General features: G+C 38.4%; 64 protein-coding genes (1 of these 64 running past the window's edge). 21 read left to right on the plus strand and 43 right to left on the minus strand.

The features are described from left to right. Positions 1–271 precede the first annotated feature (271 nt). The 4 genes from BFM98_RS14455 to BFM98_RS14470 form a co-directional block, all read right to left on the minus strand. Positions 272–700 (minus strand): MarR family winged helix-turn-helix transcriptional regulator, encoded by a 429-nt coding sequence (locus BFM98_RS14455; RefSeq protein WP_004230567.1) that lies wholly within the window; start codon positions 698–700, stop codon positions 272–274. Positions 701–725: 25 nt separating this feature from the next. Next, the gene (locus BFM98_RS14460; RefSeq protein ID WP_036077242.1) at positions 726–1481 is read right to left on the minus strand and encodes an SDR family NAD(P)-dependent oxidoreductase; all 756 of its coding nucleotides are present in this window, start codon (positions 1479–1481) and stop codon (positions 726–728) included. A gap of 172 nt (positions 1482–1653) precedes the next feature. Continuing rightward, positions 1654–2655 (minus strand): anti sigma factor C-terminal domain-containing protein, encoded by a 1002-nt coding sequence (locus BFM98_RS14465; protein ID WP_066037798.1) that lies wholly within the window; start codon positions 2653–2655, stop codon positions 1654–1656. Continuing rightward, the gene (locus BFM98_RS14470; protein WP_066037741.1) at positions 2648–3151 is read right to left on the minus strand and encodes an RNA polymerase sigma factor; all 504 of its coding nucleotides are present in this window, start codon (positions 3149–3151) and stop codon (positions 2648–2650) included. The genes BFM98_RS14465 and BFM98_RS14470 overlap by 8 nt, the downstream gene beginning before the upstream one ends. Before the next feature lie 195 nt (positions 3152–3346). Between BFM98_RS14470 and BFM98_RS14475 the strand changes: the two genes are divergently transcribed. After that, positions 3347–3715 (plus strand): hypothetical protein, encoded by a 369-nt coding sequence (locus BFM98_RS14475; RefSeq protein ID WP_048392470.1) that lies wholly within the window; start codon positions 3347–3349, stop codon positions 3713–3715. Positions 3716–3759: 44 nt separating this feature from the next. Here BFM98_RS14475 and BFM98_RS14480 read toward each other — a convergent pair whose 3' ends face one another. Then, positions 3760–5493, minus strand: a complete 1734-nt coding sequence (locus BFM98_RS14480) for an ABC transporter ATP-binding protein (RefSeq protein ID WP_066037742.1) — start codon at positions 5491–5493, stop codon at positions 3760–3762. Then, positions 5490–7232 carry an ABC transporter ATP-binding protein gene (locus tag BFM98_RS14485; RefSeq protein WP_066037743.1) on the minus strand — a complete coding sequence of 581 codons (1743 nt, stop codon included), beginning with the start codon at positions 7230–7232 and terminating at the stop codon, positions 5490–5492. The genes BFM98_RS14480 and BFM98_RS14485 overlap by 4 nt, the downstream gene beginning before the upstream one ends. Before the next feature lie 974 nt (positions 7233–8206). Here BFM98_RS14485 and crcB (BFM98_RS14490) point away from each other — a divergent pair. The 3 genes from crcB (BFM98_RS14490) to BFM98_RS14500 are packed head-to-tail and all read left to right on the plus strand — an operon-like array spanning position 8207 to position 9260. Then, a complete protein-coding gene (crcB, locus tag BFM98_RS14490) occupies positions 8207–8572 on the plus strand; it encodes a fluoride efflux transporter CrcB (RefSeq protein WP_066037744.1) in 366 nt (121 codons plus the stop codon). Further along, on the plus strand, positions 8569–8898 hold the full coding sequence (gene crcB / locus BFM98_RS14495; RefSeq protein WP_066037745.1) for a fluoride efflux transporter CrcB: 330 nt from the start codon (positions 8569–8571) through the stop codon (positions 8896–8898). Before crcB (BFM98_RS14490) ends, crcB (BFM98_RS14495) begins: the two co-directional genes overlap by 4 nt. Before the next feature lie 14 nt (positions 8899–8912). Next, positions 8913–9260, plus strand: a complete 348-nt coding sequence (locus tag BFM98_RS14500) for a hypothetical protein (protein WP_048392463.1) — start codon at positions 8913–8915, stop codon at positions 9258–9260. Positions 9261–9290: 30 nt separating this feature from the next. Here BFM98_RS14500 and BFM98_RS14505 read toward each other — a convergent pair whose 3' ends face one another. The 3 genes from BFM98_RS14505 to BFM98_RS14520 all read right to left on the minus strand — a co-directional run bounded on the left by BFM98_RS14505 (position 9291) and on the right by BFM98_RS14520 (position 11830). After that, on the minus strand, positions 9291–9992 hold the full coding sequence (locus BFM98_RS14505; RefSeq protein WP_066037746.1) for an SIR2 family NAD-dependent protein deacylase: 702 nt from the start codon (positions 9990–9992) through the stop codon (positions 9291–9293). 55 nt (positions 9993–10047) lie between these two features. Then, complete coding sequence (locus BFM98_RS14510) at positions 10048–10674, minus strand: trimeric intracellular cation channel family protein (RefSeq protein ID WP_254660044.1); 627 nt, start codon at positions 10672–10674, stop codon at positions 10048–10050. Between the two features lie 229 nt (positions 10675–10903). Further along, positions 10904–11830: a helix-turn-helix transcriptional regulator gene (locus tag BFM98_RS14520; RefSeq protein WP_066037749.1), complete on the minus strand. Its 927-nt coding sequence runs from the start codon at positions 11828–11830 to the stop codon at positions 10904–10906. 163 nt (positions 11831–11993) lie between these two features. Here BFM98_RS14520 and modA point away from each other — a divergent pair, with 163 nt between their 5' ends. Further along, positions 11994–12773 (plus strand): molybdate ABC transporter substrate-binding protein, encoded by a 780-nt coding sequence (gene modA, locus BFM98_RS14525; protein ID WP_066037750.1) that lies wholly within the window; start codon positions 11994–11996, stop codon positions 12771–12773. Between the two features lie 3 nt (positions 12774–12776). Next, positions 12777–13433 (plus strand): molybdate ABC transporter permease subunit, encoded by a 657-nt coding sequence (gene modB, locus BFM98_RS14530; RefSeq protein WP_066037751.1) that lies wholly within the window; start codon positions 12777–12779, stop codon positions 13431–13433. 37 nt (positions 13434–13470) lie between these two features. Here modB and moaD read toward each other — a convergent pair whose 3' ends face one another. From moaD to BFM98_RS14555, 5 genes are read right to left on the minus strand one after another with little or no spacing between them, the layout of a single operon-like run. Next, a complete protein-coding gene (moaD, locus tag BFM98_RS14535; RefSeq protein WP_004230585.1) occupies positions 13471–13704 on the minus strand; it encodes a molybdopterin converting factor subunit 1 in 234 nt (77 codons plus the stop codon). Then, positions 13701–14177 carry a molybdenum cofactor biosynthesis protein MoaE gene (locus BFM98_RS14540; protein ID WP_048392456.1) on the minus strand — a complete coding sequence of 159 codons (477 nt, stop codon included), beginning with the start codon at positions 14175–14177 and terminating at the stop codon, positions 13701–13703. The genes moaD and BFM98_RS14540 overlap by 4 nt, the downstream gene beginning before the upstream one ends. Then, entirely contained in the window at positions 14174–14692 is a 519-nt protein-coding gene (mobB, locus tag BFM98_RS14545; protein WP_083225380.1) for a molybdopterin-guanine dinucleotide biosynthesis protein B, read from the minus strand. The genes BFM98_RS14540 and mobB overlap by 4 nt, the downstream gene beginning before the upstream one ends. After that, positions 14662–15951, minus strand: a complete 1290-nt coding sequence (locus BFM98_RS14550; protein WP_066037753.1) for a molybdopterin molybdotransferase MoeA — start codon at positions 15949–15951, stop codon at positions 14662–14664. The genes mobB and BFM98_RS14550 overlap by 31 nt, the downstream gene beginning before the upstream one ends. Positions 15952–15964: 13 nt before the next feature. Then, the gene (locus BFM98_RS14555; RefSeq protein ID WP_066037754.1) at positions 15965–16981 is read right to left on the minus strand and encodes a thiazole biosynthesis adenylyltransferase ThiF; all 1017 of its coding nucleotides are present in this window, start codon (positions 16979–16981) and stop codon (positions 15965–15967) included. A 107-nt stretch (positions 16982–17088) separates the two neighbouring features. Here BFM98_RS14555 and BFM98_RS14560 point away from each other — a divergent pair, with 107 nt between their 5' ends. From BFM98_RS14560 to moaC, 3 genes are read left to right on the plus strand one after another with little or no spacing between them, the layout of a single operon-like run. Beyond that, positions 17089–17583, plus strand: coding sequence for a MogA/MoaB family molybdenum cofactor biosynthesis protein (locus BFM98_RS14560; RefSeq protein ID WP_066037755.1), 495 nt, complete (start codon positions 17089–17091; stop codon positions 17581–17583). Continuing rightward, positions 17580–18170 (plus strand): molybdenum cofactor guanylyltransferase, encoded by a 591-nt coding sequence (gene mobA, locus BFM98_RS14565; RefSeq protein ID WP_066037756.1) that lies wholly within the window; start codon positions 17580–17582, stop codon positions 18168–18170. Before BFM98_RS14560 ends, mobA begins: the two co-directional genes overlap by 4 nt. Further along, complete coding sequence (gene moaC / locus BFM98_RS14570; RefSeq protein ID WP_048392450.1) at positions 18163–18645, plus strand: cyclic pyranopterin monophosphate synthase MoaC; 483 nt, start codon at positions 18163–18165, stop codon at positions 18643–18645. Before mobA ends, moaC begins: the two co-directional genes overlap by 8 nt. Before the next feature lie 50 nt (positions 18646–18695). Here moaC and moaA read toward each other — a convergent pair whose 3' ends face one another. Genes moaA through BFM98_RS14585 form a run of 3 tightly spaced genes read right to left on the minus strand, consistent with a single transcriptional unit; the run spans position 18696 to position 20888 of the window. Continuing rightward, on the minus strand, positions 18696–19712 hold the full coding sequence (gene moaA, locus BFM98_RS14575; protein WP_054550427.1) for a GTP 3',8-cyclase MoaA: 1017 nt from the start codon (positions 19710–19712) through the stop codon (positions 18696–18698). Further along, positions 19713–20528, minus strand: coding sequence for a formate dehydrogenase accessory sulfurtransferase FdhD (gene fdhD, locus BFM98_RS14580; RefSeq protein WP_004230594.1), 816 nt, complete (start codon positions 20526–20528; stop codon positions 19713–19715). A 12-nt stretch (positions 20529–20540) separates the two neighbouring features. Next, positions 20541–20888, minus strand: a complete 348-nt coding sequence (locus BFM98_RS14585) for a Na-translocating system protein MpsC family protein (protein ID WP_004230595.1) — start codon at positions 20886–20888, stop codon at positions 20541–20543. Between the two features lie 574 nt (positions 20889–21462). Between BFM98_RS14585 and fdhF the strand changes: the two genes are divergently transcribed. The 3 genes from fdhF to BFM98_RS14600 are packed head-to-tail and all read left to right on the plus strand — an operon-like array spanning position 21463 to position 25942. After that, positions 21463–24399, plus strand: coding sequence for a formate dehydrogenase subunit alpha (fdhF, locus tag BFM98_RS14590; protein WP_083225381.1), 2937 nt, complete (start codon positions 21463–21465; stop codon positions 24397–24399). Positions 24400–24403: 4 nt separating this feature from the next. Then, positions 24404–24883 (plus strand): helical membrane plugin domain-containing protein, encoded by a 480-nt coding sequence (locus tag BFM98_RS14595; RefSeq protein ID WP_048392447.1) that lies wholly within the window; start codon positions 24404–24406, stop codon positions 24881–24883. A 12-nt stretch (positions 24884–24895) separates the two neighbouring features. Further along, entirely contained in the window at positions 24896–25942 is a 1047-nt protein-coding gene (locus BFM98_RS14600) for an Mrp/NBP35 family ATP-binding protein (protein WP_066037758.1), read from the plus strand. 46 nt (positions 25943–25988) lie between these two features. Here BFM98_RS14600 and BFM98_RS14605 read toward each other — a convergent pair whose 3' ends face one another. The 4 genes from BFM98_RS14605 to BFM98_RS14620 all read right to left on the minus strand — a co-directional run bounded on the left by BFM98_RS14605 (position 25989) and on the right by BFM98_RS14620 (position 28670). Further along, positions 25989–26279, minus strand: a complete 291-nt coding sequence (locus tag BFM98_RS14605) for a hypothetical protein (RefSeq protein ID WP_066037759.1) — start codon at positions 26277–26279, stop codon at positions 25989–25991. 93 nt (positions 26280–26372) lie between these two features. After that, positions 26373–27482: a PA2928 family protein gene (locus tag BFM98_RS14610; protein WP_066037760.1), complete on the minus strand. Its 1110-nt coding sequence runs from the start codon at positions 27480–27482 to the stop codon at positions 26373–26375. Positions 27483–27505: 23 nt separating this feature from the next. Further along, complete coding sequence (locus BFM98_RS14615) at positions 27506–28336, minus strand: CbrC family protein (RefSeq protein ID WP_066037761.1); 831 nt, start codon at positions 28334–28336, stop codon at positions 27506–27508. A 25-nt stretch (positions 28337–28361) separates the two neighbouring features. Continuing rightward, the gene (locus tag BFM98_RS14620; protein ID WP_048392433.1) at positions 28362–28670 is read right to left on the minus strand and encodes an antibiotic biosynthesis monooxygenase family protein; all 309 of its coding nucleotides are present in this window, start codon (positions 28668–28670) and stop codon (positions 28362–28364) included. Between the two features lie 88 nt (positions 28671–28758). On the opposite strand from BFM98_RS14620, the gene BFM98_RS14625 reads away from it, so the two are divergent. Further along, entirely contained in the window at positions 28759–29445 is a 687-nt protein-coding gene (locus BFM98_RS14625; RefSeq protein WP_066037762.1) for an ArsR/SmtB family transcription factor, read from the plus strand. Between the two features lie 19 nt (positions 29446–29464). Here the strand turns inward: BFM98_RS14625 and BFM98_RS14630 are convergent, their stop codons facing one another. The 14 genes from BFM98_RS14630 to BFM98_RS14690 all read right to left on the minus strand — a co-directional run bounded on the left by BFM98_RS14630 (position 29465) and on the right by BFM98_RS14690 (position 42886). Beyond that, complete coding sequence (locus tag BFM98_RS14630; RefSeq protein ID WP_054550442.1) at positions 29465–30337, minus strand: DMT family transporter; 873 nt, start codon at positions 30335–30337, stop codon at positions 29465–29467. 177 nt (positions 30338–30514) lie between these two features. After that, the gene (locus BFM98_RS14635) at positions 30515–31453 is read right to left on the minus strand and encodes an alpha/beta hydrolase (protein WP_066037799.1); all 939 of its coding nucleotides are present in this window, start codon (positions 31451–31453) and stop codon (positions 30515–30517) included. Between the two features lie 151 nt (positions 31454–31604). Then, a complete protein-coding gene (locus tag BFM98_RS14640) occupies positions 31605–33002 on the minus strand; it encodes a sensor histidine kinase (RefSeq protein WP_066037763.1) in 1398 nt (465 codons plus the stop codon). Continuing rightward, positions 32999–33673, minus strand: coding sequence for a response regulator transcription factor (locus tag BFM98_RS14645; protein WP_066037764.1), 675 nt, complete (start codon positions 33671–33673; stop codon positions 32999–33001). The genes BFM98_RS14640 and BFM98_RS14645 overlap by 4 nt, the downstream gene beginning before the upstream one ends. 141 nt (positions 33674–33814) lie before the next feature. Continuing rightward, positions 33815–34603 (minus strand): lipid II flippase Amj family protein, encoded by a 789-nt coding sequence (locus tag BFM98_RS14650; protein WP_066037800.1) that lies wholly within the window; start codon positions 34601–34603, stop codon positions 33815–33817. A 411-nt stretch (positions 34604–35014) separates the two neighbouring features. After that, complete coding sequence (locus tag BFM98_RS14655) at positions 35015–35506, minus strand: kinase (RefSeq protein WP_054550493.1); 492 nt, start codon at positions 35504–35506, stop codon at positions 35015–35017. A 16-nt stretch (positions 35507–35522) separates the two neighbouring features. Continuing rightward, on the minus strand, positions 35523–36791 hold the full coding sequence (locus tag BFM98_RS14660; RefSeq protein ID WP_066037765.1) for an MFS transporter: 1269 nt from the start codon (positions 36789–36791) through the stop codon (positions 35523–35525). 153 nt (positions 36792–36944) lie between these two features. Next, on the minus strand, positions 36945–38132 hold the full coding sequence (locus BFM98_RS14665; RefSeq protein WP_054550446.1) for an MFS transporter: 1188 nt from the start codon (positions 38130–38132) through the stop codon (positions 36945–36947). A gap of 222 nt (positions 38133–38354) precedes the next feature. Continuing rightward, positions 38355–39224, minus strand: a complete 870-nt coding sequence (locus BFM98_RS14670; protein ID WP_066037766.1) for a metal ABC transporter permease — start codon at positions 39222–39224, stop codon at positions 38355–38357. Then, positions 39221–40093, minus strand: a complete 873-nt coding sequence (locus tag BFM98_RS14675; RefSeq protein ID WP_054550447.1) for a metal ABC transporter permease — start codon at positions 40091–40093, stop codon at positions 39221–39223. Before BFM98_RS14675 ends, BFM98_RS14670 begins: the two co-directional genes overlap by 4 nt. A gap of 11 nt (positions 40094–40104) precedes the next feature. Further along, complete coding sequence (locus tag BFM98_RS14680; RefSeq protein WP_048392425.1) at positions 40105–40833, minus strand: metal ABC transporter ATP-binding protein; 729 nt, start codon at positions 40831–40833, stop codon at positions 40105–40107. A 9-nt stretch (positions 40834–40842) separates the two neighbouring features. Continuing rightward, entirely contained in the window at positions 40843–41757 is a 915-nt protein-coding gene (locus BFM98_RS14685) for a metal ABC transporter solute-binding protein, Zn/Mn family (RefSeq protein WP_066037767.1), read from the minus strand. 152 nt (positions 41758–41909) lie between these two features. Next, on the minus strand, positions 41910–42071 hold the full coding sequence (locus BFM98_RS24015) for a hypothetical protein (RefSeq protein ID WP_004230657.1): 162 nt from the start codon (positions 42069–42071) through the stop codon (positions 41910–41912). A 206-nt stretch (positions 42072–42277) separates the two neighbouring features. Then, positions 42278–42886: a TetR/AcrR family transcriptional regulator gene (locus tag BFM98_RS14690; protein ID WP_066037768.1), complete on the minus strand. Its 609-nt coding sequence runs from the start codon at positions 42884–42886 to the stop codon at positions 42278–42280. 160 nt (positions 42887–43046) lie between these two features. On the opposite strand from BFM98_RS14690, the gene BFM98_RS14695 reads away from it, so the two are divergent. Next, positions 43047–43784: an SDR family NAD(P)-dependent oxidoreductase gene (locus BFM98_RS14695; protein WP_016991666.1), complete on the plus strand. Its 738-nt coding sequence runs from the start codon at positions 43047–43049 to the stop codon at positions 43782–43784. Positions 43785–43909: 125 nt separating this feature from the next. Then, on the plus strand, positions 43910–44938 hold the full coding sequence (locus BFM98_RS14700; RefSeq protein WP_066037769.1) for an S-layer homology domain-containing protein: 1029 nt from the start codon (positions 43910–43912) through the stop codon (positions 44936–44938). Positions 44939–44960: 22 nt separating this feature from the next. On the opposite strand, the gene BFM98_RS14705 is transcribed toward BFM98_RS14700, so the two are convergent. From BFM98_RS14705 to BFM98_RS14720, 4 genes are all read right to left on the minus strand, one after another. After that, positions 44961–45860 (minus strand): LysR family transcriptional regulator, encoded by a 900-nt coding sequence (locus BFM98_RS14705; RefSeq protein ID WP_066037770.1) that lies wholly within the window; start codon positions 45858–45860, stop codon positions 44961–44963. A gap of 231 nt (positions 45861–46091) precedes the next feature. Continuing rightward, positions 46092–46640, minus strand: a complete 549-nt coding sequence (locus BFM98_RS14710) for a flavodoxin family protein (protein WP_066037771.1) — start codon at positions 46638–46640, stop codon at positions 46092–46094. A gap of 204 nt (positions 46641–46844) precedes the next feature. Then, complete coding sequence (locus BFM98_RS14715; RefSeq protein WP_066037772.1) at positions 46845–47435, minus strand: hypothetical protein; 591 nt, start codon at positions 47433–47435, stop codon at positions 46845–46847. 285 nt (positions 47436–47720) lie between these two features. Beyond that, positions 47721–48431, minus strand: coding sequence for a TspO/MBR family protein (locus BFM98_RS14720; RefSeq protein WP_066037773.1), 711 nt, complete (start codon positions 48429–48431; stop codon positions 47721–47723). 310 nt (positions 48432–48741) lie between these two features. On the opposite strand from BFM98_RS14720, the gene BFM98_RS14725 reads away from it, so the two are divergent. The 3 genes from BFM98_RS14725 (at position 48742) to BFM98_RS24515 (ending at position 52469) form a co-directional block, all read left to right on the plus strand. Then, entirely contained in the window at positions 48742–49641 is a 900-nt protein-coding gene (locus BFM98_RS14725; RefSeq protein ID WP_066037774.1) for a MerR family transcriptional regulator, read from the plus strand. Between the two features lie 395 nt (positions 49642–50036). Beyond that, entirely contained in the window at positions 50037–51608 is a 1572-nt protein-coding gene (locus BFM98_RS14730; protein WP_054550456.1) for a phytoene desaturase family protein, read from the plus strand. A 57-nt stretch (positions 51609–51665) separates the two neighbouring features. Further along, positions 51666–52469 carry a methyl-accepting chemotaxis protein gene (locus BFM98_RS24515; protein ID WP_004230681.1) on the plus strand — a complete coding sequence of 268 codons (804 nt, stop codon included), beginning with the start codon at positions 51666–51668 and terminating at the stop codon, positions 52467–52469. Between the two features lie 115 nt (positions 52470–52584). Here the strand turns inward: BFM98_RS24515 and BFM98_RS14740 are convergent, their stop codons facing one another. The 3 genes from BFM98_RS14740 to BFM98_RS14750 form a co-directional block, all read right to left on the minus strand. Beyond that, the gene (locus BFM98_RS14740; protein WP_004230683.1) at positions 52585–53121 is read right to left on the minus strand and encodes a DUF6143 family protein; all 537 of its coding nucleotides are present in this window, start codon (positions 53119–53121) and stop codon (positions 52585–52587) included. A gap of 250 nt (positions 53122–53371) precedes the next feature. Next, positions 53372–55117, minus strand: coding sequence for an adenine deaminase (ade, locus tag BFM98_RS14745; protein ID WP_066037775.1), 1746 nt, complete (start codon positions 55115–55117; stop codon positions 53372–53374). Between the two features lie 95 nt (positions 55118–55212). Further along, on the minus strand, positions 55213–55635 hold the full coding sequence (locus BFM98_RS14750) for a pyridoxamine 5'-phosphate oxidase family protein (protein ID WP_048392416.1): 423 nt from the start codon (positions 55633–55635) through the stop codon (positions 55213–55215). Between the two features lie 163 nt (positions 55636–55798). Between BFM98_RS14750 and BFM98_RS14755 the strand changes: the two genes are divergently transcribed. The 3 genes from BFM98_RS14755 to BFM98_RS14765 all read left to right on the plus strand — a co-directional run bounded on the left by BFM98_RS14755 (position 55799) and on the right by BFM98_RS14765 (position 57448). Beyond that, entirely contained in the window at positions 55799–56425 is a 627-nt protein-coding gene (locus BFM98_RS14755) for a YczE/YyaS/YitT family protein (RefSeq protein WP_004230690.1), read from the plus strand. A 143-nt stretch (positions 56426–56568) separates the two neighbouring features. Then, the gene (locus tag BFM98_RS14760; protein WP_054550495.1) at positions 56569–56856 is read left to right on the plus strand and encodes a PadR family transcriptional regulator; all 288 of its coding nucleotides are present in this window, start codon (positions 56569–56571) and stop codon (positions 56854–56856) included. Further along, positions 56843–57448, plus strand: coding sequence for a DUF2812 domain-containing protein (locus tag BFM98_RS14765; protein WP_066037776.1), 606 nt, complete (start codon positions 56843–56845; stop codon positions 57446–57448). The genes BFM98_RS14760 and BFM98_RS14765 overlap by 14 nt, the downstream gene beginning before the upstream one ends. 48 nt (positions 57449–57496) lie before the next feature. Here BFM98_RS14765 and BFM98_RS14770 read toward each other — a convergent pair whose 3' ends face one another. After that, a protein-coding gene (locus BFM98_RS14770) for a 50S ribosomal protein L25/general stress protein Ctc (protein WP_048392414.1) crosses the window boundary here: on the minus strand, positions 57497–57671 show its 3' end. Its footprint extends 461 nt past the window's final position; only the last 175 of its 636 coding nucleotides appear in the window; its start codon lies beyond the right edge, outside the window; it ends in the stop codon at positions 57497–57499.

A 57671-nucleotide genomic window follows, 5' to 3' on the forward strand; every position in this document is an offset into this window, starting at 1 on the left:
CACATGACTGAGGTAGGATAGTGACTGTCGGGCGATAGGTTGCAGGGGCGCACGGGGACAAGAGAGAGCAGCTCGCGTAAGATCGTCGGCAGCGTCAGATGTGTATAAGAGACAGATAATTAGGACTTGACTTTCTATCATGCAAAAAAAGAAGGCTATCCGCCAGAATCCTCTTTTTATCCGTCACATTTTGAATTTTATCCGCCAGTTATCCGCCTAAACAAAGAAAAATCAACCCACCTCTTAAAAGGTAGGTTGATTTTTTACATGGTTATTTCTGCTGGATACCCTGTACTAATTTTTCTTGAATCCGCAAGTATTGGGCAATTTCCTCATCATCTAATACTTCAAAAAGCTGTACAAAGACCTCTTTTCCGATAGATTGAGCCTTTGCTAAAGCACTTTGACCCTCGTCTGTAATTTGTAAGCGAATGGTGCGACGGTCGGATGGATCATATAGTCTTTCTGCTAATCCAAGCTTGACCAGCTTTTCGGCAATGCTCGTCATAGCACCTTTTGTATAGCCGATTGTCTCAGCTAATTCGGCTTGTTTTTGAGGGCCTTTGACATGTAGCTCATTTAAAACTAAAATTGGTGAAATTCCTAAAGGATATGGGAACGCTTTTGTAAAACGTATAATATTCGCATTGTTCACCTGTTCAATCATATGAATCAGTTTAAAAATATTTGTCTGTTTCAAAAAAATCCTCCTCAAACGCTGAGAATTAATGAAGCATTAGTGAGCCTCCATCCACCATAATCGTTTGACCTGTAATGTATTGAGAATCGTCAGAAGCTAAGAAAACAGCTACTCGACCAATATCTTGCTCAATATCACCAAAACGGCCTAACGGGATTTTACTTCTCACCGCTTCATAATACTCTGGCTGTGCTTTTGCCCATGCTTGTACACCTGGTGAATCAGCAAGCGGACTAATGATATTGACATTAATACCAAAACGTCCCCATTCATTTGCGGCAACACGGGAAATACCACGAATGGCTTCCTTGGCAGCGGCATAAGCAGCCTGTGTTTCATGACCTTGAATGCCTGCTCCAGATGCAAAGTTAATAATATTACCCTTAGTTTCTTTTAAATGCGGTAGGGCTGCTTGCATTAAATAGAAGGTTGGATAAAAGCCTGTTCCAAATGACAAATCAAGATCTGCTTGTGTAGTTTCTTCTATTGTAACTTGTTTAGCAGCATGAGCGTTATTAACTAGCACATCTAGTTTACCGTATTTTTCTACGACTGTATCAATAATTTTTGGTAATTGGTCGCGTTCCATTAGATTAGCCTGTAAAAACATAGACTTCGGAGACATTTCTTGTAATTCTTTTGCCATTGCCTCGCCTGCTTCTGCATTTAAGTCAACAATTGTAACAATCGCCCCTTCCTTTACCATAGCTTTTGCCATTCCACTACCAATACCACCTGCACCACCAGTAATGATGACCACTTTGTTTTGTAGTTTACCCATTGCAACAACATCTCCTTCTTGTTTATCTGTTAATAGTTTAACATTAAACTATTTAATTTTAAACTAAATTGTTTCCGATAAAAGAGCCTATTCTGGAGAAGGGTTCATCCAAAATAAGCTTTTTTAAAATTGATCTTTCTACATGATTGTGCCGATTCTCTTTTCCAGCGCTCTATTTCTGATTTGATATTACCCCAAATATAGACCCTTTAATGTAGGTTTGTCCTTGTAAAGACTGCAATTGCTCTGGAGTACCAGTTACTACAGCCCCACTTATTTTCACATCACTTTTCTCCAGGGTGCCATTTTCCCCTACTAAAGCTTGATAAACCTGGTTTGTTTCCCACTCAAAGTTCTTGCTTTTACGCAGAAGCTCAATGTTTCGAATAAAGGTCTCAACCTCATCGTTTGAAGAGCGTCGAGGTTTTGGTTTGGATTGCTCTGATTGAAAGCCATAAATGTATGGATCATTGGCTGAAATAGTATTCTGTCCTTGCTTAAAAAAATCTAGTGTATCATCTGTATAGGCATCCACCCACCACCAATCTACTTGTACTTCAGAAGGTAGCTTTCTTTTAATTTCACCAAAATCATAGGCTTCATTAAAAGAAATAGCTATTTCTACTAAAGTATTTTTCTCCAATTGATGCAGTTCACTAACATTATTTTGATAATGGTCGTAGGAAATCCTTGGATGATAAAAAAACATTTCTCGGTCACCTGTGTAGTCATTAAACCGTTCGAATTGATATGTTTCGGCCAGTGATTCTGAACCTTCTATTTGGATGGGGCTAGAAATGGCCGTTCGTGTAAGCGTTCCAAATAAATTATAATCGCTTTTGATAGGCTGCCAAATATATGGCCGATGCTGATCTCCAAGCACCTTATAGGTTGTTGTTGTTATTTTCCCTCCCAGCAAATGATCGTCATAAACCTGATTACTAATTTGGACATTGGGCCCACTTATTTCGTTAAATAAATGAATATCATCCATTACTTTTTGTGCACTATTTAACGATAAAGCCCTCAGCCCATACCATAATGCTATTAGCACAATTGGTGTAACGACCAATGTAATCCCAATCATTTTGACTGTTGACCAAAACCTTGCCTTTCTCATTATTTTTTTCGTTTGTCTATCATCAAACAAAAATTCATTTTCTTCATTATTCATCATGAATATCCTCCTTAAATCGTTCAGTAAATTCTTCCCTAGCACGTCTGACATGCGTTTTTAGTGTGTTTTCATTCTTATTCATCAAGGCTGAAATTTCCTTATACGATAATCCCAGCTCATATTTCAGGATTAATAATTCCTGATGCAAAATGGATAGCGTTTCCAGTGTGTTCTGTATGTCCTTTAATTTTTCTTTCTTTAGCATCTGGATCTCAGGAATATGAATGAATGAAGTCAATTGAACTTCCTCTAATTCTGTTGTTGGATGACGCGTTTCTTTTCTCTTGAGATCATAAAATTGATTGGTTGCTACACGATATAACCAACTCATTACTTTGTCTGACTGAATTCCATTTTTATGTAATAAAAATTTATAACATGTATCTTGGACGATATCTTCTGCATCCTCATGGGCTAATCCACGTTTTCTCAAATAACGATATAGCAGCGTTCCTGCTTGCTGTAGAAACGCATTCATTGATTGCTTTACCATGTCCACCCCCCTTCTGCCTATACAACGCAGAACTCCATGAAAAGTTTACATACTACAAAAAGTTCTCATTAAATATTTTAGTTTAGTGAAAACCAACAACATTTATTTTCAAATACATACAAGCATCTTTTTAATTTGACAAGAATATACTGTAGCAGCTAGCTAAAATCACTTTCAAGAAAGGAGTTGTGGATAATGGGTGCTAAATGGATAAAGGTTTCAGTCTTTTATTTATTAATTGTTTTTGCTTTTGGCCTGTTTATGCATTATACGGTTCAACTTCAATGGAAAGCGACACATGCTCATATTGGTGTGGTAGGTTGGCTGACTACTGGATTCATTGGTTTAATTTATTCGACTTATAAAAATGCTGCGGAGACAGGTCTCGCCAAAGCACAGTTCTGGCTTTACAATCTCGGTTTACCCTTCCTTTTTGTTGGCATGATGATGGTGTATTGGGATGTACCACGCTGGTTATTTGAGCTTTTCGTGTCTGGTGGTGGAATTGCTGTAGCGCTGTCTGTCCTGTTATTCTTTATCAATGTCTTCAAATATGTAAGATAAATAGAAAAGCCCCGCTTCACAGTTGAAGTGGGGCTTTTAAGCTATTATTGTAAGGAGTTCGCCTGCATTTGATACATCTTGTCATAAATTCCGCCAAGCGCTAGCAGTTCATCATGCGTGCCGTTTTCTACAATTTTTCCTCGATCAAGCACAAGAATACGATCTGCATTTTTAATGGTAGAAAGTCGATGGGCAATAATAAACGTTGTTCGTCCTTTTTTCAGGACATCCATCGCATGCTGAATAATTTCTTCCGTTTCCGTATCAATATTCGATGTCGCTTCATCCAATATTAAAATTGCTGGATCAAACGCCAGGGCGCGTGCAAACGAAATCAACTGACGTTGTCCTGAAGATAATGTGCTGCCCTTCTCAATAACTGGTTCCTCATAGCCATTTGGTAAATTAGCTAAAACACGTTCTCCCCCTACAGCATTTAAGGAAGCTTCTATTTTCTCGTGAGAGATGCGCGGGTTATTTAAGCTAACATTGGATGCAATCGTACCCGTAAATAAGTAAGGGTCCTGTAGCACAATACCCATATGTTCACGCATCGTTTGACGTGGAACAGAAGTAATATCAATGCCATCAATGGTTATTTTGCCTTTTGATGGGTCGTAGAAGCGGAACAACAAGTTCATAATGGAACTTTTCCCTGAACCTGTATGACCAACTAAGGCTATTGTTTCACCTTGATGTGCTTCAAATGACAGGTTTTTCAGCACATATTCATTATCTTTATAGGCAAAGGAAACATCTTCGAAAACCACATTTCCTTTATATCGTGGGATGCTCTTTTCAGAAACAGGCTCACCATTCGTATCTAGCACCTCAAAGACACGTTTACCTGCAATGAGTGAACGCTCAAGCTGTGAAAACTGGTTCACAATATTCGTGATCGGATTAAATAGCTTTGTTAAGTAATCAACAAATGCATACAATGTCCCTGCTGTAATCACTTCAGTTGCTGTGAATGAGCGTGTACCAAAGTAGAAAATAAAGACCGTAAACATGATAAGTCTTAGCGTATTCACAAGGTTAAAGGATGTAGCTGAATCAAGCACCAGCAGCTTACGTTCATACGCATAATGCTCATTATTCATGTCATCAAATTCCTTCGTCATTTGCTGCTCACGACGGAACGCCTGAATAATTGTCATGCCCTGAATGGATTCATTAATCATGGCATTAATATCTGCAATTTTTGTACGAATGACATCGTTATATTTAGAGGCAAATTTTCGATATAAAATCATCCACACATAAACAATTGGAATCATGGTTAAAGCAAGCATTGCCATTTTCCAATTTAAAATAAAGAGCGCTATATACACCCCGAAAATAGAAATGAAGCTCGCCACAAAATTGGATAGTACCTGTACATATAAATTCCGAACTGCCTCTGTATCGTTTGTTACACGAGCAACAATTTTACCCGCTGGTAAATTGTCAAAGTATTGGATCGGTAAAGTTTGAATATGTTCAAAGACATCTTTACGTAATTTTTGGATGACACGGTTTGCCCCAATTTGCAAATAAATATACATAAAATAACGTAATATGGCTGTTGCAATGGCTAAAAGTAAATAAACAATGAGCAACCATGTAATCGGTTTGATTTCTATATGACCGATTGTCATGTAATTATCAATAATATGTTTCGCAATAAACGGTCCAACAAGCTCCGTGAATACGGCAATTGTTAGGAAGAATAAGCCTAATAGTATCGGCTTTTTAAAATACATCGCATAGCGTATTAAACGTTGACTCGTAGTCATGAGGCACCTCCTTCTAGCTGCTGACGGTCAAATTGCTCTTTATACCATCCTTGTTGCGCAAGAAGTTCCTCATGTGTTCCCTGCTCTACAATTTGCCCATCATCCAGTACGATGATGACATCGGCATGCTGAATACCAGACAAGCGATGTGTCGTAATAATCGTCGTTTTACCTTGACGTTCACGCTGAATATTTTCAATAATTCTTGCCTCTGTCTTCGCGTCGACAGCGGAGAGCGAATCATCCAGCATTAAAATTTCAGGATCTTTAATTAAAGCACGTGCAATAGACACACGTTGTTTTTGACCCCCTGAAAGAGAGACACCCTTTTCTCCAACAAGTGTTTCAAGACCCATTGGTAGATTGTCTAAATCCTTTTCAAAATACGCGGCACGTATCGCCTGCTGCAACTCTGCTTGTGTTGCATCTTCTTTCCCAAATAATATATTTTCACGAATAGTTCGTGAGAATAACACATGATCTTGTGGCACATAACCAAGCCAATCGAGGATCTGCTCCTTCGTTTGAGCGGTAATATCGATACCGTCAATGGAAAGCTGTCCCTGACCGATTGGGTATTCTCGCAATAATTGGCGTAGGAAGGTTGTTTTACCTGCTCCCGTTTTGCCAACAATGCCAAGCGTTTGGCCTTTTTTCAAGGAAAGTGAAATCTGCTGTAGGTTTTTCACCTGACTCATCGGATATTGGAATGTTAAGGCATCAAAGCCAATCGCATTTGGTGTCGCAATCATTTGTGGATTCGGAATATTTTGAACATCCGCCTCGTAGTTCAAGGTTTCCTGCACGCGATCTAATGAGGCATTCCCCTGCTGCATAACATTGATGAGCTCACCAATCGCAAATATTGGCCAAACAGCCAAACCTAAATAAACATTAAACGTGACCAGTTGTCCAACCGTCATCGCCTCAGTTGCCACTAAATGAGCCCCGTAACCAAGTGCTACAACATAGCTAATGCCTGTTCCGACTTTTGTAATCGGGCCAAATAAAGCATTGATTTTCGCTGTATGAATATTTTTCGCATACACAACTTCACTCATATCTGCAAAATTAGCCTCATCCTTTTTTTCCTGCACATAGGCACGCACCACTCGCACTCCTGCTACAGATTCTAGCACACTATCATTTAGTTCCCCAAAAGCATCTTGTGCCTTCATATATCGCTCATGAACAATTTTCCCTAAATATTGAATGAGGATCGCCATAATAGGAACCGGTAACATAGCAAAAAATGTAAGCTTCCACGAAATCATATAGCCCATCGCAAAAATGATAAAGCCCATATAAATCGTTGAATCAATCAACGTCATAATGCCAAAACCTGCTGTCGTGGATACGGCATTCAAGTCATTTGTTGCACGAGCCATCAGGTCACCGGTACGGTTTTTTTCATAAAATGTTGGGGTCATACGTAAAAAATGCTGCATTAAATTACGACGTAAAATTTTCTCAAGGTTGATAGCTCCTTCAAATAGTCGGAATTGCCACACAAAATTTAATAAATAGCCCCCAATAATAATCCCAATAAAAATCAAGACATATTTTGTTAAAATAGCTGGTGTCATTTCTCCTGCAGTCAATAGATCTATAATAGAACCGAGTAAATAGGGAGGGACAACCTCTAATCCACTGGCAACCATTAGTAGAACAATGGCCACTGTATATTGCTTCCAGTATTTTTTAAAGAACCAGCCTAATTTACTTAACACATCAAACATACATCATAACCTTCTTTCCTCCGTGCTGTTGTGGATGACTACCCACTTTCTAGAAATTCCTTTTTGAAAATCATTCTTCTAACTGTTTTTGTCATATACATACACTCCTTTTTTGTTTGCACTACAACCTTTTTTGCACAAAAAAAGACACATACCCTAAAAGAGTAAGTGTCTCTTATAAAAGGCAGGATAATTCCATACCTAGTTCTGCAATAGTAAATAAAGCGTTAGGCACGGACAATGTATGTAACTGTGATTGAATTTGATACTGATAAAATTAACATTGTCATGCCCTCCTTTAGCTTATTTGTTATAGTGTTCTTGAAGATTATCACACTATAGAAATATTTGTCAACTATCACCCTGTTATTTTTTATCATTTTCAGGAAATAGTTAGCGCTTTAAAGCATTGAAATGCTCTAAGGAATCAAAGGGAGAACATGCTTAAAATTACAGTGTTGTCTATAACCTTACAATAATTCTACGGCACAAACATTAACCTAAAGACTGAAATACACGACTAGTGATTTTGATACCCAGTAGTAGACAATAGAATATTCTTTTTGCGTCTGTTGCACTCCTTCAATATGCTTATCTCATCATCTTTATTTAGTTAATTATTATTTAGTTATTTATTATTTAGTTATTTATTATTTAGTTATTTATTATTTAGTTATTTATTATTTAGTTATTTATTATTTAGTAGTGTCGGGATTTCCGTTTATGGATTAGCCGTCACCGGGTTTTCCGTCAACGGCTTCACATAAGAGGGACAAAGAATTGTCCTTATAATAAAAGATATTTCATTTTCCACATATAATATTTCGAAATATTATTTCATGCGCATCTATAACTTTCTATACACTATATACATTTTAACAATCGATTTTGGGACATAACTTGAATTGAAATATTTCTAAAATTTTTGTCTCATGATACACTTTCATTATAGTCATTTTCAGTAAGGGGTTTTTATGTTGAGGTCATTTCTAGCCGTGGGAATTGGTGGAATTCTTGGTGCCATCTGTCGATATAATCTGAGTCTCGCCGTTCCCAATACAGAAATATTTCCATTCACAACACTGTTTATTAATTTACTGGGCTGCTTTTGCTTAGCATGGCTTTTTACTTCATTTATAAAACGCACACCTATTGTACTAGGAGTAGGTACAGGGTTTTGTGGAGCTTTTACTACCTTTTCGACATTTTCCTTAGAGACACTATTACTCCTAGAAAATAGCGAGTGGCTACAGGCTGTACTCTATGTTACAGTGAGTGTTTTAGGTGGATTAGCTTGCACATGGCTGGGAATACGACTTGCAAGGGGGCGTATTGCATGATTTTAGTTGGAATTGGTGGATTTTTTGGCGCTCTTTCTAGATTTTATTTAGGAAAATTACTTGTACATCCCTATCCATGGGCGACTTTTATTATTAATTGTACAGGCTCCTTTGCGCTTGGTTTCTTATTTGCCCTACATCTTAGTGATTGGTTATGGCAATTAATTGGCATAGGTTTTTTAGGAGCCTACACAACTTTTTCTACTTTTGGATTTGAATGTCTACAGCTTATAGAACAACAAAAATGGAGACAAGCCATTAGCTATATTGCCAGTACCTTGCTAATTGGCGTACTTTGTGCAGCTATTGGTTATCTAGTCGTATAAAAGAGGGTGAACTAGTGACACAGCCGTCAAAAGAGTTATTGGAGGAATTAGAAGTTGAAATAGAGCAAACGCTCTATGCATTGATTGACCTAGAATTAGAGGAAAATTACGCTACCATGAATACACAATTTGCGCAATTACTTGCCAAGGTTCAGACAGCCCAGTTAATTAATTACAAGCTGGATGTTCTCGTTGAACCTCAAGCTTTTGCAACTGAAACTTGTATTCTTTTACAGAGCCTCATAGAAGCAAAGGCGAGACCAAATAAAAGGCATAAACTGTTAACACATCGCATGATTTTGAAGATATGGTTACGAAAAAATCAACGATTCATGAGGGAATTTCTACCTCAAATGTTTTAGGCGCCACTTGAAATTGCAAGGGCGCCTTTTTTAAATTTGAAGTTTTTGCAACACTTCTTTTATTTTCCCCCTCACTGTCAGATCAAATGGGGTTGTCTGCTGTGAAATATCCATATTAACATACACGGTTTTTCCTGTTGTCATCATAGGTAGTTGGTTGACGGGATATACCTCAAGACTCGTTCCAATGACAAGGACAAGTTCAGCTGTTTTAATTGCCTCCATTGAACAGTGCCAGCTTGCTTGTGGTAGGCTTTCTCCGAAGAGCACAACATTTGGACGAAGTTTCCCACCACAATGAGCGCAACTAGCCTTATTCAAGAAGCTTGCCATGACAGCCGCCTGCTGGCAACGATGACAACGAATAGACCGGATCGAACCATGTAACTCCTCGACGGATTGACTTCCTGCCAATTGGTGAAAACCATCCACATTTTGAGTAGCGATTAGAGACACTAAACCTCTTCGTTCCCAATCAGCTAATATATGATGTCCCTCATGGGGAGCCACCTTTTCTAGGTTTTCGATACGTGTTTTATAAAATTCATGAAATAATGAGTAATGATCTGTTAATGCTTCCGTTGTCGCGACAGTTCTTGGATCCATTTGTTTCCACCAACCAGATGCTGAACGGAAATCAGGAACTCCACTTTCCGTTGACATGCCCGCTCCTGTTAGAATCACTGTATTATTTGAGGATAGTAACCACTCACGTAAACGTTCTATTGTCATTTTCCCCCCTCCTTTTTTCGAATTAAAACTACCTTCACCTATTTCGACAATCAGCCTATTTTTCCTCTGCGTTCTTATAGGAATGTTTAAAAGGAAGCTTCCATTTTAATTTATTATTCACCGATAACATGCGAATCACTACTATAAAAATAACAATGACTGACAATTCAAGCGGGCTGTCCCACCCTAACCATATACAAAGGGCACATACAAATGTTAGGACAGCATGGATTTCTTCTCTTAATGCAAGCGGTGTTCTACCAGCTAACAAATCTCGAACCATGCCTCCACCAACACCAGTAAACATCGACGCTATAATAATGATACCTAGGTCGTGATGTAAGCTTTTTGCTAACAATCCGCCTTGTATTGCGAAAGAAGCTAGGCCAATTGAATCAAAGAAATAACCCCAGCGGTTCCAATGATGAATCCAGTTCCTTTTGACAAATAAAATGGTCGTCAGCGTGACTAAAACGACTAATAAGGATTGCCGTTCCCTTATATCTGACACAGGGATACCCAGTACAACATTGCGGATAATGGAACCACCATAAGACGTTGTCAGACCAAGCACAAATATGCCAATAAAAGAATAGTTGGCCTGTAACGCAACAAATGCTCCACTAATGGCGTAGGCAATAATGCCAATGATATGTAATACTGACCATGTCACATCATCCATCTCCTTTTTACTATACAAAAAAGCCCACCATAAAATAGTTGCGCATTGAGTACGCAAGCTATTTTATGGTGGGCTAATATCCTAGCAGTAGTACCTACTAATTTATCCATCTCACCATGTATCCTAAAAGAATATAGCTGCTGTGCCATACTAATTGACACAACGACCATAAAATTTCCTAGTTAGAATTGTAATTGATTTTTTTATTAAACTCAATATGAATTTTTGATTATAGCGTTTCATACATGACTTGGCCCATTAAAGAGATGTCATAATCTCCTAATGCAGCTACTTCAGATTGGAAATCAGGTGTATTTAAAATCTCCTTCACCATATCGATGAGCGGTTGATTTTCTGGTGTTTTTAATAACACAATATCGTAACGTTCAGTGACCATTGGTATAAAATCGACCTGAATAAGCTTGGCGATTTTTTCAATTCCAATCCCAACATCTGCACGTCCATTGGCAACTGCAGAGGCGACATCGAGGTGGCTCATTTCTTCATGGGTATAGCCTGAAATCGTGGATGGAGCGATACCGTGAATGCGCAATTGCTCATCTAACAGAGTACGAGCACCTGAGCCTTTCTCACGGTTGATGAATGTGAATGTCTTTGTTTGGAAATCTTCAAATGTGCGTATCTCCAGCGGATTCCCCTTTTGAACATAGAAACCTGCTTTACGTGATACAACATTGATGAGAACAAAGGCATGGCTGACAAAGATTTTTTTTACATAAGGAGTATTATAATCTCCTGTATCCCCATCAAACATATGTAAACTCGCAATATCACAGTCTCCGTGATACAACGCCATTACACCATTAAAACTACCTTCATGTGAGCGTAATACTTTCGTAGATCGTCGTTTCTCGATATATTTTGCTAAAATATCTAATACTAAATCTTGCCCACTCACTATAATTTTCGCATGATTTTTAGTCGGAGTGGCTATGGAAGCCTGTGCCACAGCTGGCATACTACCTGTTTTTCGTTTTTGTATATAGGTTTGCAAGTCAGCACGATCTACCCGCATTTGCCGTCCTACGCGGAAAACTGGCAAATCACCCTTTTTCACTAAATCATAAATTGTTAATTTTGAAACCTTTAATAATTGTGCAACCTCTTCAATCGTATAGGATTGTTCTTGTGACATGTAAAAGTTCTCCTCCTATAAGCCTCTATTTTACATGGTAACGTATTTATAGCCTTATGAACATCTTGACATTTTCTACCCTTACTAACTTTCTTTTTTATTTATATCTGATTATAATTAGTTATGTCTTGTTATAACGAGTTATAAAAGGAGTAAACTCATCGTGAAAAAATATTATCGTTTATTTGCGACAATGTTAGTACTAGTTGGACTATTAGCAGCCTGTGGTAACCAAGAGGCGGCAACAAACGAACCAGTTGAACTAACAATTTCTGCGGCAGCTAGTCTACAGGATGCCTTAGAAGAACTGAAAACAACTTATGAACAACAACACGATACAATCAAAATCCTCTATAACTTTGGAGGTTCAGGTGCTTTACAGCAACAAATTTTACAAGGGGCTCCTGCAGACCTTTTCTTTTCAGCAGCAAAGGATAAATTTGATGCGCTTGTAGAGAAAGAAATGATCGATCAAAAGCTAGGAACGGATCTTTTAGCCAATGACTTAGTATTAATCGTGCCTAAAAGCAATGAAAAGCAAATTCAATCCTTTGAAGATTTACAACAAGCAGGAAAAATTGCACTCGGTACGCCCGAAACGGTTCCTGCTGGGCAGTATGGTGTGGACACATTAAAAAATATGCAACTGTGGGATTCACTCGAATCAAAAGTAGTGTATACAAAAGATGTACGTCAAGTACTTACTTATACAGAAACAGAAAATGTGGATGCGGGAATGGTCTATAAAACAGATGCCCTTGTCTCTGATAAGGTCAATGTCGTGGCAACTGCCGATGATGCTATGCACGCACCGATTATTTATCCTGTAGGTGTTCTAAAAGCTAGTAAGCATGGGCAAGAGGCGGAGGATTTTTATCACTTCTTACAAAGTGCTGAAGCTATGGATGTCTTTGAAAAGTATGGATTTAAAGGGGCTCAATAAAAGATGAGTACCGATTTTTGGTCTCCACTTAGGCTTTCGATCGAAATTGCTTTTGTTGCAGGGATCATCGCTATTATAGCAGGTATTTTAATGGGTAAATGGATGGCAACCCATGATTTCAAAGGTAAACTAGTGCTAGAAACGGTATTGCTATTACCATTGGTATTACCTCCTACAGTAGTCGGTTTCCTGCTTATCGTCATTTTCGGGAAAAATAGTATGTTAGGAGATATCATTATCTGGCTATTCGATCAACCTATCATGTTCACATGGTGGGCGGCCGTCATAGCTTCTACAATCGTTGCCTTTCCATTAATGTATCAATCAGCTAAAACTGGCTTTGCCTCTGTCGATCGAGATATTGAAAATGCAGCACGTGTGGATGGGGCGAATGAATGGCAGGTCTTTCTTTACGTGTCCATTCCCCTTGCATTAAAGGCACTTGTTTCTGGTGGGATTCTAAGCTTCACACGAGCTTTGGGTGAGTTTGGAGCAACACTTATGTTTGCGGGAAATATTCCAGGGAAAACACAAACAACACCGCTAGCAATATATATGGCCATCGATTCTGGAAACATGACCCTTGCCTGGACATGGGTTCTGTGTATGATCGCCATTTCCTTCCTTTTACTTCTTAGTATCCATATCCTGAAAGTATAAAAGAGGTAGTTGGCTCAAGCCAACTACCTCTTTTTGCTTATCCCCCACTGATCGGTGGAATAAAGGCGATTGTGTCGCCAGATTTGACAATCGTCGTATCCGTTGCAAACTCTTCATTAACCGCTGTCATGATCTGTTGTAATGATAGCTGAGGGTAGCGCTTTTCCATCCACTCTTTTAATTGCGCAACTGTCACATCTGACAGCTCTACTGATAGCTTTGATTCACCTAGTGCTTCCTGTAGGTGGGCAAATAACAAAATGTTAATCACAGGTTTTCCTCCTCCTGAATGGCTGGTTTCCCTTGCGGATAGGGAACATTTTCTAATTGATCACCAATCCACTCTGTCCCGTCCTCCCAATGTTCTTTTTTCCATATGGGCACGATTTGTTTTATACGATCAATTGCATATTCATTCGCCATGTAAGCTATTTTACGATGCGGTGATGACACAGCAATCACTACGGCAATATCGGAAATAGCTAAATGACCGACACGATGGGTGATGGCCACTTTTGCTTCTGGCCACTCTTCTTGTATTTCCTTTGCAATCTGTTCAAACATTTTAATCGCCATTGCTGGATAGGCTTGATATTCCAAATGCATCGTTTTTTTACCATTTGTCATTTCACGCACTGTACCGATGAATAATGTGATGGCTCCAGCATTTCGACTAAGGACTTTTTGTCTTACTTCCTCCACATCTATTGGTTGATCGATAACTTCAAATAACGCTGTCGTCATAGTTTTCCCCTCATTTCTGTCAACAAAAATTCCATATATTGTGATTCTTCATAAATCGAAAAAGCAGGGATTGCAAGGGATAGATCAAGCGGACAGCTTGGCCAATAAATCACACAGAGGATATTGGTTACTTGCTGTAGTAGTACTTGATCCTGTGCAGTGCGCAGCAGCACAACCTTCGGATAATGTTCATTTTTATACCCTTCAATTAGCATGATATCCAGTGGAAGGGACTCATAAATCGCTAGTATATCAGCCAATTGCCAGCTATTTTGGTGGATACTCATACGTAAAGTACCCGCCCCCTCCACTGCTGTAACAACCGCACCTGCTTGCTCATGCCGACTACTATCCTTGGAAGTTTCGATCGTCGGTACTCCACCATGTCCATGATGCTTAATGGTTCCTACCCTTAGCCCTTCCAGTGTAGCCTGCCTGATCAATTGCTCCATCAATGTTGTTTTCCCACTATTTTGATAGCCAACTATCTGTAAGATTTTTCGATATTGTCCCAAGGCCACTCACTTCCTTGCAGATCTTCTAGCAAAAGGACATCCACTTGCATACCCTTTTCATAGCCTCTAGAGCCACCTGGTAAAACAATGAATGCATTGGCTGTCGCTAAAGATGAAACTGCACTCGATTTATCGAACCCAGATGGGACAGTTACGAGCTTCCCTTTTTCATATTCGATACGAGCTCGTACAAAGCGTGTAAAGGGATTTGGCTTTGTAAAATCAGCCCCTAAAATAGCTTGCTCTCTGCGTAAATGTGGTTGAGTATGCCCATATGCAGAACGTATAATCGGACGTACAAATAGCTCAAAGCCAACATAGCAGGCTGAAGGATTACCAGAAAGACCAAATAATAATTTGTCGTTGCGAGCAGCAACCGTTGTCACACTACCTGGACGCATCGCTATTTTATTAAACAATACCTTTGCATCGATAGCCTCATAAATAGCTGGTAAATAATCATAATCACCTACGGAAACGCCACCCGTTGTAATTAAAATATCTACTTCCTGTAAGGCTTTTTCTACGTTTTCAATACATAATGTAAGATCATCGCTCAACTTGCCGAAATATTTCACTTCTGCCCCAGCACGCTCAATTTGTGCCATCATCATATAGGCATTACTATTGCGAATTTTGCCTGGCTGTAAAGCTTCACCTGGCTCTAGTAATTCGCTACCAGTGGCAAGCACACCAATAACTGTTTTACGATAAACAGGTACTTGCTCGTAGCCAAAAGTAGCAAGTAAGGCCATCACACCCGGGTTAATATATTGGCCTTGTTTAATGAGGACTGCGCCTTGCTGCACATCTTCCCCTTTATAGGAAATATTAGTACCTGCTTCAAAAGGTCGTTTAATCGACATATACTTTTGATGATTTTCTTCGAATGTTTGGGTTAATTCTAGCATGACCACTGCATCACATCCTTGCGGTATCGGCGCCCCGGTCATAATGCGGACTGCTTGATAATCGCCAACTACGTCTTCATAGACATAGCCTGCGCCAATTTCTCCAACGACTTGAAAGCGGACTGGATGCTGTGAAGATGCCTCTTGGCTATCGACGGAACGAATGGCATAGCCATCATACGGTGAACGATCAAAAGCAGGTACATCATGATCGGCTCTAATAGCTTGTGCTATAAAGCGTCCATGTGCTTGCGTTAATGACACATGCTCCTTTTTTGCTTGAAAGGCATAGTCCATTACACGATGAACGGCTTCTGCCACAGGAATTGGTTGTCTTTTTTCTACCATTTGGTACACTCCCTTAACCTAATAAACGATAATAAATGCTTTTGGCTTTCTGTATATCTTGTATACCATGTATCACAACTCGCCCATCTTGGAAAATAACGATTCGGTAATCGTCCGCTTGGCAAGATAGCAAATAAGGATTAATCTGGACTTCTCCGTGGGAACGGAGCTGATTTGCCAGCTGATCAAGCGAATAGTAAATGGGCTTTGGTGGTCGAATTTGTACCGCGTCTCGGCCACAAAGGATCTGTAATTTCGTTTGATTTTCGTAGGATAAGTAAGGATAGGTCGGCTTGTCGCCACAAGATGGACAATCACCCTGCCTTATTTTCTCCACATTGATTTCATAGTGTTGATTTTGCCAAACATCAAACGTTAAGTAGCTTTTTCGTAAGGCCTTGTCATCTCCAACAAGCAGTTTAAGGACCTCTGCCACTTGATAAGCTGCAACAATTTGAACTGCTGGACTAATAATGCCAACGGTATCACAAGTCATCCCTGTATGGGGCATCACTTTTAATAAGCAATGCAAACAGGGCGTTTTGCCTGGCACAACCGTGTAGGTCGCACCATAACTACCAACACAAGAGCCATATACCCAAGGAATACGATACTTTTGCGCAAGGTCATTCATGACAAAGCGAACATCAAAATTATCGGTCGCATCGACCATCACATCAACATCTTCAACTAATGGTAGCAAGGTCTCTGTGCAAGCATCCATAATGCCGACGTGAATTTCTACCTCTGTGTTTATTTGTTGGAGACGCTTTTTAGCTGCGATAACTTTGGGCATTTTTTCTTGTGCATCTAGCTCTGTATATAATTGCTGTCTTTGTAAATTACTCCACTCTACATAATCACGGTCAATGAGTGTCAGCCTGCCAATACCTGCTCGCACAAGCGCTTCTGCACTAGCACTCCCCAATGCCCCCGCACCTATGATAAGGACGTGTTTTTGCTGAAGGGATTGTTGCCCAGTTTGTCCGATAGGGTGAAATAATTGTTGTCTAGAATATCTATTTTGCATACGTATGTGGCCTTTCTTTCTATGAATTTTCGTTTGACCTTTTCATTTATAGCATTATAATAAAAGCAATGTTTTTTAGCAAAAACGCATTTGAAGGAGGTCTTACTGTGCATCCCACACATCAGCAGCAACCAATTCAAGTTGCCATTTTAACGGTCAGCGATACACGCACAAAGGCAGATGATCATGCTGGTCAGCGTATTCAGTCCTTACTACAGGAAGCTGCATTTGAAGTTGTAGACTACCAACTAACAAAGGATGAACCGCTCGATATCGCTCGTCATGTTAAAAATTGGTGCAGCGATCCAACAATTAATACCATTATCGTTACGGGTGGAACAGGATTTACACCAAGAGACCAAACCTATGACACCATTCTGCCTCTGTTTGAAAAAGAAATGATGGGGTTTGGTGAATTATTTCGAATGCTCAGCTATGAAGAAATTGGCCCAAAGGCGATGTTTAGTCGTGCCACCGCTGGAAGCCTTCAGCAAACAGCCATTTATGTTTTACCCGGCTCCACAAATGCAGTGACTTTGGCTATGTCGAAGCTCATAGTACCTACTGTCCAACATTTTGTCGGAGAGCTGAAGCGCTTATGAAAATTGCTGGTATTGTGTTAGCTGGTGGTCAATCCTCTCGCTATGGTCAGCCAAAAATGTTTGAGATGTTTGCTGGACAGCCATTATATAAACATAGTCTCATAGCCCTGCAAAAAAATCAGCTGGATCCTCTTATTATCGCTACAAATGCGCACTTACAATATCAGTTTGGACAGGAAAATGTCCAATGGGTCATTGAAAAGCAGCCACATCAAGGCCCTCTTTTTGCTTTGCATCATATCATGACAGCCTATCCTGATGTGGAATGGTTTTTTGTCGTAGCAAGCGATATGCCTTATATGAATGCAGAATTTATCCAAAAAATGTTAGGGCTGATTAATGACACTTATGATGCCATTGTTCCGACGCAAGCACTACGCGATCAGCCATTAGCTGCATTATATCGACGTACTGCTTTACCAAAGGCGACACAGCTAACAGCACAAAATAAACGGAGTATGAAAGTGCTTTTAGAGCAACTTCGTGTCTGTTATGTCCCTTTTGATGACGATAGCTCAACATTTATCAATATCAACGCACAAAAAGACTGGTCACAAACAAGTAAAAAGGAGTTTAATAATGAATAATTTTACACACTGGAACGAAGAAGGTCGTCCTAAAATGGTCGATATCTCCGCAAAAGAAATCACAACACGTACAGCCATTGCGCGCAGTACGATTCTTTTATCTGATGCGGTCTATGAAGCCATCCAACAAGGTGGCATTAAAAAAGGTGATCCGACGCAAGTTGCGCAAATTGCAGGGATTATGGGAGCTAAAAAAACAGCTGATATCATTCCCATGTGCCATCCCATCATGCTACAGGGTACGGATTTCCAGTTTGACTATGAAAAAGCAGAGAATGGCTATGAGCTCCATATTCAAGCCACTGTTAAATGCAGTGGAAAAACGGGTGTTGAAATGGAAGCTCTCACTGCTGTGTCTGTCGCAGCACTAACTTTTTATGATATGTGCAAAGCCGTTGATAAGACGATGGTCATCAAAGAAACTTACCTTGTTGAAAAAACAGGTGGGAAAAGTGGCACTTTTGTGCATAAATAAACAGAAAAAATTCGGCATTATTGTGCCGATTTTTTTCTGTTTTTTACACGCTACCCCCCAATATGAGACATTTCAATTTTTGACGTTTTCCTTTTTGCCATCGTTTGTTCATTGCGTTCATCTGAATAACGATCATTTCTTGTTTCCCAAACGTTCGTTATGCACTTGATGATGGCAGCATCATCTTGCCCTGAACGTAACAATTCCCTTAAATCCGTGCCTTCTGTTGCAAATAAACAAGTGTATAATGAACCTTCTGCGGAGAGACGAGCACGTGAGCAATTGGAGCAAAATGAATCCGTTACAGATGAAATTACACCAATCTCACCTTGAGCATCTTGATACTGATAACGCGTTGCCACCTCTCCTTTATAATTGGGCGCTACTGGTTGTAACGGCGTAAACCGATGGATTTGCTCAATAATCTCTTTTTTGGACACCACATCATCCAAACGCCAGCCGTTCGAATTCCCTACATCCATATATTCAATAAAGCGTAGAATATGCTGTTTTTCTTTAAAAAACTGCGCCATGGTAACAATATCTTGTTCGTTTTTCCCTTTTTGAACAACCATATTAATTTTTACTTGTAAGCCCGCTTCTGCAGCCTTTTCAATTCCCTCTAACACTGGCAATACCTTGCCTCTATGACCATTCATCTCGAAAAAACGCTCATCATCAAGCGAGTCTAAACTAACAGAAACTCGGGCTAAGCCTGCCTGTGCCAATGAGTGTGCGTATTTTTTTAATAACGAGCCATTGGTTGTTAAAGCAATATCTTCTACACCTTTTATGCGGTGAATACGGGCAATTAATTCGGGCAAATCACGACGTAGTAAGGGTTCCCCACCTGTAATCCGTATTTTTTTCACGCCCAATGAAACAAAGATTTTTACTAATCGTTCAATTTCATCAAAACTTAATATTTTATCAGACGGTAAAAATGCGTAATCTGGACCAAATACTTCTGCTGGCATACAATAGCGACAGCGAAAATTACAACGATCTGTCACGGATATTCTTAAATCTCTTAACGGTCTGTGTAATTGGTCTTGTAGATTCGTCATCTAATCTCCTTCTTTCAATTCATTAGCTGGTAATAGGATGCGTTGTGGGTGTGTATAAATATTCAATGTCTGTTGCCGAATAAAGCCAACCGTCGTAATACCAAGCTGCTCTGCTAATTGCAATGCTAATTCTGTGGGTGCTGATTTAGACAGCACGATGGCACAGCCTATTTTGGAAACCTTTAGTAAAATCTCCGATGATATTCGTCCGCTAAAGACGATAATTTTATCTTCCATACGGATGTTGTTGCGTAGGCAATAGCCGTAAATTTTATCCAAAGCATTATGACGTCCAATATCCATGCGACTTAGGACGATGCCATTTACATCACATAGTGCAGCATTATGCACGCCACCCGTTTTCTTAAAAATATCGGCACTATCCTGCATCGCATGCATTAAACGGAAGCAATCTTCGGTCGTTATTTGCACATGGACTTGATCCATTTTTTTTGCTACTAATGCATCGTTCGTAAACACAAAGCCTTGTCGACTCATCCCACAGCAGGACGTAATATAGCGCTTGTTTTGCGTCTGTTGGTAATAAGGATTAATATGCTTTGTTTTAATATGCACAAAACCCTCTTTCTCTTGGTGCCAAATTTCCTCAATATCCTCAAAACTACGAATCACTCGTTCAGAAGCTAAGTAGCCAATAACCATATCTTCTACATACTCGGGTGTACAGACCATCGTGACAAATTCCTGCTGATTAATTTTTACGGTAACAGCGTATTCTGAAACAATTAAATCAACCATTTCTGTCACTCGTTGTCCTTCAACACGCACAATTTTTCTTGTCATTGCTCGATCCATAAGGCATCCCCTTTATTCACTGATATGCTTTTCAAAAACAAAGACGGAAATCGCAAAATCCTCTTCAATTTTAATATCTGAAAATAAGTGAAGTAATTTGCTGCCCATCAATTCTTCCATACCCTCTGGTGGCGATTGTCTATATAAATCTTGAATCATACTCGTCCTTGCAGCATGCACCATTTTCAGCCCTTCTGGTGTACTGGCAATAAATTTTTCTGTCGGAGTGATATTTCCGTATAAGGTAGATACAGCCATATTCTCGACAAAAACGGTATGAATACGTTCAGGACCTTTACCAAATACTTCCTTTCTTAACTTTCGAATCATGTCATTAAATTCGTGGATTTTTTTAGACATAGCAACGATTCTCCCATCATAATTAAACTTTTTTAGGCAAATGGTTATGTAGGCCACCCTTACAGTTTGTTAATGATATAGCAACTTTTAAAAAAATAAAAGAGAAAATACTTTTTGATAATAATTCTCATTTAATAAATTTTATGATAAATATTGTTCATTTTGAAGGAAAGGGCTATAATATTCATATCACAAATGGAATTAATTTATTTTGAACCCTATGTTACGATGTTGCATAGTGTTTTTAATAGTTGAATTCTATTGTAATTAAAAAATAAAAGTAGATTGAGTTTTTAGCAAGACCTGCTAAGAATTTTATCCACCATGAATTATTAGCATGTCTCGGACATGTAATTTCATGGTGGATTTTTTTATTTTTTCAAAACCGAGACATGGATAACATGTTATGATCTAGCAATTTACCTATTTTGAGGTAGCTTCAAGAACCATTGGGAATTACAATGATAACAAGACAATCTTTTCAACAATCACCAACTCGATTTGTTATTCCCTTTTGTCTTAAGCTGTACCATGTTATCCGATTCGTCTCAAAGTGCAAAAGGAGGAAGTTACCTTGACTCAAATTAATATTAATGGCGTACCGTATGAAGTAAAAGAAGGAGCTACAATCCTTGATACCATTAATCAACATGACATTCCGCATCCACAGATTTGTCATGTGCCCGCTGTTGACCCCATTGAAACATGTGATACATGTATCGTAGAAGTGAATGGCCAATTAGTTCGTTCCTGCTCTACAAAGGCAGTAGACGGCATGAATGTATTCCTAACTTCTGACAAAGCAAAAGCGGCACAAACAGAAGCGATGGACCGTCTACTCGAAAATCATTTACTGTATTGTACAGTTTGTGATAACAACAATGGCAATTGTGCTTTACACAACACAGCCGAAATGATGGAAATCGAGCATCAAAAATATCCCTACCAGCCAAAAGTGGAACCTCATGAAGTAGACATGTCACATCCGTTTTATCGATACGATCCTAACCAATGTATCGCTTGTGGTCAGTGCGTAGAGGTTTGTCAGAATCTACAGGTAAATGAAACATTATCCCTTGATTGGGAAGCAGAAAGACCACGTGTCATTTGGGATACGGGCGTTGCTATCAATGATTCTTCCTGTGTAAGTTGTGGTCAATGCGTAACCGTATGTCCATGTAATGCCTTAATGGAAAAATCCATGCTTGGAGAGGCTGGATTTATGACTGGCCTCAAACAGGATATGTTAGATCCGATGATCAGTTTGATTAAGGAAGTTGAACCAGGCTATAGCGGTATTTTTGCCGTTTCTGAAGTGGAAGCAGCCATGCGTAGTAAGCGCACCAAAAAAACAAAAACAGTATGTACTTTCTGTGGTGTAGGCTGCTCGTTCGAAGTTTGGACAAAGGGTCGTAAAATTTTAAAAGTACAGCCTTCCGATGGTCCAGTAAATGCGATTTCTACATGTGTCAAAGGGAAATTCGGCTGGGATTTTATCAATTCTGAGGAACGTATTACAAAACCACTCATTCGTAAAAATAATGAGTTTGTGGAATCATCGTGGGATGAAGCACTTGATTTAATTGCAACAAAACTAGGTGGCATTCAACAACAATATGGTCCAGGTTCTGTTGGCTTTATCTCCTCTTCTAAAATTACAAATGAAGAGAATTACTTAATTCAAAAAATGGCCCGTCAATTATTTGGCACAAACGATGTCGATAATTGTTCTCGTTATTGCCAATCTCCTGCAACTGATGGTTTATTACGTACAGTTGGCATGGGAGGAGATGCTGGTACGATCAAAGATATTGCTAAGGCTGGACTTGTCATTATTGTTGGGGCTAATCCAGCTGAGGGACATCCTGTTTTAGCAACACGTGTGAAACGTGCACATAAATTACATGGTCAGAAATTAATTGTTGCTGATATTCGTAAGCATGAAATGGCAGAGCGTTCCGACATCTTTATGCGTCCAAAGCAAGGTACTGACCAAGTTTGGTTAATGGCTGTTACCAAATATATCATTGAACAAGGTTGGCATGATGAAGCGTTTATTCAAGAAAACGTCCTTCATTATGATGATTTTAAACAAGTACTTGCAACCTATACACTTGATTATGCACAAGAAATGACTGGTATTAGTAAGGAAACATTGATCGAAGTAGCTGAAATGATTCGTGATGCAGATGGTACATGTGTTCTTTGGGGCATGGGTGTAACACAAAATACTGGTGGCTCCTATACATCCGCAGCGATTTCAAATTTACTTTTAGCAACTGGAAACTATCGTCGTCCAGGTGCTGGTGCCTACCCACTCCGCGGCCATAACAATGTGCAAGGTGCCTGCGATATGGGGACACTTCCAAATCTATTGCCAGGCTATCAAAGAGTCACAGATGACGAGGCACGTGCAAAATTCGAAAAAGCCTATGGTGTCCCTATTCAACCACAGCCTGGTCGAAATAATATGCAAATGTTAGATGCGATCATGGAAGGAAAAATGAAAGCGATGTATTTAGTGGGCGAAGATATGGCACTTGTTGACTGTAATGCCAACCATGTAGATGAGGTGCTTTCACAGCTTGACTTTTTCGTTGTCCAAGATTGTTTCCTATCACGCACAGCACAATATGCAGATGTGATTTTACCTGCTGCGCCTTCGCTTGAAAAAGAAGGTACATTTACGAATACGGAACGTCGTGTTCAACGCCTGTATCAAGTATTACCAACACTTGGTGAGTCGAAAGCAGATTGGGAAATATTGCAAGCGGTTGCTCGTCGTTTAGGGGCAGATTGGCATTATGATCACCCAAGCGACATTTTTGATGAAATGGCGAGCCTGTCTCCCCTCTTCTCACAAGCCAACTATGATGTTCTTGAAGGCTGGGGAAGCTTCTGTTGGGGTAGCCATGATGGTAAAGATACACCATTATTATATGAAGATGGCTTTAACTTCCCTGATAAGAAAGCTCGTTTTGCTTTAAATGATTGGGTGCAGCCTGTTGAGTTTGAAGCACAATACGATTGTCATATTAATAATGGCCGTATGCTTGAACACTTCCATGAAGGAAATCTAACAAATAAATCGAAAGGTATTCAATCGAAAGTACCTGAAATTTTCGTTGAAGTATCACCAGAATTGGCGAAAGAACGAGGCATTGCAGATGGAGCCCTACTTCGTTTAGTGTCTCCATATGGTGCCTTGAAGCTAAATGCTCTTGTTACAGATCGCGTACAAGGAAACGAATTATTCTTACCAATGAACTCTGTTAGCAAAGATTCAGCCATCAACTTCCTAACTGGCCCTGCAGCAGATGTGAATACGTCAACACCAGCTTATAAACAAACAAAAGTACGAGTAGAAGTGCTAAAAGCAAAAGGTAAATCACCACTTCCTCGCACAAACCCACGCTATAAAAAGCGTCATCCTCAAAATGGTGTTGAGGTACAACGAAAATGGAATCGTCCTGGCTACGTTCACTTAACAACCATAAACGAAAGAGAGTGAGAGCATGGCTGTACCCATTACAGGCATTAAAAAACAACAATTAACAGAAGAACAACTAAAAGAACAAAAATTAGATAATCTAAAAGAACTGCTTTCTGAAAATGAAGAAGCCGTCAATCAGGTGTTTAGTATTATGGCTGAATTAAATGATATCGGTGCACTAGAAGCAGCAATGAAGCTACTTGAAGCCAAAGAGGAAGTGGCACATATTGCACTTGGACAATTAACACGTAAGCCTGTAACCAATATCATTAACAATTTAATGGGTGTTGCGGGAGCATTGACGGAGCTCAATCCTGAAACAACGACTAAGCTTATTGAAGGCTTAAATACAGGCGTAGATGAAGCAAGCAAAGCACTTGAATCTAATGAAAAGGTCAGTGCCTTTAAGCTCATGAAAATGATAAACGATCCAGATGTCAATCGTGCGCTCAATTTTGGGGTTCATTTCTTAAAGGGACTCGGCAAAGGCTTAAAAGAATAAGGTGGTTCCTAAATGTTAACAAAAGAAAATGTTGTAAACACATTGAAACAGGTAAATGATCCTGAGCTACATCAGAGTATTGTAGATTTGAATATGGTGCGAAACATTCAAATACATGACAACCATATAGCCCTGGATATTATTTTGACCATACCAGGATGTCCGTTAAAGGCAAAAATACAGCAAGATGTGGAGGAGGCCTTACAAGCGCTTGGTGCCTCCACTGTTACCATTAGCTTTGGTGCTATGACAGATCAGGAGCGTCGCACTTTAACAGCCTCTCTACAAGCAAAGAATGTGACTGATCAAGGAATGCCAAACATGCTACTGCCTAATTCTGGTGTTCAATTCATTGCCATTACAAGTGGTAAAGGCGGTGTTGGAAAGTCTACGGTGACCATTAATTTAGCGGTTGCACTTGCTCGTCTTGGCAAACGTGTAGGTATTTTAGATGCTGATATTTATGGTTTCAGTATCCCTGCCATGATGAAGATTGATCAAAAGCCTACCATGCTTGATCAAACGGCGATTCCAGTAGAACGTCACGGCGTAAAAATAATGTCGATGGGCTTTTTTACAAATGACAACCAGCCTGTTATGTGGCGTGGTCCTATGCTCAATAAGTGGATTCGCAATTTCCTTGTCAACACGCTATGGGGAGATTTAGATTACCTCCTCATCGATTTACCACCTGGTACAGGAGATGTTGCAATTGATATGGCTGCGATGATTCCACAAGCCCAAGAAATCATCGTGACAACACCGCATCTTGCTGCTTCTCATGTTGCATCTCGTGCAGGCTTGATGGCGCAACATACGAAACACAGGATTCTTGGTGTTGTTGAAAACATGGCCTATTTTGAAGGTGCTGACGGTCAAAAAAACTATCTATTTGGACAAGGCGGAGCCGAACAATTAGCAGATTTATTACAGACAGATGTAATCGCTCAAATTCCTTTTGCTCAACCTGAGGAAAATACAGGTTCCTCGGTCTATGATGAAGTGTCGATAATCGGTGAAGTGTTTACTCATTTAGCAGAAGATCTACTCTATAAATAATTTAAAACCCTTGATTTGTTTTTACGCAAATCAAGGGTTTTTTCTATTACTTATAACCAGCCTTTTGTAACACCTGCATGAAATAAAAACGATACGTATTTTTTACAAATGTCTCTAGAGGTAGCCCTACATTCACTTGATATTTTGTAAATATAAAATAAAATCGTTTATCCCACTTTAGGCGTAATAACTCGCCTGCTTCTTCGCCATACTTCATCGTAAATTCTTCCATCAAAGGTTCGAGCATCTCATAACAATAATCTTTTAAATGGGCCAGTGCTTCAATATCCTTATCCCTTTGAAAGCGTATAATCCAATCTACTAATTGTTCATTCATATTTGCACGACGTCCTTTTAATAAGAGTTTCTTCCTATTAAATTATACTCCTTTTTTGGCGAATCAAAAAAAGAACGATTTTTCCAATAGATTTCACTCATCAATAGGACGATTCCAACGTAGATGATAGTGAACAGACCTCTTATTCATTTTTTTGTCCAATACCAGTAATCTATCACCAGCTTGAATGACGTAGCTATTCTCTAATGTCCGAACAGTGGGCTGTTGTTGTTGGGAATTAATGATGCCAATATTGCGTTCCCACAATACCTGATGTTTGTTCATATCATAGAGCAATAACATGTGTTCAGCACTTTCTCGCTGTGTTTGTCGATATGAAACAAGAGCCGTTTTTTCTATGATATCTACATCCACCACTTTTGGTTGTAAATTTTCATAGGCTTGAATGGCTGGCTCGGTTAGGACAGCTTGACTAAAATCGCGAATGGTCTGATAATCCTCTACAGGCTGTGGATGTGTAGCAAAATAGCCCGGCAACTCTGTCTCGATGAAAAAACGGGCAGATAGGTAATCTTGAGCCTTCGCATCCTCACTTAATGTTTTACCATCAAAGCGATAGAATTTGCCATCGACCCCTTCCAAATATAAATGGTTCTCTAGGACAGCCATTTGATGTGCATTATTGCTCAATATCGCTATTAATGACGGATGTTGCGTTCGAAAATCTTTTTTAGAAAGTAGTTCTTTGCCTGTTTCCATATCTACCAAGGATAATTGACCAAACTCATCATCACGATGATGGACAAGAACACCCCCCATAAATTCCCCAAGCAGTGTTTCTTTATAGGAAGCTGATTTTGTCCATTGCTTTTCACCTGTTTGTAAATTCACAGCTACTAGGAGATGATGTGCGATTAAATGCGTAATTCCATTCGATGTCCCATTATTTTCTGAGCCTTGCACCATTTGAACAGCAATGCTTTGTGAATCATCTGTATAAATCGGCGAATCGGATTTGATGGGAAAGCCTCTCCCCGCTAAGCCAAAAACAATCATTAATAGATTACTGACGAATAAAAAGGCAATGAGCAAAATGCTAGAAATAACGAGTCGTTTTCGTTTCATGACGATAAACAAAAATAGTAGAAGTCCCGTACCTAGCACGATGCAGAAAAAAATATCGTGGATAAGCCAACCATTTAAACGCCATGAATCGATATATCGTTGTAGAAATTGTTCCACTTCTCTACCCCCTCAAACAACGATTAACTAAAATCTGAATAAAGCACATAACGGTCACATTCCAAGCATTGAAATAAATAGCCTTGATGATGCCCATTGTTCATTAAGGATGCAGAAAGTTCTTCTTTTGAAAAGCCGGTATAATTATCAAATTGATCCTCAATTCCTAGCTCTACTAAATCACGCCAACCAACATAGCCGATAAACGCACAATAGTCAGAGCAATGTGCCACCCAATTATTGCCCTGCCAGCTTACATAGCCAGGCGTCCGAAAGAGTACTTCCTCAGCAAACTTGGGGTTCGTAACCTGTTCATCCTCCATTAAGTCTTGCTGGAAAGAACCATCATATTTTTGAGCTGCTTCCCCACTATGGATGCAGGAAGGACAAAGATAATCTACTTCCTCAATTGCATAAATACCACCAGTATAATAGACATCCACTTCTTGCTCGCAACAATCACATACAACGATTTCATCTGTTTCAAAAATTTCAGCCTCTAGAGGGTTTGGTAGATATTTAAACGTTGGAATTTTCGTTTTAAGCTGCTGATGGTCTCTAATTTTTCTTGGCAGTAGAGGATTCACCGAATTTGGTTTATCTATGTAGGTCTGGAGAACGCCATACTTTTTTCGATCCTTTTTATTGTCTTTATTCATAATGACAGTAAATAACTGATATGCCTCATGATACATCCTAAGTAAACAGTAGACCTCTACTAATATCCTTAATGTTTCTTCTGTTTGTTGAACCTGCTTTAATTGATCTTTAAAAATATGCATTTGATTAATGGTTATCGGATTGGAAGGATTAAATTTTTGTCTTAGTTCGTGCCATTCTTCCACAATCGTCATAAAAAATAAGCCTCCTTCTCACTTGCTATTTGGCAAATGAATAATCTTTTATCATTTGGCAGATTTCCACTTTATAGTTTGTGTACCATTTGTCTTTACCCAATTGTTGTGCTGTTAAATGCTTGGCATTGTCTTTCCATGCTTGGATAGCCTCTAGCGATTCCCAATAAGACACCGTTATGCCCTTTCCTTCCTCATTTCTAACACTTTCAACACGAATGAAACCAGGCTGTTGCTGTGCTAAGGCTTCGATTAGGTCAGCCATCTTTCCATAGCCATCCCCATCTTGCTCAGTTCTTTGCGATGTAAAAATCACTGCATAATATGTTTCCATTTATTTCTCCTCCTCTATTACTTTTATTGTAAACCATAATGACTTTGACTAAAATCTAAATATAGGACACTGAAAGGATTGTGACAGAATGGGAATTAATCCAAACATGGCAGAAATAGCGGCACTTCTTGGTGAAACGTCAAGGGCAACCATACTTGCTAGTATGATGGACGGTCGTTTTCATACGGCTAGTGAACTAGCATATATGGCTGCCATCAAACCACAAACTGCTAGCTTTCATCTTGCTAAATTAGTAGAAGGAAAGCTGATAAAAGTTGAAAAACAGGGTCGTCATCGTTATTTTCAATTGGCTGGTGAGGACATTGCTCAATTTTTAGAGTCATTCCTAGCCATCTCTCCACCACCTGAAGTACGTTCATTAAAGCAATCGAGCCAAATCAAGTTATTACAGGATGCTAGAACTTGCTATGATCACCTTGCTGGTAAATTGGGTGTCCAATTAACGGAATCGATGCTCAAGGCAGGCTATCTTACATTGGAGGGTAAACAATTTGTCCTGACAGATGAGGGCATATTATTTTTTACGACATTCGGAATCGATTTAACTGCTTTAAAGAGAAAACGACGATCCTTTTCTCATGCCTGTTTAGATTGGAGTGAACGGCGTTATCATTTAGCTGGTGCACTAGGCTGTGAGCTATTAAATCAATTTTTCAACCTTGGTTGGCTTTTACGAGTTCCCTCTATTCGCGCCATTAAAGTGACGGAGAAAGGGAAAATAGGCTTTAAAGAGGTCTTTCATTTAGATTTGTAAAATAGGAAAGGGCACGGGGTTATCTCCTAGCCCTTTCTCCACTAAAAGTTCGGTTTACTAAATAAATGCCCATGATGATGAATAAGCCGCCAACCATTAGTGATGGTTTTAACGGTTCTTCCAATAACACCCAGCCTGTTAATACGCCAAAAAAAGGAGCTAAAAATAAATAGGCACTTGTTTTTCCTGGATCACTATTTTGCAGAAGATAATACCACCCTGCAAATTGTATGATCGAGGAAAAAATACTAAGCCACAACAGAATCAATAACGATTGTGGATTCACAATAAAAAATGGCTGTTCTAACAATGCGCTTCCTAGTAATAAGAGTAAGCCACCAAATAGCATCTGATAAGCAGATAAAACCCACGTATCAAATAACACACCCCATTTTTTCACTAACAAGGTGGCAGTAGCCCAAAAAACAGCTGATAGCAAGCCAAAAAGGATGCCTACTTTCAATTCAACTTGTGCCCCCATCGTAATCATCACCCCGATTAAGCCAAACAAAACCCCGATCCATTGATAGAAACGGTAGGACACTTTCATGAAAATGGTGGCAAAAATTACAACTAGTAATGGGTTTGTAAATGTTAAAATAGAAGACTCACTTGCCGTAATGGTGCGGAGACTTAAAAAAATACACCCCATCACACCTGCTGTTTGAAAGAGCCCGATCATGCATAACTTGAACCACTCACTCCTTGTAATAGGATGAGGTCTCTTCAAGATGATAACAACGATAGCCATGATTATACCAGCCAATATAAAGCGAAGTGCAGCTAATAATAAAGGCGAGGCATACGGTAAGCCTAATTTAACAATGGCAAATGATGAACCCATTAAAAAGGTCGTTACTACTAATAAAGCAATAAATTGATAATTTTTCATCCAATAGCTCCTTACCTGATAGAATAATTGTTCTACGTACATTATAATCAGGAAGTATTTCAATGCTCATCGAAGTATGGATTACAACTCAATTGAAAGATTTTATAAGATTTCGTCAGGAAGAGGATAGTATTAAAAAATCTTACCTCCAAAAGCAAAGAGGTAAGATACTATGGATTATTTATTTTGCATAAACGATCTGACGTTGTCTGCGATTTCCTCCGATTTTGTATGGTGTAAGTAATGATCCCCATCCAGTGTGATTACTTTGCCGTATACGGAATGTTTGACTTGTTCTTCATGCAGCGGTATCCAGTTCTTTTCAACTCCACCACTTTTCGCTTGGACAAATAAGAGAAGAGGTAAATCTTTAGGGAATGTAAGAGTTTTGGCTGCCGTGAAATTTTTGCTAATATGCTCTAATTCATTTGAAGTGCTTGTATTATAAAAGTTTTTGAGTGTAATCATCCTAATTTGCTCTTTTGTGTCGTCATCATACGGAAGACCTGCATAGGGATCATCTGAAAATTTTATAAGAATTCTTGCAATCCCTGATTTTTTTAGCAGCTGTAACGACTTAATTGGAAACTTCGTGTCCATACCACCCTGTGTAGGGACACTGCTATCAATCCCGACAAATCCAGTTACCTCATTCGGATATTTATTAACATAATCGAGTCCATAGATGCCTGCTATCGAATGTCCCATTAGCATATACCGATCAATCTTTAACTCCTGTAAAGCTTCATGGATTTCACTAACAATATTCTCTGTGCTTCGTTCTTTAGCTGTATCCTCACTTAAGCCATAGCCAAAGGGCTCTATTGAAACGATTTTATAATAGGGAGCTAGTTCATCTATCAATGGCTTAAAGTCGAGCGTTGGTGCTGCAGTACCGAAGCCTGGTAGTAATACGATGGTTTCAGCACCCTTACCTTGAATGGTGACATTCATTTTTTCCCCATTCACGAAGACGAGCTGACCATAGGGTTCTATTTTTCCTTGCTCTATTTTGTTGCAAATAATGTTTATTGTAAAAACAATGACAAGTAGCCCCACAATGGATATACCTAGGACTGCCATTGATTTCAGTAAAACACGCATAAATTTTTTCATGTTTAATGCACGAGTGGGATTCACCTTTACTCGTGCCTCCTCCTTTACTACGATTATTCCAGCTACTTTTGAGCTGTTAGTGCAACTATAAAGGAGAGAGATGTCTTCCGAATGACGACAATATGAACACAAGATGAACAACAAAAAAATGTTACGACATCTGTATAGGAGTCGTAACATGCTCTCTTTCATTTAAGGTAATAGGTAATTTGACAATCATTGTCGTTCCATGCCCAAGCTCACTCTCGACTTCAATTTCTCCTCGATGTAGTAAAACGATTTGCTTCACGATAGCAAGCCCCATCCCACTTCCTTCATACTTGTGACTATGGGAACGATCAGCCTTGAAAAACCGTTCGAATATACGTTGTTGATCCTCTAAAGAAATCCCAATGCCTCTATCCGTTATTCGGACTATCACATGATTTGCACTTTGCTTCATGCTGATCTCAATCGTATCATTAGGACTTGAAAATTTAATACTATTCGTAAGAATATTTGTCCATACCTGATGTAATTGATCGTAATCAGCCATGAGGCGAACAGCCTTCAACTGGAGTTCAAAATCAATATTGCGAGAGGACCATTGAGGCTGGAGGGAGACAATGACACGTCTAATTTGTTCATCTAGACTGAACGTATTGAGATGCATTGGCTGTGTCTTTGATTCTAGTAAGCTCAGCTTTAAAAGGCTATCACTCATCTTAGACATTCGATTGGCCTCCGAAATGATAATATCGATATAACGGTGTTTCTCGTCATCCGATACATCAACTTGTTTCAGTGCTAATGCGTAACCAGAAATGGAGGTAAGTGGAGACTGCACCTCATGGGACACATTCGATACAAAATCTCTCCTCATTTGCTCTAGCTGCTGTAACTCCTCCGCCATATCTTCAAAGCTTTTAGCCAACGTACCTAACTCCCCTGATTGCTTAATATTTAATTCGACATTGAAATCACCACCAGCAATATGTTTAGTGGCTTGTGTTAGTTTTTTGATTGGCTTGACTAAAAACATCGCTGCAACTAAAAACACAACGCTTCCAATAACAAGGGCATAAGTAGCAAAATTCAGAATCAACTTGATGGAAAAGGAGGTTGAAGGTAAAGCAATCGTTTGGATAAACATCGCTCTCGTTCCCATTTCAGTTGTTAGAGGTATGCCGACAAGTATGGATGAAATACCACTTGGAATTACTTGAATGACCTCTCCATCCAGTACAGCTTGTACTTGTTCCATTGTTACAGGGGCTAACTGATTGCCATGAAGCTTTCCGTAAGCCGTAAACTGCCCTGTTTCTTCATAAATGCGAACATGATAGGACTCAAGCTGATGCATATCACGTATAAAACGATCGGCTTCATGATATGGCAATGTGTTAAAAATTTGTACCATGTCTTGTCCAAAATTTAATAAGGGAATTTGTAAGTTTTCATTTAATTTATCTTTAAATACCCATGTTGCCATGAAAAAAGAGATAACCGTTCCCCCAATGACAGCAACTAGAAAGATTAAAACGACGCGTGTATATAAAGATTTAATCATTCCTCAACCTCAAGCCTATAGCCCAGACCCCTTATTGTGTCGATATGAAAATCAGTGATGGTGTTGAAGCGCTCACGCAGGCGCTTAATATGTACATCGATGGTTCGATTATCTCCCGCATAATCAATCCCCCAAATTTGATCGATCAGTTGTTCTCTTGTATAGACTTGTCCAGGTGTTTCGGCAAGCTTATATAATAATTCAAATTCCTTGAGCGGTAGTGAAACAACATCTTTTCCTCTCATAATTTTATAGGTCTGACGGTCCAGCGTGACTTGACCAAGTTGAATGGTCTGCGAATGGCCAATCCTGTAGCGCTTCAAAAGTGCCTTTACACGTACAGTTAGCTCTAACGGATCAAATGGCTTTGTTAAATAATCATCCGTTCCAAGCTCAAAGCCCTTCACTTTTTCCCATGTTTCCCCTCTTGCAGTCAGCATCAGAAGAGGAAGATCCGTATTCGTTTTGCGGAGCTCCTTACATAGTGTCCAGCCATCCATCGTTGGCATCATAATATCTAGTACAACAAGATCAATAGGTGTTGAGCCGTAGATGGCTAATGCTTCTTTACCATCTCCTGCCTCCATTGTAGTGAACCCGTCTTTGCGCAGAAAAAGGCAAACAAGTTCACGAATGTTCGCATCATCATCCGCAACAAGTATCGTCGGCATACATTCGTTCCCCTCTTTTCGAATCTATTATTCACCCACATTATACTATATAATTTCTTTACTTCTCCCCTACCACACCTCACGATTAATTGCTGTGGCCTAAAAAACCACTTCCTAAAAACATAAAGGAAGTGGTTCTAATCAAGCAATTAACTTTGCAAACCATGCAACGTAATGAGCACCTGGAATCAATAATAACTGTGCCACAATGGTTCCTAAAAATCTGGAGAACATCATCATAACAGACATTCTTTTCAGGTCTAGATAGCTTCCTCTCTTATTGATCACATCATCTGCTAGAATGGATATTTTCGGGTCAATGAATAGGATTAATAGTATTGTTGCAATGCCATTAATTAATCCAGATGCCATAACAGCAGTAGTCTTTAATTCTGGTACTAATAATGTGGCATACAATGCAGACAAAACGCCAATCGTATAGATAGCTGTAATAACAATATTGATAACAAATAATTTAATCGGTATATCCTGTAGACGAATACCTTTTAAATAACTAAAATTGGGTGTATGAATATGCTTAATCCCCCGTCTTACATAGTCAAATGTAAAGCCCTTTTTCAATAAAGCCGGGATTGAACCTCTTTCCTCAGCCAAATGAACGATAGCTCTTGAAAAAATGGCTACAAAGGTGGGAATAAGTAAGATTCCTACTATTGTTCCAAGCGAAGCCGCTCCAATAATTAGTCGAAATTGATGTTCTACAAATGTCATGACATTATCCGTAGGTGCTGTATCAACAAGGCTCCCTGTGAATGGTTGTTGCATCATATTTGCTAACCTCGACACCATGACCATTACATTAAAAAGAGATAAAGCCGAAGCTAGTAATTTGACACGTGCTCCTGATAAACGAACTGCATATGCAAGCGTTTCAATCGCATGAATGATTAAAATAAATAAAGCAATCATGATTAATTTTTCTGTTATTAAATCCACATATGTACCTACTCTTTGCTTTCTAACGATTTAATATTGTAACGCTTATTCAATAAAATAGTTCCAATTGAAAAAATGTGCTGTCCACGCCATAAAGGTAATTATAAAAGGCGAGAGGTTGATTATTTCCAATGTGGAGAAGTGATGAGTGACTACCCTCGCCATAAAGAGTAGTGAACACCTTTGTTTTATTTGAAAATTTTTTCTAAAAAAGAAACATTTTAATGGGTTGGAGTGGAAGGCTACTTGAATCTTCTTGAATAGCGATACAGGTAACCTCTAAACGGAGCTGTGTTCGCCCAGAGGAAAGCATGTAACCTACACGGAAGTTTTTCAACACTATGAAAAAACTTACCCTAAGAAAGGGTAAGTTTTTTGTTACTTCTACAGTTGCTTTACCATTAATTTTAATAAATCATCCTGTGACATCTCTTCCGTCAGCAGCGTTTCACCATCCACTCCAAGATAATCATGCGGATTCCACCAAGCACGTAAAGAATCTTCCCCGAAGTCATTTTTTTTGGAGCTAGAATGATGACGAATAACGGTTTCCTCAAAAGATAAATCAAAATAATAAGTATTGGCCTTCTGATCATAGAAGTGGATTAAATCTTTTAACATAGCTCCATAACGACTGGCATATAATATTCCTTCTACAATGACAACTTCACAACGACCTTTACCATACTCTGCGATTTGACGAATTAATTCAATAGAAAGATTGCCTTCTCGATCATGCACCTTTAACATATCACGTCGGACAACATCTTGCGCAATCAAAAGTGTACCATGTCCAAGATGATGCTGAAGTTTCTTTGCAATTGTCGTTTTCCCACTACCTGAATTTCCTCGGATAATAATTAGCTTAGATTCCAATTTCCCCTTCTCCTTTTTAAGCTGCTCTCCTAGACCAAATGACAACAGGAATCAATACTAACGACAATAGTCCTCCTGCTAAGGACAACACTGCATAGCTCGAATTCGCCACTACCATACCTGATAGCGCACCACCTGATGCACCTGCCAATGCCACAAAAACATCCATCTTCCCCTGTGTTTTTGCACGGGTAGAAGGCTCCGTCGCATCAACAATTTGAGCAGTTCCACTAATTAAGCCAAAGTTCCAACCTAATCCCAGTAAAGAAAGTGCCGCAATGAGTAGCACCATTGAATCGCTTGGTGCAAATGCAGCCACTACGCCAGCGAGTAGCAACGTAATACCTGAAGCTATACTCATTGCTGTACGTCCGATTTTATCAACAAGAATACCTGTGAAAAGTGATGGCAGATACATAGCACCTACATGAAACCCTATCACAATACCAACCTCGGCTAATCCATGTCCATGATGTTTCATATGTACAGGGGTCATTGTCATGATGGCCACCATGACAATTTGTGTCAGGACCATAACTGTTGCTCCTACCGCTAGGCCTCTTTTATTGCTAGATATAGGCATGGATGGTGTTTGATTTTCTTTGTTCATTTTTTGCTTATGTGCCTCTATGGCTTTCGCTATTTCTAGCGGGTCAGGACGCAACATAGTAAACAATACAAGCCCCGCCATAATAAAGGCCAAAGCAGATAATAGAAATGGACCCGCTAGAGCTGGAATACCGATAGACAGCGCCACTTTTCCCATCCATTCTACTAAATTCGGACCTAAAACAGCACCAAATGTGGTCATAAGCATGGTTGTACTAATCGCCGTAGCACGTTGCTTATTATTGGCTAAATCTGTCCCAGCGTAACGTGCCTGTAAATTAGTTGCCGTACCAGCTCCATAGATTAATAGAGAGGCAAACAATAACACAATACTATTCATTAAAGTAGCAAGGACTACACCTATTGCACCAAGTCCACCCACTATAAAACCTGTTGATAAGCCTATGCGGCGACCATAACGTTGAGATAGTTTTCCTACAATGAAAGCCGCACCCGCAGAGCCTAACGTAAATAATGCAGAGGGTACACCCGCATAGGCATCCGTTCCAAGCATTTGTTGTGCCAGTAGAGCGCCTACAGTAATACCCGCCGCAAGTCCAGCTCCCCCAAAAATTTGGGATAAGCTAACAACTATCAGTACACGCCTATATAGGTTTTTTAGTTTTTCTGGTGACTCAATATAGGACGCAATTGACTCTTGAAATTTTTCAACCATTTTTCAACCTTCTTTCTCTATGTATATCAAACAAGATTACTTGAATTAATGAAGAAGGAACCGTCTCCATCTAGACAGTTCCTTTCCTATGCTACCATCTTTTTATACCTCTATCGTATGCCCCAATTGGTGTCATGCATAAAGGACATGATATTAATGTGCATGCATAACGACATTCTTTTTCTTAGCGTAAAATAAGAAAGTAGTGGTTAAACTTAAGCTTATGATTCCGAAAACAAGTCCCATACCACTTAAACCAATTAAATCTAGCATCATACCTGTCGATAAAAGCACGATTTGAAAGACGACGGAATCAATCATGTTGCGGAATGAGAAAAAGCGTCCATGAAACTGTTTGGGTACTTGTTTTTGGAAAATTACCATTGTCGTTGGGAAAAAACAGCCAACTGAAAAGCCAAAAACGCCAAATGCCACTAAAGCGAAAAATGGAGTCTCTGCAAGTAATAATAGGAGCTCCATTGAGCCTATAATAAAGGCTAATGAAAAAAGCAGTGTACCCATTTGTACACGGTCAGCAATCATTTTCAAACCAGCTGCACCAAGCATAAATCCGATACCTTCCACCGTATACAATAATCCTGAAATTGTGGTAGATTGATGAATTTCAGATATTTTCATAATCACTAAATTAAAAGAGCCTAAAAATAATGTAGGAATTAACATTAAGACAAGCGTCATCAAGACGACTGGATGCTCTTTGATCATCGGTAACACTTCTTTAAAATTCCCTTTTTCTTTGTTTGTCATCGTTTCAGTAGATGCTTCATCCAATTGCAATAAACTAGTAATGACAAACATGCCTAAATAGACAATAAATGAAATAATATATAACCATTTTAACTCAAAAAAACTGAGCATAAACCCGGCAGCGGCTGTACCGATGATCCTTGAAATGGTTCTCGCATTCATTTGCCAAGCATTTAATGTAATTAAATCCTGTTCCTTCGCAATCATGGGAATAATAGATTGCAAGGCAGGCATATAAAATGCTGCTGCTATTTGCAGCGTGATTAAAAATAGAATCATCCAAATGACCGAATTAGTATAAAGTGCGATAAACATAAATAAAACACTGATGATGCGTCCGATACTCGCCATCTGGACAACCGTTTTTTTCTTCGATTGGTCAATGATACGTCCTGCCATTGGACCAACAACTAAGCCTGCTAAAATACCACAAGAAATAATTAATGATTTGTGAAAGTCAGAAGGTACTACCTCTTGCATAAAGGCTAAATTGCCAATAATGCCAGCCCATAAGCCGAGACCTACGACAAATTCACCTAATAAAATAATCCATACGTTTCGATTTCTCCACATGCTGTTCTCCTTGTTGCTATCATAAAATTTATCGTAACAAAATTTTAAATATTCGTACATAAAAATATAGAAAAATTTGCTAGATGCTATGCTATTCTTTCTCTTTCTAGTTTATCTTAACGAGTATACTATTTTTCCTAGAAGTAGTACTCATTCAAAAGTTTGAACTTGTCCTCAAAAGAAAAAACATCGTTTGATGGGCGTATCAAACGACGTTTTTCGTTAAGAGGTTTCTAGTTTATGAACAAGTGCTTTTTTTCTACGCTCAACGATTTTTTGACAGATGAACGTCACGATAAAAATGAAGCCGACTGTTGTCGCCATCATACCTGCTATAGAGGTATCCCAAAATTTCGCTAAATAATAGCCCATGACGGAAGCAGCAGCTCCAAAGAGCATACTATAGACGAACATTTGCTTAATCGTCTTGCTGATTAAATAGGAGGTAGCAGCTGGCCCAATCAACATGGCAACCACTAAAATGGCCCCTACACTATCAAAAGCTGCCACTGTTGTAAACGAAATCGATGTCATAAAGCCATAATGAAGAAAGACAACGGGAATGCCAATGGTTGCTGCATACACAGGGTCAAACGTCGCAAGCTTCATTTCTTTAAAGAATAGGAGTAGGAACGCAATATTAATGACGAGGACGAGCAAGAGCATCCATACTGCCTTAGGCATTGCCAGCCCAAGCAATGTCCATTTATCCCAAGGAACAAAAGCAATTTCTCCCATTAAAACATGCTCAACATCTAAGTGCACATTGCCTGCAAATAAGGTGATGAGGAGAACACCTGCTGCAAACAGAGATGTAAACACTACGCCTATCGCTGCGTCTTCTTGAATACCAGAAGAATGTAATAATTGCACAAGATAGGCTGTTAAAATCCCTGCAAACGCAGCACCTACCAACATCCAAAAACCATTCAACGTTTGGGTAATAAGGTAAGCCATCACGATGCCAAAGAGCACTGTATGACTGATCGCATCTGCAATCATGGACATTCTACGCAAGATGAGGAAGACACCTGCAATTCCACAAGTTATCCCAACTAACAGTCCCGTGAATACAACCCAAAATTCGATCATCCTACATCACCCTGCTTTCGAAATTGCATTTTCCTACGATATTTACTAATTTGACCAGTTGGACTTATAAAATACGATAGAAAGAATATACCTGCTGCCACTAAGACAATTATCGGACCCGTCGATAACCCTGTTCGAATCGCACTAATAAAGGTTCCTGTTATGCCAGCGATACCTCCAATCGCAGCACTTAAAATGAGCATTGTGCTCAATTTTTTTGTCCATAACTTGGCACTGGCAGCAGGAATAATTAATAGAGCTGACATTAAAATAACGCCAACAGCTTGTATACCTGTAACAATTGTCATGACAATTAAAACCGTTAATGTTGCCTTTAAAGCCTCTATTGGTAAGCCAATCCCTTTTGCATAAACAGGATCAAAGATCAGTAGCTTCCATTCCTTATAAAGCAAGAGACTGACCACAATAATGATGGTTGCACTAATAAAGAGCCACATTAAATCTGCCTTGGTCATCGTCGCTGCTTTACCGAAGATAAAATTATTCAGACCGCTCTGATTCCCCAGTGGGCTACGGTTAACCACTGTTAAAAATACAACACCAACACCAAAAAATACGGTGAGGACTAATCCAATGGCAGCGTCAGCCTTCATTTTTGAAAATGACACAATCCATTGAATACAATACACAGATAATGCAGATGTAATGCCCGCTCCTAGCATTAAAATTGGCAATTCCTTTTGACCTGTTAGCAGGAACGCAAGGGCAATGCCTGGTAATGCTGCATGCGCAGCAGCATCCCCAACTAGACTTTGTTTCTGTAAGAAGGAGAACGTGCCTGTGATGCCTGCTGCAATGCCAAGTAACATCGTTCCGCTCAGTACCCACAATAAGTTACCGCTTAACATTATGTCCCTCCTTACACATGCTGCATCATGAAAAGTTTACCACCATATGTTTTTTGTAATTGCTCTGGTGTAAAAACATCTTCTGTTGCGCCTGATGCTAAAATCGTTTTGTTTAATAGAATCGTATAGTCAAAGTATTCTTTGACGGTTTGAAGATCGTGATGCACAACAAAAATACTTTTTCCCTGTGCTTTTAAATCCTTTAAAATATCTATAATCGTTTTTTCTGTAGCAGCATCTACTCCTGCAAATGGTTCATCTAAAAAATATATATCTGCATTTTGTGCAAGGGCTCTAGCCAGGAATACACGCTGTTGCTGGCCTCCTGAAAGCTGCCCGATGGAACGCTCTGCAAAATCCTGCATGCCAACACTTGCTAAAGCTTGTCGAGCAACAATTTTATCCTGCTTAGACGGTCTTTTAAATAAACCTGTATGGCCATAACGCCCCATGAGCACCACATCCAACGCATTTGTTGGGAAATCCCAATCCACCGCATTACGCTGAGGCACATAGCCTACGACTAAACTCTTTGGCTCAAACACCTTCCCTAAAATTTCTACCTTTCCTACTTTATTGGGAAGCTGATTTAAAATGGCCTTTAAAAATGTGGATTTTCCTGCACCATTTGGGCCAATAATGGCAGCTAGATGACCTGTAGGCACTGTTACACAGGCATTTTCTAATACTGTTTTTTTATCATACGCCACTGATAGATTTTCCACTGTTAATGCATACATATTCTTCACCTACTTTAATGCATCGACGATCGTGTCGATGTTATGTTGATACATACCTATATACGTATCTTCTGTTGTTCCTTCAGCTCCCATAGCATCGGAGAATAATTCCCCGCCGATGACAATGTCGTGACCTTTCTCCTTAGCCCCTTCAATAACAGCTTTCATTGCCTTATCGGACACACTGGATTCTATAAAAAGAGCCTTAATCTTATTTTCTACTAAGAAATCAACCATCTCCTGGACATCTTTCACACCATACTCTGAATCCGTACTCAGTCCTTGTAAGCCACGTACTTCAAATCCCTGACTTCTGCCAAAGTAATTGAATGCATCATGAGCCGTTACTAATATTCTTTGTTGCTGTGGTATTTCATTCACACGCTTTTCTGCGTAGCTTTGTAAATCATCCAGCTTTTTCAAGTAAGCTGCTTCATTTGTTTGAAAATCTGCTTTAAATTCAGGGTATTCTTCCTGAAGCTGCGTACTGATTGCCTTGACAACACCTTTCCAAAGCTCAATATCAAACCAAATATGTGGATCATGGAGCATGGCATCCGTATCACTGGCAAGCAGTTGCTTTTCATCTAATGTCTCGCCCACTGCCAAGACCGTTTTATCCTTCGCCATTTGTTCAAATATATCGAGCATTTGTCCTTCTAAATGTAAGCCATTATAAAAAATGACTTCTGCTTTATCCAATTTCGATAAATCACTTTGAGTCGCTTTGTAGAGATGGGGATCTACGCCTGGACCCATCAATGCTGATACCTGTAAATGATCGCCACTGATTTCTTTAATCGCATCTGCAATTTGTCCAGTGGTTGCAACCACAATGCCTTCTTTTTCACCCTCTGTTTCTGCTGAACAGCCAAATAATAGAAATGAGAGTGATAATACCACCACACCTAACCATTGTTTCATTTTCCTACCTCAACTTTCTCTTTTTTAAGCAATTGTTTGAAAAAAGTGCCTAAACTACGAAGTAACCAATCGGCGGACAAGCCGTAAATTGTTTGTCATGCCCGCCCTAGTCGTATTCAATGCAAATATTCCAACTTTTTCCATACAATACTTTAATTTATATTCATTTTCCTGATAAGCTGGCGCCAGCTCATCCAGAAAAGTATTAACATCATACCTGCGCCTACTGAATCGGTCAGTTTCCATACGATTGCTAAAATAATTAAAATGGCCATTGGAAGAATCGTCAGCTTGAAATCACCTAAATCTTTCATTCACGCACTCTTCTTTCTTTGAAGATATTTTGTTTCCCTTAGGAAAAATATATGCTTAATACAAAGAAAATTCAACTACTTTATGAAAATTTCTTTAAAAAAATTTTTTTCTTATGCAAAAATTAGTTTAGCCCAAACAAAAAAATCCCTAATGCAGACATTAGAGATTTTTTTATAAAAATACATAGATTTATGTTAATATACTTTCATTCTTCTTTTTCCAGCGGCTTTCCTATAAATTCAAATGCATAAATATGTGTTTTCGTTAATTCAATAATGTCCTTGATTAAAGCTTCTTCTGATTTTTCATAGCCGCTTGCAATCCATTGCATCATCAATCCATAAAAGCCGTAGGAAGTATAATGCTTGAACATGTTCATGTTGACAGGCTGCTGATTAATAGTCTCAAATTTAAATTGCTCTTGATAAATTTTTGTAATCGTTAAGGGCATACGGGTGTGCAACCCAGGAATCGTATCTTCCACATTCAGCAGCTCGAAAAACAGACGGTGCTTATAAATGTAATGAATAATATTAAAGGATGGTGCTTTCAATTTTGTCGTATATACCTTTTCTCCATATAGATAGGGTTCACCTACTGCCACTTCCAGACCATTCAGCATTTGTTCTAATAAATTCTCTGCTAGTTCAAATTTATCTTGAAAATGCACATAAAAGGTACTACGGTTATAGCCCGCTCGTTCTACAATATCCTTCACTGTAATGGCTTGAAAACCATGTTGTTTCATTAAATCGACAAACGCTTCATAAAAATGACGGCGGGTTCTTTCTTGTCTTTGTGTCCATTTTGGCAATTTTACTTCCCCCTTTTAGACATTTCAGGTAAATATGTCTACTAGTTAGATATTTGCTACGACATTAATGATTGTTTCCGTTTTCAGGCGTTTTACAATAAAAGTACACCGTGATTTACACAGTGTGCAAGAAAAAAGATTGTTTAAGGGAGTGTCATGTATGGGGAAATTACAAGATAAAGTCGCAATTATTACAGGTGGTGCTTCTGGTATCGGTGCTGCAACCGCCCAATTATTTGTAGCAGAGGGAGCAAAAGTGGTGCTTGTGGACCTAAACGAGGAAAAAGGCCAAGCATTTGCAGCTGAACTACAGGCAACAGGCGCAGAAGCCATGTTTATCAAAGCAAACGTAACGGATGAACAGGAAGTAGCAGCTATTTATCAAACAACTATTGAGGCATTTGGCAAAGTCGATGTCCTTTTTAATAATGCAGGAATTGGTCGTGTTACACCAACTGAGGAGCTTCCTTATGCGGAATGGCGTCAAACTGTAAATGTAGACTTAGATGGTGTATTTTTAATGGCGCAGGCTGCCATCAAAGAAATGCTAAAAGCGAATGGTGGTACAATCGTTAATACAGCTTCGATGTATGGTTGGGTTGGCTCGCCAGGATCAGCTGCTTATAATGCAGCAAAAGGCGGCGTGATTAATTTAACACGTTCATTAGCATTGGAATTTGCTACGCGAGGGATTCGTGTCAATGCCCTATGTCCAGGCTTTATTGATACACCAATTATCCCAGAAGAAAGTAAGGAGCCATTACGTCAGATCACACCTATGCAACGACTAGGACAACCAGAGGAAATGGCGAAAGCTGTTTTATTTATGGCATGTGACGATTCAACGTTTATGACAGGGAACACATTAACAGTAGATGGTGGCTACACAGCCCAATAACGACGTTTAAAATAATCGCTATCCGACTAAGGGCAGCGATTATTTTTTCACTAGAAAAATTTGCAGTTTTTATCCATTTCCTGCAAACTATTACTAAAGCGAGCAAGAAAGGATGAAGACAACAAATGAAAAAATTAATAGGTACATTATTATTTTCTATTCTGATTATAGCTAGTGCAGGCAATGTACAAGCTGCTGGCTTTCGGGACGTATCAAAGGATCATTATGCATATGAAGCTATTTTATGGGCAGAAGAATATGATATTGTTAATGGCTTTACAGACGGTACATTTAAACCGAATGCTACCATTACTGAACAGCAATTAGCAAAATTATTAGCCAATTTTTATGAGCTCGAAACGCCCATCGACGAATTAAAAAAGCAAACTCCTTCGGCAAACTGGTCGGATGAATTCTATAACCAGCTCGCAAGCTATGGGGTGCCTTTAAATGGCTATTTCGACAACCGAATCCGAGCGGCTACTGTGAAGCGTGGTGTAGTGGCACAGGCTATTGCTCATTTAGCTAGCGGTAAGAAGGGCTTAGATCAATCTATTCAATTTTTACTTGATACCTATATTTCTTCCGGGCTAAATCCACAGTATGAAGAGCGTAATTTACAAAAGTTTTATGGCGTGACAAGCAACATGACCCGTGCGCAAGTTGTCACGATGCTCTATCGTATGGACGAACGAAATTATTATGAAATTTCAGCGGATGCACAAGCAATTCATGAGAATGCCAACAACGTATCTTTAAATAATAGGGCAAAAAATGCTCAAAATCAGCTCGACAAATCATTACAGCAGGCTACTCCTAGTAAAAGCGCATGGGAAGGTGTGTATACTTATTACTATAAATGGGGTAAGGGTACAAATGAGTTTAACCGCCGTGATGCTATTATCTCCAATGCCACAAACAAGAGCTTTTCTATTGCTTTAACGGCGAATGATGGCTCCGCTTCAGGTAGTGTAAATGGCACAGCCACAATTACAAGCAATACGAAAGCCCTCATGAATACATCCTCGAATGGCAATCGTTGTGTTGTCGAGTTTGAACGTTTATCCAATAATGCCCTAAAGGTGTCCGAGATTGATTGTCGTGCTGAACGTAATGAAGGCACCAATTTTTCGGGTACCCTCAAGCAGCAATAATTTGTAACAGAGTCTGATTCATTCAGGCTCTTTTTTCATCCTTAAAAGCTTCATAGCTATGTTTGGCGATGGCAATAAAATCTTCGAGACATGGATGCATATGCTTATCTTTATGCCATGCAATATCTGTATAAATCGGCGCTAAATCAACTGTGGACGGTACTTCCATTAATTGCCCACTTTCCAGCTCCTTCTCTACAACCATTTTAGGTAAAAATGTAATACCTAACCCTGCCATCACACATTGCTTGATCGCTTCAATACTGGCGAATTCAATCATTTGTAAGGGCTTGACACCCTCTTGCTGTAGCTGTGCCTCTAAATGATTACGATAGGAGCACCCTGTTTCTGTTAACAGCATCGTTTCAGTTGAAATTTGTTGAGCCGATAGAGGCTGACTAATTTCTTTGGGGGCACTCACAAAAACAAGCTGTTCCTGAATCAATCGCTCTCGCTTGAGCATGGCTGTTTCCTGATAAGTGTCCGTTATCAATGCAATATCAAGTTTACCAGCTTGTAATAAATCCTTTGCAATAGCTGTTGTATGCACAGGCTTGAAAATGATTTTCACTTGCTGGTGTGCTTGTTGAAATTGCTGTAAAATACTTGGTAGTCGATAGACACACTGACTTTCCTGTGCCCCTACCTTCAATAGGACTTGCTCCTGCTCGTTGGATATAGCTTTTTTCATTTCACGGTCTAGCTCAAGCATTTTTTTTGCATAATGCTGTAGACGCTTGCCCTCTTCTGTGAGAATAATGCGCTTGCCAAGCCGCTCAAAAAGAGGAACACCTAACTCTTGTTCTAATGTTTTTATCTGAGCTGTAATACTCGATTGAGCGTAGTCAAGAAGCTGTGCTGTCTGTGTAAAGCTTAATGTTTCAGCTGCCGTTAAAAACGTCTGAAGTTGCTTCATATCCATTCACTCAAACCCCTTTAATTCAATTTTACCGATACATTTTATCGAAACATTCATCTTTATCGATAGTAAATTTCAGTTTACACTAGTTAGTAGCTAAGTGAAAGGGACAAAAGCTAGCGAACATAGCAATAGTGAAACGTTGAAGCCAAGCCTGTTGACATTAAAATTCAAATAAAAAAACTTATTTGGGTCATAATAGTTTCCAAATAAGTCTTTTTATCCTGCTATCAATTACTCCTTCCCTGCTAATTCTTTTTTTAGAAGATCAGCTGCTGATAACGCTTTTAAATCTTGAACAATATCGCCTGGTTTGTTTCCCTGTCCTACAATATAACCTTCAAACGTTGTCCCAATAAAGTCAAATATATATTGAAATTGCTGAATCATTGGTAACCCTTTTATATATGGCTCATCTCCACCAACTGCAATGACATATGCTTTTTTAGAAGACATCAGTGCCTTAAAGTCAGGATAATCTGGGTCCCTTAAAGTTTGCGACCATCGATCAATAAAATTCTTCATTGTTCCTGTCATGCTATACCAATAAATAGGAGTAGAAAAAATAAGAATATCATGCGGAAGTATGCGGTCAATGATGGAGTTATAATCATCGTTGACATCAGAAAACCCCTCCTCAGCATGACGCTTATCAATGATCGGCTGAATTAAAAAATCCTTTAAATAAATTTCTTCCACCATTAGGCCTTGAGTAACTAATTTTGTTAATGTATCTACATTCCCATCAGGACGATTTCCACCGTAAATAACTGCTATTGACATTTAAGTATCCCTACTTCCTTAAAGTTTTAACTATTGTCCCCATATATCTATATCTTATTATGATTCCAAAAATCGATAAAGATGATTATTTTGATAAAATAAATCGAAAAATTCGATTACAAGAGCATTAGCATGGTTACTTTTAACAGTATGTTCAGTTAAACTAGGATAAAAAATGAAATCAATAGTTAGTTGTAACCCTTTTTAATTATCAAACAAACTATACCCATATTTAGCAAACTGTTGTTTGACTTGGTTAATACAATATTCAATTCGTTTCTTTTTTTCTTCTTCAGAATATCCTATTGGGTTTTTTACACACGCACCCAAATCAATCCATTTCAAAGTGCTATTTTCAGTATCCCAGTATATATGTTCAAATTTAAAATCAAAATCGTATCTGTCTACATTCAACATATCTTTTTTTGCTTCAATCATTTTCAAAACGATTTCTTTTAATTCGTTGTTAGTTATGCCTTCTTTTAAAACCTGCGATAAAGTCTTACCATACACTTTTTCTACAAATAAAAACTCTCTTTTTTTATATGCATAAATTTTAGGAAAATAAGGACTATTGTTTAGCTCCAACAATGCGTAAATATCGTTATCCCCTTTTCCTTCAGATAAGAATTTTTTCAATATAATTCCTTTGTTTTTCATTTCATAAACAATTGATCGTTTTCGATGTAATTGAATGATTTCAACTTCTTTACTCAATATAAGATTATATTCATATAAATAGATAGATTCTTTAATCTCTTCTGGTAGATCATAAAAATAATTTGTGACAAGCAAAACTTGATTACTCCTTTCATCATAAGAAGATTCGACAATAAGAGCTTATTCCCTTTATCTTTATATTTTTTCATTATTTCTACATAATTTCATTTCCAAAAAAAGTGAATACATATGTACAAGTAAAATTTTAAATACCTTCATCGTTAGATAAGGAGAATTGGAAGAAAGGTCATCTATTTACAACAAGAAAAACCCAAACTATACAGAAGCTCATAACACTTCATTAGTTTGGGTTTCTATGCGATTTCAAAGCACGCTTTCTATCAATAATAGATACATTAACTAGAATCTTTTAGGCCTTCCGATGACAATCAAAATTACCAGGAACAAACTATATATAAATGGCATATAGAAAATACTTCCTGCATCTTCACCATTTTTGATAGCAATTCCTATAAAAGCCCAGATAATTACTAATGGAAAAAATACATCTTGCTTATAAACACGAATAAAAGCAGCAAGCACAGTTGCAAGAATAAGTAATAACTGAGCCCATATTTCTTCTGAGAGCCCAAACCCATCCCACTCATAATATTTAAGCACAAAGCTAATATTAGCCATCAACGCCACACTAATCCACCCTAAATATATGGAAAATGGAAGTCTCCCTGAAAAACGATTATCCTCTTTCGAGTAACTTACATACAGAAAAATTATATGAACCAATAAGCCGACCATAATGACAATGGACGTTATAAACAATTCATAATGCCAGCTCAACAACCATGCGATATTTAAAAATGCAGTGATTACAAATAGACCCAGATTGCTATTTATCCGATTATTAGTTGAAGATCGAAATTGTTGTATAAGCCAAATGAATAATAAAAAATAAATCAAGCCCCAAATAATAAAAACATAGCCTGCTGGAATAAACAATACATCTACCTGATTAGAAATTTCACCCGTCTTTTTCCCATTAATCCCCACCGTGCTAGCTAGTCCATTAATAAAAACCATGGCGAAATAACTTATGAGTGCAATCCATTTCATGTTCTTTCCCCCTTATAAACATCATCTATTTCAATATATTCTTTACCCATTCCAACTTATAAGTAATTATTGATTGCTATTATATAAATCGTATAGCACGCCTACAAAAAACCTATAATTTCCATTAAATTATTTTACAACCTTATTCCCCTATTATTCAATATTCAACCATTATAGTTATACAATTGTTGTACAACTTTTAAATTTGTATATTATAATATGAAAAGTTGTAAGGTTTCGAATAGAGCGATACGGCACACAAATACTCACAATTATGAATGTTAATAGCTATTAGAAAGGCAGGGAAAGAATGACACCTACAGATTGGCAATATAATATTACGCAGGTATCTGAAATCACAGGGCTATCCAAACAAGTGATACGTAAATGGGAAGAGCGTTACGAACTTGTTCATCCCAAAAGATTAGAAAATGGACACCGTGTTTATAGTGAAAAAGATGTGCAGCTATATTTAAAAGTACTTAGCCTTTCCAACCAAGGCTATTCTATAAAACAAGCAGTGACAATTGTACTTAGCAATCAAAATGTTTTAGAGGCAGTTACCCCCACAGTGTTGACCAAAAGCGACAATGTAGATCATTTCTGTAATCTTTTATTGGAAGAAGGAAGACTTTGCAATGAAGTAGAACTTAATCGACTCCTGCAACAAGCAAATCATTCATTAGGATTAGCAAAATTTCTATCTCATGTGATTATTCCTTTCTTACAAGAGGTAGGAAGATTATGGGAAAAACAGGTATGGACCGAGTATCAAGAATCTGTTACTACAATGATTGTTAGAGATTATTTAGTACAATTAAGAAGGAATTACCACTCTAAAGAGGATGCACCACTTATAATGGGAGCATGCTTACCAGGGGAGCATCATGAAGTTCAACTTCATATTTTATTGTTGCAAGCAATGATGGCTGGTTGGCGATCATTCCTTGTTGGCAGTTCTCCAGCTGTTGGGGCAATTGAATCTTTAATCATACATTTTAAACCAAAGGTGGTTCTATTATCTGCTATGACTACAAGGCCATTTGAGTTATACCCTACTAGCATTCAGCAATTAGATGACTTCGCTGCAAAACATCCTGCTATTCGATTTTATATGGGGGGTGCTGGCTCTGAAGAGTATTTAAAAACACATTCCTTACATTCAATTGCTATTGCCAGTACTATTGATGAAGTTATAAATAACTTATAAACTCTCACTCTAAATAACTTTATTTTTAGTAGGAGTTTAACGTTTTTGGTTAGAACTAGTACTATAAACAAAAGTTAAAAAGTTTATTAATACTGCTATCCCTGTTTAAATAAGGCATTGTTCTTACAATCTATTTTATTGAGAAGTTCAACGAGAATATCATGGATGAAAGCATTGGTTACACATGCTTTTGTCTATGATTTTTTTTTGCACGCAATAGCCATAAAATAATTTTTTAAATTTCAAGAATATATAGTTTGCACATTTTTGTACACTAATTGTATAATTACTGTATAACTTTTGTACAACAAATAAATATTTTTATCTATTTATAAATCATGACTCAATACAGGTAGTGTTATAAGACTAAATAGCAGATACGGAGGTTTTTCACAATGAAAAAGGAGATTATTGTTATAGGAGCTGGTCCAGGTGGTTTAGCGTCGGCAATGCTGCTTAGCGCTAAAGGATTTAATGTCAAAGTTTACGAGAAACAACCCTATATTGGTGGTAGAACAAGTGAAATAAAGCTAGGAGAATATAAATTTGATATGGGCCCCACATTTTTAAATATGTTTTATATTATTGAAGAAATATTCGAGCTTGCCGGTAAAAATATACATAATTATATAGATCTAGTAAACCTAGATCCAATGTATGAATTAATTTTTCACGATAAGCGCATTAAAATGACTCGTGATCGTGAGGAAATGATTCGTCAAATAAATGAACTATTTCCAGGCAATGAGGGCTCTTTTGAAAAATATATGAAGGAAACTAATCACAAATTAGAAGCGTTAGTACCTGTATTGCAAGCAAGCATGAACCGTTATACAGATTTACTACACCCAAAAGTTTTAAAGGCATTGGGTGAGCTTGAAATCGGTAGATCTTTAATCGATACGCTTTCACGATTTTACAAGCAAGAGGAATTACAACTTGCCTTTACTTTCCAAGCAAAATACTTAGGCATGTCTCCGTGGGAAAGTCCTGGTGCATTTTCCATTCTATCTTTTATTGAGCATGCTTATGGTGTTTACCACATTACAGGTGGCATTAATAAGTTAACACAGGCAATGGCAAAGGTTGTACGAGAAAATGGTGGAGAGATCTACACGAACTGTGGCGTTTCAAAGCTCTGGTTGGATGATCGAAAGGTAAAGGGTGTCATTTTAGATAATGGCGAAAAAATAGCATCTAATGAAGTAATAATAAATAGTGATTTTGGTCATGCGATGACTCACTTAGTCGAGCCTGGTGTTCTAAAAAAATACACTAAAGAAAAGTTAGAGAAGAAAAAATACTCTTGCTCTACTTTTATGCTTTATCTAGGTGTCAATAAAAAATTTGATTTGCCCCATCATACGATCTGGTTTGCAAAAAATTACCGAAAAAATGTTGAAGAAATTACTAACCATAAATTGTTGTCGGATGATCCATCTATCTACATTCAAAATGCAGTTGTAACAGATCCGACAGTTGCCCCACAAGGGAAATCTACGCTATATGTATTAGCACCAGTACCTAATAATTTCAGTCATATTGAGTGGGATACCTGTGAACAAGATTATCGTAACATGCTAATTGGGTTAATTGAGGACAAACTTGGCATTGAAAATCTAGAGCAATACATTGAAGAAGAACACATAATTTCACCGAAAAATTGGGAAGAGAATTTAGGTGTATATAAAGGAGCAACTTTTAACCTAGGTCATCAGCTTACACAGATGCTGACATTCCGCCCTCACAATAAATTTGAAGAATTAAAAAATAGCTGGTTAGTTGGAGGTGGTACACATCCAGGAAGTGGTTTACCGATTATCTTGGAGTCTGCACGTATTACTTCTAATGGAATTCTACAAAAGCATGGTCTAGCACAATTAGCAGTGAAACCTTTACCTAAAATAGATCTCTTTAATACGGAACTCAATAACAAACCTAGTGAAAAAGTAATGTTGCATATCTAATAATCATTAAGTATGAATTAAATTTAGCTTAGCTACCTAATATAAGGATTTGAAAATATGAATATTCAGACAAAACATATGAATGAAAATGCAATTGTAGATTCAATGAAAAAAAATTTAGCCCTTGTAGAGTTTAACTTGAATAGAAAAGTGATTTGGGCTAATAAAAAATTTGCAGAGGTTCTAGGATATCAGGTGGATGAAGTTATTGGGATGGGTCATGAAAAGTTTTGTAAACCGGATTTTATACAAAGCCCAGACTATCATCTCCTATGGCAAGGTTTATTAAATGGAGAAAAATATGAAGGAAAAATTGAAAGAATAAGTAAAATGAACGATTCTATATGGCTTGAAGCAACTTACCTCCCCATTTTCAATGACAATAATAAGGTAAGTTCCATATTAAAAATTTCAACAGATATTACAAATCGAGAATTCAATACTTTAGAGATTATTGCTAAACTAAAAAGTATGCCTCAGGAGTTAGTAGAAATTGTTGTATCCAATTCAGAAGAAAACATAAAAGCCGTAGCATCACTTGCCAAAGAAGTTGACGCAATTAGAGATACTGTAAAAGTGATTCATACTATCGCTAAACAAACAAATGTCCTAGCACTGAATGCCGCAATAGAGGCTGCACGTGTTGGTGAAAAAGGTCGCGGATTTAAAGTCGTAGCAGAAGAGGTACGAAAATTAGCACTGAATGTTGATAATGCACTTCGAAATATCGAATATAATGTAATGACTATAGAAAGTGATACGGAAAAGGTCGATAATATTACACATGATTTGAAGAAAGTTGTAACAGAAACTCACAATGAATTTAATAAAGCCATTGATAGATTCGAAAAAATGCTTTAACTAGTCAATAATACAGCAGCTAAAGTTCTCAATAGATATTTGAGAGCTTTAGCTTCTTTTTTCTAACTAATTAATATCACTATAAATTATATTCTACTAACAATATCCTTATTATTTAATGGTATTTTTTCATTTTTTCAAACCACCCAAATGCTATCTCAGCCTCTATACATTCATTGTCCTGTGTAACTAAAAAAATTACAAATGATTCACCAGATGGAAAAATAAATTTTCCATCTTCATCGCTTACTAAAGTACTTTGTGGTGGAACAATTCGTTTAAACGCATTTACTCCTTTATAGGGGTGCCCTTCAACAAGTTCAGCAAATTCAATTTTAACGTCTGGATTTGGTGGTGGATAAATGGCTGTATTAGTAGGCGTTACATTTTTAGAAATCATTGAATCCCCAGGAGGTATTGCATTAAACCAAATTTCAGCCAGAATAGGTTGTTTAGAATAATTAGTAATGGTAAACGCATTTACAAACAAATCCACATTAGAATATTTAGGATTACTTAAGCTTCCCCACGCATTTCTTCCTTTTTTTAAGGTAATTAATTCGGTTTGCCCAACAAAATATTGACCTAATAATGATTCATATAAAGGAGTAGGAATACTAACTATTTTCATAAATCGATCATTATTTTTCATTGTCAATCTCACCCCCTTTTATATATTAATGTATGTATTTTTAGTAGGGATGTTTAGACGAAAATATCTTACAAATAAGAGGTTGAATTAATCAACACGCAATCCTTAATTTTACGACTAATTCCATATTACAATGACTTGTAAGCATGTTTATAGTTCGTAAATGATGGTGAATGAGAGCTAGCACTAAATAAGCAATATAAGAAAACGACCTAAAAGCTTAATGAAAGCTAGTAGGTCGTTTTTTTATCTATGCTTCTACCGTGATATGCTGGAAGGTTGTCACATCAAATAATCCTGTATCTGTTAGCTTTAAAGTAGGAATAACTGGTAATGCCACAAAAGAAAACGTTAGTAGAAAATGGAAATCTAATGTTGGATTAAGCGTCTTTAATGCCCTGTGCAAGCCTGCTAGCTGCTCCTTTGCCTGTTGAGCTGGTACATCTGTCATCAAGCCACCAATGGTTAATGGCATCTCCGCTAGAATTTGGCCATCCGCAACGATCACAAAGCCCCCTTGGATTTCCTGAATGCGTGTAAGCGCCAGGACCATATCCTCATCATTTGTTCCTAGAACAAGGGCATTATGGGAATCATGAGCTACTGTTGTGGCTACTGCTCCTTTTTGTAAGCCAAAGCCTTTAACAATTCCTAAACCTGTCGTGTGTAGCTGATGATGACGTTCGATGACGGCTAGTTTCAGTAGATCTTGTTCTACAGAAGGGACGAAAACACCATCCTTTACAGGTACATCCATTATTACATGATTGGTAATTAGCTGATTCGGCACAATCTCCATTACATTTGCCTTTGTACCCTTTGTGAATGCTAGTTGTAGCCTATCCTTTGTAATGGTTGGTAAATGGACAGATTGATGGATATGAGCAGGCACAACTGGCTCTTGATGATTTGTCAGCATTTTACCATTTTCAGCCACTTTCTGCCCATTTTTCCATACGGCCTTTGCCTGCATTGTTGACAAATTCTCTATTAACACAAAATCTGCCTTATAGCCTGGTGCAAGTACACCTCGATCTAATAAACGATAGCATTCTGCGGTGTTAACGGTTGCTAACTGGATTGCTTGCAATGGTTGCATCCCTTCAGCTATTGCCATGGCGATATCATAATTGATGCTGCCTTCGTCGATTAACTCATCCACATATTTATCATCTGTACAAAATCCAAAGCGACGAGCATTATGCGACTGGACAGCTGGCAATAAGTCACGTAAGTTTTTCGCGGCTGAGCCCTCTCGGATTAGCACATACATCCCCTGCTCTACACGGTCAATGGCTTCCTCAGCCGTTACACATTCATGATCTGTGTGAATACCCGCAGCTCGATAGCCTGTAATTTGTTCGCTTTGTAAGCCTGCACAATGCCCATCAATGACTAAATTTGCTTCCTGCGATAATAAAATTTTCTGAAGCATGTCCTCTTGCCCATTTAATACCGCTGGGAAATCCATCACCTCAGCTAATCCACGAACCTGTTCATGTTGTAGAAATGGTGCCAAATCCTTAGCTGTTAGTGTAGCGCCTGCATTTTCAAACTGTGTACCTGGCACACTTGATGGCAGCATCACAAAAATATCCATATCTGCCTTTTGTGCATCATCGAGCATAAATTGAATGCCTTCTGCTCCTGCGACATTGGCGATCTCATGAGGATCTGTCATTACCGTTGTAATCCCATGAGGAAGTAAAACGCGACTAAATTCCCCTGGTGTCAACATAGAAGACTCAATATGTATATGACCATCAATTAAACCAGGAATGACATAGCCTCCTGCCGCATCCTCTTCCTGTTTAGCGTGAAACTTATTAGTGCGATCTAGAGCCACAATCATCCCATTCTTCACGACGATATCTGCTTTTTGCCATGTTAACGAAAAAACATCCGCAATTTGCGCATTTCTCAGTATAAAATCTGCCTCTAATTTTCCTTGAGATGATAATACATTTTGTGTTAGCTGCTGTAATTTTATCGACATAACTTATACTCCTTTTTCTTTTAAGAACTATCATGCCAAAAAGATGCTAGCCATTGCAACTATTTATCGCTACCTCAGTAAAAAACGACCATTGATCAATGGTCGTTCGAAAATTCTAGCTCTTTAGGTGGTTGCCCTTTTTTATTCATCAAGCGCATACGAATAGGCTCAATCTTTAATGTCACCATTTCATCCTGATTGCCAATAAAGATACTTGTAAAAAATTCGGCTAGTTTATTTTTTATCCCTTCTTCATGTACTTCAGTAAGTTTGCCTTCTATTTCCACATACGTATCACCAAAGCCACCATTTTCGTAGCCATATAAAATATGGGTATATGGGTTTTTGCGCAACTCTTCCATTTTTTCTGAATGCTTATTCGTCACTGTATACAATACAAAATCTTCATGCTGGAATGTCATGTATCGTGAGTAAGGTTTGCCATTTTCTACAGTCGCCATTGTGCCAATCTTTTCTCGATTTAACACTTCTAGAATTTCATCACGTACAGAAGTCATAATATCCCATCCTTTCATCTATATATCTATTTTGCCCTCTCCCAAGAAAGCTAAACGGTCTTTTTTTGAAAAATGTGAAATGACAATCTTCGGGCATATTGAAAATCTATTGTTATAATAACTGGATGGACAACAGGAATTTTCGAATGAATGAGGGTTAAAAATGAAACAAGCTTTTTTTACGCGCTGTTTGTTTTTCATAACAGGCATTATCGTACTTTCTTTTGGTATCACATTAACAATTAAAGGCCAACTCTTTGGAGTGGGCTCATGGGATGTACTACATATTGGCTTAACAAAAACAGTAGGCCTATCAATCGGTTCATGGTCCATTATTTTGGGACTTGCTATTTTAGCGTTTGATATGCTGATTACGAAAAAGTTCCCTTTACCTGGAACGTTTATCGATATGTTTTTGGCAGGCATTTTTATTGATATTTTCAACTATTGGTTACCTGATATTGATGGTTTTTGGATGCAACTTATTTCTTACCTTACAGGGTTAGTGTTACTAGGCTGGGGCTGTGGAATGTATATGGTAGCAAATTTAGGTATTGGACCGCGTGATACACTCATGCTGATGATGGTTCATAAGCTTGGCTGGAGTGTGACTCGCTCTCGTACAACAATGGAAGTAACAGTTGCAATCATTGGCTTCCTACTTGGCGGTCCTATAGGCATCGGTACGGTATTTATGGCATTTGGGCTTGGACCAATCGTACAATTTGCCTTATCCTATAACGAAAAATTATTTATGCGATGGACAGGCGTGAAAAGCGCTGTTGTCTAAACTTTAAAGACAATGCATTTTTGCATTGTCTTTTTTACAGTTGAAATATACAGTTCAACTATATATAATCAAACTATATAGTCCAACTGTATATTTGAGGTGAAGATGTGAAAAAACATAAATTATTACCTTTATCCGAAACCATGCATTATATTCTACTTGCCTTACGTGAACCGCTACATGGCTATGCCATGATGCAAAAAATCGAGGAAATGAGCGCAGGTAGTGTAAGGATTGCTGCCGGCACTATGTATGGAGCCATTGAAAATTTATTAAAATATCATTGGATCGCGCCTGTTGAGACCCAGGATACAAGACGCAAGGTTTATCAAACCACAGAAGAGGGTCTAGAAATATTAGCGGCAGAGCAACAAAGATTGCAGCGCATTTTATCTTTATACGAGGGAGCTGGCGAACATGATAAAGTTTAAAATCTTTTTTGATATCGAAAAGGAAGAGCGTTGGTTAAACGAAATGTTAGCCAAGGGTTGGCTATGCTCTCACATAAACTCAGCAGGTATTTATACATTTCAGCCTACTGAAGATCTTGAACAAGTTATTCGGATTGATTGTCAGCAGGAGCTTCGGAAAGAAAAGAAAGCTACCTATAAGCAATTACATGAGGATTTTGGCTGGCGTATAGTAAAAGAAAAATCATATGATGGCACTTTTTATTGGACAAAAAGTAAAGATGGTAATGATGAATTATTTTCAGATAATGATTCCCACATTGCGAAATATAAACGTTTAATGAAACATGCAAGCAATTGGGCAATACTCTCCCTTATCTTCTTAATGATTTTTAATGGCACCGATAACGTCGCTCCCTTTTTCAGTATAAAAAGCGCATATTATACCCCAGGTTTATGGGATAAAGAAGGTTCTGCTTTCCTTTTTGCTTTTTTATTTGAAACACCCTTTGCCATCATGCGCTTTCTTCCACCATGGCTATTTTTAGCAACTTGTAGTATTTACATCACACTCTATTATCGTTATCGTAAATCCATACAGCAATTTTTATAGCAAATAATAAGGAGCCCCTTACGTAGTGTAAGGAGGCTCCTCTTTCCTTTATGCTTCTGGTTCAGCAGTATTTTGTCCTGTTGCTTCCATCACTTCTGGTGTATCGTCCACTGTATCATCTTCCTGTACGTTTTCAGCAGCCGGTGGTGTAATCGTCACAAGTGTGTAGTCATCCTCTTGTAAAATTTCAAACGAGAACTGTTGACGAATATCTCCGACGTAT

It is taken from the genome of Lysinibacillus sp. AR18-8 (assembly GCF_001705465.1).
In the GTDB taxonomy this organism is placed as follows: domain Bacteria; phylum Bacillota; class Bacilli; order Bacillales_A; family Planococcaceae; genus Lysinibacillus; species Lysinibacillus capsici.

What these genes read in the sequence shown, in the direction of transcription:
- BFM98_RS14670 (WP_066037766.1), bottom strand. Translation starts at nt 39,224, where the DNA reads ATGATCGAATTTTGGGTTGTATTCACGGGACTGTTAGTTGGGATAACT.
- BFM98_RS14550 (WP_066037753.1), bottom strand. Translation starts at nt 15,951, where the DNA reads ATGGTAGAAAAAAGACAACCAATTCCTGTGGCAGAAGCCGTTCATCGT.
- BFM98_RS14485 (WP_066037743.1), bottom strand. Translation starts at nt 7,232, where the DNA reads ATGTTTGATGTGTTAAGTAAATTAGGCTGGTTCTTTAAAAAATACTGG.
- BFM98_RS14640 (WP_066037763.1), bottom strand. Translation starts at nt 33,002, where the DNA reads ATGATTAAATCTTTATATACACGCGTCGTTTTAATCTTTCTAGTTGCT.
- BFM98_RS14685 (WP_066037767.1), bottom strand. Translation starts at nt 41,757, where the DNA reads ATGAAACAATGGTTAGGTGTGGTGGTATTATCACTCTCATTTCTATTA.
- BFM98_RS14765 (WP_066037776.1), top strand. Translation starts at nt 56,843, where the DNA reads ATGATAAAGTTTAAAATCTTTTTTGATATCGAAAAGGAAGAGCGTTGG.
- BFM98_RS14520 (WP_066037749.1), bottom strand. Translation starts at nt 11,830, where the DNA reads ATGTCACAAGAACAATCCTATACGATTGAAGAGGTTGCACAATTATTA.
- BFM98_RS14755 (WP_004230690.1), top strand. Translation starts at nt 55,799, where the DNA reads ATGAAACAAGCTTTTTTTACGCGCTGTTTGTTTTTCATAACAGGCATT.
- BFM98_RS14710 (WP_066037771.1), bottom strand. Translation starts at nt 46,640, where the DNA reads ATGTCAATAGCAGTTATTTACGGTGGAAATCGTCCTGATGGGAATGTA.
- BFM98_RS14660 (WP_066037765.1), bottom strand. Translation starts at nt 36,791, where the DNA reads ATGGTTGAAAAATTTCAAGAGTCAATTGCGTCCTATATTGAGTCACCA.
- BFM98_RS14470 (WP_066037741.1), bottom strand. Translation starts at nt 3,151, where the DNA reads ATGGTAAAGCAATCAATGAATGCGTTTCTACAGCAAGCAGGAACGCTG.
- BFM98_RS14750 (WP_048392416.1), bottom strand. Translation starts at nt 55,635, where the DNA reads ATGACTTCTGTACGTGATGAAATTCTAGAAGTGTTAAATCGAGAAAAG.
- moaC (WP_048392450.1), top strand. Translation starts at nt 18,163, where the DNA reads ATGAATAATTTTACACACTGGAACGAAGAAGGTCGTCCTAAAATGGTC.
- BFM98_RS14625 (WP_066037762.1), top strand. Translation starts at nt 28,759, where the DNA reads ATGGGAATTAATCCAAACATGGCAGAAATAGCGGCACTTCTTGGTGAA.
- BFM98_RS14740 (WP_004230683.1), bottom strand. Translation starts at nt 53,121, where the DNA reads ATGAAAAATAATGATCGATTTATGAAAATAGTTAGTATTCCTACTCCT.
- BFM98_RS14760 (WP_054550495.1), top strand. Translation starts at nt 56,569, where the DNA reads ATGCATTATATTCTACTTGCCTTACGTGAACCGCTACATGGCTATGCC.
- BFM98_RS14630 (WP_054550442.1), bottom strand. Translation starts at nt 30,337, where the DNA reads ATGAAAAATTATCAATTTATTGCTTTATTAGTAGTAACGACCTTTTTA.
- BFM98_RS24515 (WP_004230681.1), top strand. Translation starts at nt 51,666, where the DNA reads ATGAATATTCAGACAAAACATATGAATGAAAATGCAATTGTAGATTCA.
- BFM98_RS14650 (WP_066037800.1), bottom strand. Translation starts at nt 34,603, where the DNA reads ATGATTGCTTTATTTATTTTAATCATTCATGCGATTGAAACGCTTGCA.
- modB (WP_066037751.1), top strand. Translation starts at nt 12,777, where the DNA reads ATGAGTACCGATTTTTGGTCTCCACTTAGGCTTTCGATCGAAATTGCT.
- BFM98_RS14730 (WP_054550456.1), top strand. Translation starts at nt 50,037, where the DNA reads ATGAAAAAGGAGATTATTGTTATAGGAGCTGGTCCAGGTGGTTTAGCG.
- ade (WP_066037775.1), bottom strand. Translation starts at nt 55,117, where the DNA reads ATGTCGATAAAATTACAGCAGCTAACACAAAATGTATTATCATCTCAA.
- mobA (WP_066037756.1), top strand. Translation starts at nt 17,580, where the DNA reads ATGAAAATTGCTGGTATTGTGTTAGCTGGTGGTCAATCCTCTCGCTAT.
- BFM98_RS14510 (WP_254660044.1), bottom strand. Translation starts at nt 10,674, where the DNA reads ATGGATGATGTGACATGGTCAGTATTACATATCATTGGCATTATTGCC.
- crcB (WP_066037745.1), top strand. Translation starts at nt 8,569, where the DNA reads ATGATTTTAGTTGGAATTGGTGGATTTTTTGGCGCTCTTTCTAGATTT.
- moaA (WP_054550427.1), bottom strand. Translation starts at nt 19,712, where the DNA reads ATGACGAATCTACAAGACCAATTACACAGACCGTTAAGAGATTTAAGA.
- BFM98_RS14460 (WP_036077242.1), bottom strand. Translation starts at nt 1,481, where the DNA reads ATGGGTAAACTACAAAACAAAGTGGTCATCATTACTGGTGGTGCAGGT.
- BFM98_RS14615 (WP_066037761.1), bottom strand. Translation starts at nt 28,336, where the DNA reads ATGACGATTGTGGAAGAATGGCACGAACTAAGACAAAAATTTAATCCT.
- BFM98_RS14555 (WP_066037754.1), bottom strand. Translation starts at nt 16,981, where the DNA reads ATGCAAAATAGATATTCTAGACAACAATTATTTCACCCTATCGGACAA.
- BFM98_RS14695 (WP_016991666.1), top strand. Translation starts at nt 43,047, where the DNA reads ATGGGGAAATTACAAGATAAAGTCGCAATTATTACAGGTGGTGCTTCT.
- BFM98_RS14480 (WP_066037742.1), bottom strand. Translation starts at nt 5,493, where the DNA reads ATGACTACGAGTCAACGTTTAATACGCTATGCGATGTATTTTAAAAAG.
- BFM98_RS14675 (WP_054550447.1), bottom strand. Translation starts at nt 40,093, where the DNA reads ATGTTAAGCGGTAACTTATTGTGGGTACTGAGCGGAACGATGTTACTT.
- BFM98_RS14600 (WP_066037758.1), top strand. Translation starts at nt 24,896, where the DNA reads ATGTTAACAAAAGAAAATGTTGTAAACACATTGAAACAGGTAAATGAT.
- BFM98_RS14585 (WP_004230595.1), bottom strand. Translation starts at nt 20,888, where the DNA reads ATGTCTAAAAAAATCCACGAATTTAATGACATGATTCGAAAGTTAAGA.
- BFM98_RS14725 (WP_066037774.1), top strand. Translation starts at nt 48,742, where the DNA reads ATGACACCTACAGATTGGCAATATAATATTACGCAGGTATCTGAAATC.
- BFM98_RS14540 (WP_048392456.1), bottom strand. Translation starts at nt 14,177, where the DNA reads ATGACGACAGCGTTATTTGAAGTTATCGATCAACCAATAGATGTGGAG.
- BFM98_RS14705 (WP_066037770.1), bottom strand. Translation starts at nt 45,860, where the DNA reads ATGGATATGAAGCAACTTCAGACGTTTTTAACGGCAGCTGAAACATTA.
- BFM98_RS14595 (WP_048392447.1), top strand. Translation starts at nt 24,404, where the DNA reads ATGGCTGTACCCATTACAGGCATTAAAAAACAACAATTAACAGAAGAA.
- BFM98_RS14475 (WP_048392470.1), top strand. Translation starts at nt 3,347, where the DNA reads ATGGGTGCTAAATGGATAAAGGTTTCAGTCTTTTATTTATTAATTGTT.
- BFM98_RS14605 (WP_066037759.1), bottom strand. Translation starts at nt 26,279, where the DNA reads ATGAATGAACAATTAGTAGATTGGATTATACGCTTTCAAAGGGATAAG.
- BFM98_RS14665 (WP_054550446.1), bottom strand. Translation starts at nt 38,132, where the DNA reads ATGTGGAGAAATCGAAACGTATGGATTATTTTATTAGGTGAATTTGTC.
- BFM98_RS14635 (WP_066037799.1), bottom strand. Translation starts at nt 31,453, where the DNA reads ATGAAAAAATTTATGCGTGTTTTACTGAAATCAATGGCAGTCCTAGGT.
- BFM98_RS14465 (WP_066037798.1), bottom strand. Translation starts at nt 2,655, where the DNA reads ATGAATAATGAAGAAAATGAATTTTTGTTTGATGATAGACAAACGAAA.
- BFM98_RS14505 (WP_066037746.1), bottom strand. Translation starts at nt 9,992, where the DNA reads ATGACAATAGAACGTTTACGTGAGTGGTTACTATCCTCAAATAATACA.
- crcB (WP_066037744.1), top strand. Translation starts at nt 8,207, where the DNA reads ATGTTGAGGTCATTTCTAGCCGTGGGAATTGGTGGAATTCTTGGTGCC.
- BFM98_RS14680 (WP_048392425.1), bottom strand. Translation starts at nt 40,833, where the DNA reads ATGTATGCATTAACAGTGGAAAATCTATCAGTGGCGTATGATAAAAAA.
- fdhD (WP_004230594.1), bottom strand. Translation starts at nt 20,528, where the DNA reads ATGGATCGAGCAATGACAAGAAAAATTGTGCGTGTTGAAGGACAACGA.
- BFM98_RS14645 (WP_066037764.1), bottom strand. Translation starts at nt 33,673, where the DNA reads ATGCCGACGATACTTGTTGCGGATGATGATGCGAACATTCGTGAACTT.
- BFM98_RS14620 (WP_048392433.1), bottom strand. Translation starts at nt 28,670, where the DNA reads ATGGAAACATATTATGCAGTGATTTTTACATCGCAAAGAACTGAGCAA.
- BFM98_RS24015 (WP_004230657.1), bottom strand. Translation starts at nt 42,071, where the DNA reads ATGAAAGATTTAGGTGATTTCAAGCTGACGATTCTTCCAATGGCCATT.
- BFM98_RS14700 (WP_066037769.1), top strand. Translation starts at nt 43,910, where the DNA reads ATGAAAAAATTAATAGGTACATTATTATTTTCTATTCTGATTATAGCT.
- BFM98_RS14720 (WP_066037773.1), bottom strand. Translation starts at nt 48,431, where the DNA reads ATGAAATGGATTGCACTCATAAGTTATTTCGCCATGGTTTTTATTAAT.